We start from the raw sequence: 54,819 nt of genomic DNA, 5'->3' as shown, positions 1-54,819 counted from the left end.
CCCGCCGGAGCCGTTGTGCTGCGTGACGGCCGTGGCGGGGAAGACCCCCGAGCCCCCACCACGGCCGCAGACCTCACCGGCGGCTCCGTGCGGGACATCCCGTACGGAGCCGCCGGCGCGTCACGCGAGTCCCGCCCGCTCCAGTGCCTCGACGCCCGCCCGCAGGGCCGCCACCCGCTCGTCCAGGGTGAAGCCGGCCGGGGCGACGGTGAGGGTGGTGACCCCGGCCGCGGCGTAGGCCGCCATCCGGTCCGCGATCCGCTCGACGGAGCCGAGCAGGGTGGTCCGGTCGATCAGCGAGTGCGGCACGGCGGCCGCGGCCCCCGTCTTGTCGCCGGCCAGGTACTTGTCCTGGACCTCGGCGGCCTCCTTCTCGTACCCCATGCGCCGCGCGAGCTGGTTGTAGAAGTTCTGCTTGCGGCTGCCCATGCCGCCGACGTAGAGGGCGGTGTACGGCCGGAACACGTCGGCGAGCGCGTCGACGTCGTCGCCGAGGGCGAGCGGCACGGTGGGACAGACGTCGAAGCCGTCCATGGTCAGGCCGGCCTTCTCGCGGCCCGCGCGGATGTGCCGCAGGGCCGTGTCCTCCAGGTGGTCGGCGGAGGGGAAGATCAGCAGGGCGCCGTCGGCGATCTCGCCGGTCTGCTCCAGGTTCTTGGGGCCGATCGCGGCGATGTAGAGCGGGATGTGCTCGCGCTGCGGGTGCACGGTGAGCTTGAGGGGCTTGCCGGGGCCGTCGGGGAGCGGGAGGGTCCAGTGCTCGCCCTCGTAGCTCAGGCGCTCGCGGGTCATGGCCTTGCGGACGATCTCGACGTACTCGCGGGTCCGGGCGAGCGGCTTGTCGAACTTCACGCCGTACCAGCCCTCGGAGACCTGGGGTCCGGAGACGCCGAGGCCGAGGCGGAAGCGGCCGCCGCTGAGCGAGTCGAGGGTGGCGGCGGTCATCGCCGTCATGGCGGGCTGCCGGGCCGGGATCTGCATGATCGCGGAGCCGACGTCGATCCGCTCGGTCTTCGCCGCCACCCAGGCGAGGACGGTGGGCGCGTCGGAGCCGTAGGCCTCGGCGGCCCAGCAGACGTCGTACCCGAGGCGGTCCGCCTCCTGCGCGACGGCGAGGTTGTCGCCGTCCATACCGGCGCCCCAGTAGCCGAGGTTGATGCCGAGCCGCATTCCACGCACCCCTTACCCATCGGTAACGTCTCTGTGGGCGGGACTCTAGCGCGCGGTCGGCGCCTCCGACAGGACGTGGTTGTCCACAGCCTCCCTCCGCGTGGTGCCCCGGCCAGTAATCTCGCGCCCATGGAGCAGAGGCATCTCGGACGTACGGGCCTGCGTGTGTCGCGCATCGGACTCGGCACCCTCACCTGGGGCCGGGACACCGACGAGCACGATGCCGCCGAGCAGCTGAAGGCGTTCTGGGACGCCGGCGGCACGCTCGTGGACACCGCCGACGTGTACGGCGGCGGCGAGGCGGAGTACCTGCTCGGACGCCTCATGGAGCGGCTCGTGTCCCGGCAGGACCTCGTCCTGTCGACCAAGGCGGGCAGCGTCCCCGATCCCGACCGGCGCACGGACGGCTCGCGCGGGCACCTGCTCGCCGCGCTCGACGCCTCCCTCGCCCGGCTCGGCACGGACCACGTGGACCTGTGGCAGCTCCACGCCTTCGACCCGCACACGCCCCTGGAGGAGTCCCTCCAGGCGCTCGACATCGCCGTGCGCAGCGGACGGGCCCGGTACGCGGGCGTGGCGAACTTCTGCGGCTGGCAGCTCGCCAAGGCGGGCACCTGGCAGCTCGGCGGGGACCGGACCCGGCTCGCGGGCGCGCAGCTGGAGTACTCGCTGCTCCAGCGGGGCGTGGAGCGCGAGGTGCTGCCGGCCGCCCTGGACCTCGGGATAGGTCTGCTGCCCTCCTCGCCGCTGGGGCGCGGCGTCCTGACCGGGAAATACCGGAGCGGGACGCCGTCGGACTCGCGGGGCGCGTCCGAGACGATGGCGCCGTTCGTGGAGCCGTACCTGGACGACGCGGCGAGCCGGATCGTGGACGCGGTGACGACGGCGGCCGACGGCCTCGCGACGACCCCGCTGCACGTGGCGCTCGCCTGGGTCCGCGACCGGCCCGGGGTGACCGCCCCGATCGTCGGCGCGCGCACGTCGCGGCAGCTCGCGGCCGCGTTGTCGGTGGAGGCGCTTAGTCTTCCTGACGAGATCTGTCGGGCGCTGGACGACGTGTCGGCGCCCGTGCACCGCTATCCGGATCACGACTGGAGCACCTTGTGACCGAGCCTTCCGGGGAGACCGCGCCCGAGGCCCCCGAGGACGTGGAGCCCACCGAGGACGTACGGGAGGGGACCGAGACGGCCGGGGAGGCCGGGACGGCCCCGGACGACGGGCCGGAGGAGGCCGACGCGACGGGGGACGCGCCGGAGACGACCGATGCGACGGAGGACGCGCCGGAGACGACCGACGTGACGGCCGATGCGACGGAGGACGGGCCGGAGGAGACCGAGGAGGCCTTCGGGCAGCCGGGCCGGGACGCCGGGAAGACCGGCGGCTCCGACGCCGCGCCCGAGCTGAGCGAGGCGCAGGCCGAGCTGGCCGCGCAGCGGGAGCTGCGGGCGAGGATCGAGGCGCGGAAGGCCGAGAAGGACGGCCCGGTCACGGCCGGCGCCAAGCTGAGCGGGACCGCCGCGGACCTCCTCGCGGCGGTCCGGGCCGTGGAGGGCGGTGCGGCCAAGGGCAGTGCCTTCTACGAGGCGACCGACCCGGTGCCCCGGCCCCCCGCCCCCGAACGGGCCCCGGCGCCGACCCCCCCCTCCCCCGCACCGGAGCACCCCACGGCTCCGGCGCCCGCCACCACGGCCGCCGTCCGCGAGGTCCTGGCCAGGGGCGGCGCCCCGGAGGCGCTGGCCGGGCAGGTGGCCGCCGCGCTCGGCGAGGGCGCGGCCGCGGCGCTGTCCGACGACCCCTGGCAGCTCCTCGCGGTGGCGGGAGTGCGGCCGGAGCAGGCCGACGGCTTCGCGCGGGCGCTGCTCGGCCCCGACTGCGGCCCCGGCGACCCGCGCCGTACGGTCGCCCTCACCGTGTGGCTCCTGGAGCGGGCCGCGCTCCAGGGGCACACCGCCCTGGAGGCCGGGACCGTGCGCGCCGGGCTCGCCGCGCACTCCGTGCCCGACCCCGAGGAGGCGGTCGACACGGCGGTCTCCGAGGGGGCGGTCCACCTCTTCCAGGAGGAAGGGGAGGAGACGGAGGAGGAGCCCGGCGAGGACGCGGACGGGGCCTCGGAAGAGAGCAGGGAGAACGGCGAGGAGCCGCCCGCGCTGCTCGGCCTCGACCGGTACGCGCTCGCGGAGGAGAGCCTCGCGGAGGGCCTCGCCCGTCTCGTCAGGACGGCCGCGGCCGACGCCTGGGAGGGCGCCGAGCTCGAACGCGCCGTCGGCGCGCACGGCCTCGTCCTGCACACCGGCGGCGAGGCCGCCCGCGCCGAGCCGGTGGCGCTCGCGGCGGCGGCCCGGGAGCGGGGCCTTCGCGCCCTGGTCGCGGTCCACTCCGACGACGGGCGGCGCGCGCTCGGTGCCGCGGGGACGGAGGCCGTGACGGTCGCCGCCCTGCTGTCCGGGGCGGCCGGACCGGGCCGGGACGAGGACGGGGCCCTCGCCCTGGACCTCCTGGCGGTGCTCGACGCGCCGCAGCTGGACGTGGAGACGGCCGCGACGCTCGTGGAGTCGCTGCCGGACGGCTGCCGCCTGGTCCTGAGCGGCGACCCGGAGGTCCTCGGGGCCCCGGGCGCGGGCCGGGTCTTCGCCGACGCGCTCGCGGCCGGGGTGTGTCCCCGGATCGCCTCGCGCGTTCCCGATCCGGGGCCGCTCGGCGAGCTGGTGTCGGGCATCGGCGTCGGCGAACTGAACCAGGTCGAGGCCCCCGGCAAGGAGGTCGTCATCGTCCCGGTGCGGGACGCGGGCGAGGCCGTGCACCGCGCCGTCCAGCTGGTGGCCGACTCGGTGCCCCGGGCGATCGGGGTGCCGCCGGAGCGGACGCAGGTCGTCACGGTCGGCCACGGCGGCTCGGCGGGCACGCGCGCGCTGAACGCCGCCCTCAAGCAGCGGCTCAACCCCGGGCCCGGCCGGTTCGGCGGCTACGACCCCGGCGACCGGGTGGCGTACGCGCCGGTGCCGGGGCGGACGGTCACCGGCACGGTCCTCTCGGCCGACGCCGAGGGCCTGCGGCTGCGCTGCGGGGACGACGAGGTCCTCGTACCGAAGGAGCGGGTGGAGTCGGCGCTGCGGCACGGCTGGGCGCTCACCGCGCACCAGGCGGCCGGGACGCGGTGGCCCGCGGTGGTCGCGGTGCTGCCCGGGGACGCGGTCGGGGGCCTGAGCCGGCCCTGGGTGTACACGGCCTTCGGCCGGGCGGAGCGCCATCTGTCGGTCGTGCACGGCGTGGACCAGGCGCTGCCCCGGGCGGTGGCCGAGGGGGTGGCCCCGGAGCGCACGACCCGGCTGCGGCCGCTCCTGGAGGGGCTGCTCGCCGCCGGGGAGTAGGGCGGCGCGGGAACGACGGGAGGGCCGGGACGCCTCGTACGGCGTCCCGGCCCTCCCGCGTGTTCGCGTCTCCGCGCCGCCGCCTCCCCGCGGCGGCCCGGAGGTCAGGCGCGGGCCCTCCCGGACGGGCCATGGCCGTCGCCGCCGTCGCCGCCGTCCTCGTCCTCGTCCTCGTCGAAGACGGAGCTGACGTCGAAGCGGCAGACGATCCGCTCGGGATCGGCGTGCTCGAAGGGGGCGTTGAGCCACTCCCCCGGTTCGGGGAGTTCGTCGGCCGCGACGACCCAGAGCGTGGAGTCGCCCTCCTCCAGGCCGAAGTCCTTGTGCCGGGAGGCGATCTCGTCCGGTTCGTACTCGCCGAAGAGCACGCCGAGCGCGGCGAGGGGCGACACGCCGGCCTTGGCGGCCGCCCCGGTGACGTACTCGCCGCCGGCCTCGGCGACGCGGCGGGCCTGGGCGAGCAGTCGTCGGGGTTCCGCCACGGCGTAGTCGCGGCGGATCAGGAGGCTGAGGGCGTGGGGCTCGTCGGGCCCGGTGTAGGGCGGCAGGGAGCCGTCCGCGCCGGGGATCTCGAAGGGGGTGACCTCGTCGTAGTGGTCGTAGAGGAGTTCGTCGTAGGTCTCGGCCGCCGAGGCCAGGGCGTTGAAGGCCTCGTAGACGGCCGGGTCGTCGTCCCCCGTGCGGCGTTCGACCGCCGCGAGGTGACGGTCCAGTGCGGCTTTGACCGCCTCGGCGGCGGCACGTACCTCGGCAGCGGTGGGCTGCGCAGCATCAGACATGGGACAGACGCTATCCGTACCGGGGCCGTGCCCGCACAATAGATGCGATGCCGGAATACGAATTTGTCGACGTGTACGTGCCGCGCGGCGTCTCCCGCAAGGAGGCGACGCGCCTGCTGACCGACCATGCCGAGTACGGACACTGGGAGTTGGACCGTCTGAGCCTGCACCGGGACGGGAGCCGCAGAGTGCGGCTGAAACGGCGGATCATCCGCCAGGTCAGGGCGACCTGGTAATCGGAGAGAACGACGAGAAGGGGCCCCGCGGTGTGCGGGGCCCCCCGTGCGTGGTGCGCGTCCGCGCGTGGTGCTCGTCACACGGCCCCGGGCCGTGCGGCGGGCTCAGGCGGCGCGGCGGGCGCGGCGGTAGATCAGCGAACCGGCGAGCAGCAGTCCGGCGCCGGCGGGGACGATCACGCCGAGCGGCCCGGAGCCGGTCTCGGCGAGCTCCTCGACGGCCCGCGGCGTCGTCCCGGTGTGCGTGCCCGGGGTGTTCGACCCGCCGTCGGTGCCGGGGGTGCCCGGGGTTCCGGGGTTGCCCGGATTGCCCGGATTTACGGGGGTTTCTGGGGTCTCCGGATTCCCCGGCCGCGTCGGCTCGACGCCGTTGCCGCAGTCGTTGCCCGCGGCCGGGTTGAGGAGCCCGATGACCGAGACGCTGTTGCCGCACACGTTCACCGGGACGTCGACCGGCACCTGGACGTTGTTGCCGGAGCCCACGCCGGGCGAGCCGCTCGTGTGGCCCCCGGCGGAGGATGCGCCACCGGGCGTGCCCGGCTTTCCGGACCCGGAGACGTTGGCGCACTTGTTGCCCATCGCCGGATTCAGCAGTCCGACGACGCTGACGGTGTTTCCGCAGGCGTTCACCGGCACGTGGACCGGGACCTGGACGGAGTTCCCGGACGCGACGCCCGGGGAGTTCACGGCCGCGCCGCTCGCACCGGAGTCGGCGTACGCGTGACCGCCTCCGATCGCGGCGAAGACGCCGCCGGCGGCCGCGACGGTGATGAGGCCCTTGCGCGTGACCTGTCGCATAGCTTGTTCCCTGCCTGCTCGGCTTCCAAAGGGTGCCACCGGGCGAAGGGCCCGGGGCGGAAATGGCCACCGGCCCCGGAGTGCATGGCACGCACTCCGGGGCCGGACCGGCTCACGCCCTCACGGGGCGGGGCACAACGTCAGGCGTTGACGCAGGTGTTGCCGAAGGCGGGGTTCAGCAGGCCGATCACGGAGACCGTGTTGCCGCACAGGTTCACGGGAACGTGAACCGGCACCTGGACGACGTTGCCCGAGAGGACACCGGGGGAACCGATGGCCGCACCCTGGGCACCCGCGTCGGCAACGGCCATGCCCGCACCCGCGAGAACGAGACCGCCAGTGGCAGCCGCAGCAGCGACGACCTTCTTGATCATTATTCCTCCTAGTTGGCAATGCGGCCCCAGCCGCGGACCGCACACCTGTAACGAGGGGGAGGGGTGGGGGCTACGAGCCCCCGGGTTCATTCACTCTTTTCGGGCAAAGGCAAACGCGCGGACGAATTCGGCGCGCTCAGGAGGCGTCCAGGAAGCGGTCCAGGACGCGGGCGCCGAACTTGAGGCCCTCGACCGGGACCCGCTCGTCCACGCCGTGGAACATGCCGGCGAAGTCGAGCTCCGGCGGGAGCTGGAGCGGGGCGAAGCCGAAGCAGCGGATGCCGAGGTCGTCGAAGGACTTGGCGTCGGTGCCGCCGGAGAGCATGTACGGCACGGCGCGGGCGATCGGGTCCTCGGCGCGCAGGGCCAGCTGCATGGCGTCCACCAGGGCACCGTCGAAGCTGGTCTCCAGGGCCTTGTCGCCGTGCACGTCCTCGCGCTTCACGCGGGGGCCGAGGATCCGGTCGAGGTCGGCCAGGAACTCCTGCTCGTACCCGGGCAGGAAGCGGCCGTCGACGTGCGCCGTGGCCTGGCCGGGGATCACGTTCACCTTGTAGCCGGCGCCGAGCATGGTCGGGGCGGCCGAGTTGCGCAGGGTGGCCCCGATCATCTTGGCGATGCCGCCGAGCTTGGCGAGGGTGGCGTCCATGTCCTCGGGGTCGAGGGGGGTGCCCAGGGCGTCCGAGAGCTCGTCCAGGAAGGACCGGACGGTCTTGGTGACCCGCACCGGCCACTGGTGGCGGCCGAGCCGGCCCACCGCCTCGCAGAGCTCCGTGATGGCGTTGTCGTTGTTGGTCATCGAGCCGTGGCCCGCGGTGCCCTCGACGGTCAGCCGCATCCAGTGCATGCCCTTCTGGGCCGTCTCCACCAGATAGAGCCGCAGGTTCTCGTTGACGGTGAAGGAGAAGCCGCCGACCTCGCCGATCGCCTCGGTGACCCCCTCGAAGAGGTCCCGGTGCTCGTCGACCAGGTACCGGGCGCCGTAGGTGCCGCCGGCCTCCTCGTCGGCGAGGAAGGCGACCACGACGTCGCGCGGGGGCTTGCGACCGCTGCGCATCCGGTCCCGCACGACCGCGAGGGTCATCGCGTCCATGTCCTTCATGTCGACGGCACCGCGGCCCCAGACGCAGCCGTCGGCGATCTCCCCGGAGAAGGGGTGGTGGGTCCAGTCCTCGGCGTTGGCCGGGACGACGTCGGTGTGGCCGTGGATCAGCAGGGCGGGCCGCGACGGGTCCTCGCCCTCGATCCGGGCGACGGTGGAGGCCCGGCCCCGGTGCGACTCGAAGATCTTCGGTTCGAGGCCGACCTCGGCCAGCTTCTCGGCGACGTACTCCGCCGCCGCCCGCTCCCCCGGCCCCGAGTGGTCTCCGTAGTTGCTGGTGTCGATGCGGATGAGGTCGCGACAGAGGTCGACTACCTCATCCTCGCCGCGGACGCTCCCGGCCGTGTTCGACTCGCTCACGCTGCTTCCTCCCACTACGTGCCCCCACGTGATCGCTGGTGGTCACCCCCCCATCCTCCCGCGTGGCCCCCTCATGGCCCAAGGCCGCCCGCCGACCGTCATGCGGCTGTCACATGCCGGGGGCCGACCGGAGTGGTGATCGACCACCCCGAATGTTTGCTATGGTTTTCCTCGTCGGAAGGGCCCAGCGGCCAGGAAGACAGACACCTTGTCCGGGTGGCGGAATGGCAGACGCGCTAGCTTGAGGTGCTAGTGCCCTTTATCGGGCGTGGGGGTTCAAGTCCCCCCTCGGACACCACACGGAGTCCCGGTCGAGATCTTCTCGGCCGGGACTTTCGCATGGGCGCGCACACGCGCGCACGCGTACGGACGGCCACGAGGCGGAGCGGTGAGACGCAGGACCAGGCCCCCGGCGTCGCCGCTGCCCCAGCGGGACGGGATCGATCCCGTGCGGGTGCGGCTGCCGGAGGATCCGGACGGCGCCTGGGCGACCGTACGGGACCATCTGCTCGGCCGGTACGGCGCGGCCGTCGGGGTCGGGCGGGTCGAGGAGATGCTGCGGGAGGGACGGTTCGTCGGGGTCGACGGGCCGGTCTCCGGGGACGAGCCGTACGCCGCGGGGCGGTGGATCTGGTTCCACCGGGACTTCCCGCCGGAGACGCCGGTGCCGTTCGGGGTCGGGGTCGTGTACCGGGACGAGCGGATCGTGGTGGCGGACAAGCCGCACTTCCTGGCGACGATGCCCCGGGGGCGGCACGTCACGGAGACCGCGACGGCGCGGCTGCGGCGGGACCTGGGGCTGCCCCGGCTGCAGGCCGCGCACCGGCTCGACCGGCTGACGGCGGGGCTTGTCCTCTTCGTCGTGCGGGAGGAGGACCGGGGGGCGTACCAGACGCTGTTCCGGGACCGGGCCGTGCGCAAGGAGTACGAGGCGGTGGCGCCGTACGACCCGGCGGTGAAGCTGCCGGTGACGGTGCGGAGCCGGATCGAGAAGGAGCGCGGGGTGATGGCCGCCCGGGAGGTGCCGGGCGAGCCGAACGCCGAGAGCCGGATCGGGCTGGTCGCGCACGCGGGCGGGCTCGGCCGGTACCGGCTGGTGCCGGTGACCGGGCGGACGCACCAGCTGCGGGTGCACATGAACGCGCTCGGGCTGCCGATCCTGAACGATCCGGTCTATCCGGTGGTCCGTGAGGACGGGCCGGAGGACTTCGGGCGTCCGCTGGGCCTGCTGGCGCGGACGCTGGAGTTCACCGACCCGTTCTCGGGCCGCGCGGTGCGCTTCGGGAGCCGGCTGCGGCTCAGTGGCCCCGGCTGATCCACTCCTGGAGGTGGGGGGCCTCGGCGCCGACGGTGGTGGTGTCGCCGTGGCCGGTGCGCACCACCGTCTCCGGCGGCAGGGCGAGGAGCTTGTCCCGGATCGAGTCGACGATCGTGGGGAAGTCCGAGAAGGACCGGCCGGTGGCGCCGGGGCCGCCCTGGAAGAGGGTGTCGCCGGTGAAGACCGTGCCGAGCTCCGGGGCGTACAGGCTGACCGCTCCCGGGGCGTGGCCCGGGGTGTGCAGGACCGTGAGGTCGGTGCCGGCGATGGTGAGGACCTGGCCGTCGGCGAGGTCGCCGTCCGGGCTGTGGTCGGGGTGGGTCTGCTTCCACAGCGGCAGGTCGGCGGGGTGGAGCAGGATGCGGGCGCCGGTGGCGGCGGCGAGCGCCGGGGCCGCGTCCACGTGGTCGTTGTGGGCGTGGGTGCAGACGATGGCGCGCAGGGTGCGTCCGTCGAGCGCGGCGAGGATGGCCTCGGCGTCGTGGGCGGCGTCGATGACGATCGCCTCGGTGTCGTCGCCGACGATCCAGACGTTGTTGTCGACGTCCCAGGTGCCGCCGTCGAGGCTGAAGGTGCCGGAGGTGACGAGGTGGTCGATGCGGGCGGCCATCACAGCACCACCACCGAGCGGAGGACGTCGCCCTCGTGCATGCGGGCGAAGGCCTTCTCGACCTCGCCGAGGCCGATGGTCTCGGTGACGAAGGCGGCGAGGTCGATGCGGCCCTGCTGGTGCAGGTCGACGAGCATCGGGAAGTCGCGGGAGGGCAGGCAGTCGCCGTACCAGGAGGACTTGAGCGCGCCGCCGCGGCCGAAGACGTCGAGGAGGGGCAGTTCGAGCTTCATCTCGGGGGTGGGGACGCCGACGAGGACGACGGTGCCGGCGAGGTCGCGGGCGTAGAAGGCCTGCTCGTACGTCTCCGGGCGGCCGACGGCCTCGATGACGACGTCGGCGCCGAAGCCGCCGGTGAGTTCGCGGATCGCCTCGACGGGGTCGGCGGAGCGGGAGTTGACGGTGTGGGTGGCGCCCATCGCCTTCGCCGTCTCCAGCTTCCGGTCGTCGATGTCGACGGCGATGATCTTCGAGGCTCCGGCGAGGCGGGAGCCGACGACCGCCGCGTCGCCGACGCCGCCGCAGCCGATGACGGCGACGGTGTCGCCGCGGCCGACGTTCCCGGTGTTGATCGCGGCGCCGATGCCGGCCATGACGCCGCAGCCGAGGAGGCCCGCGACCTCGGGGGCGACGGCGGGGTCGACCTTGGTGCACTGGCCGGAGGCGACGAGGGTCTTCTCGGCGAAGGCGCCGATGCCGAGGGCCGGGGAGAGCTCCGTGCCGTCGAGCAGGGTCATCCTCTGCTTCGCGTTGTGGGTGTCGAAGCAGTACCAGGGGCGGCCGCGCAGGCAGGCGCGACAGGTGCCGCACACGGCACGCCAGTTGAGGATCACGAAGTCGCCGGGGGCGACGTCGGTGACGCCCTCGCCGACCGACTCGACGATTCCGGCGGCCTCGTGGCCGAGGAGGAAGGGGAACTCGTCGTTGATGCCGCCCTGCTTGTAGTGGAGGTCCGTGTGGCAGACGCCGCACGCCTGGATCTTCACGACGGCCTCGCCGGGACCGGGATCGGGGATCACGATCGTCTCGACCCGTACCGGTTCGTTCCTGCCGGGGGCGATGACCCCCTGGACGTGCTGCGGCATCGCGAACTTCCCTCTCTGCGAACGGATCTTGCAAGGCTCCTGCGTACCACTATCTCCCGACAAAGCGCGAGACCCCCGCAAGCCGTGCTCGCGGGGGTCCCGTGACGATACGTCAGTCGCGCGGGGAACCGGCGGTCGCGCGGACCCGGCCGCGGACCAGGAACCAGCCGCCGACGAGGGCCGCCGCGATGAGCGGGAGGCAGTTCACGGTGGTGCGGCTGATGCCCTCGTCCATCCACATCAGGACGAGGACGGAGCCGAGGAAGAGCAGGGTCACGATCTGGGTGTACGGGGCCCAGGGCAGGCGGTAGCCAGGGCGGGCGAGCCTGCCCTGCTCGGCCCGGCGCCAGAACAGCAGCGAGCAGACCATGATCATGGCCCAGGTGCCGATGATGCCGATCGAGGCGAAGTTGAGGACCAGCTCGAAGGCCTCGCCGGGCATGACGTAGTTGAGGGCGACGCCGAGGACGCCGAAGCCCGCGGTGAGCAGGATGCCGCCGTAGGGGACGCCGCCCTTGTTCATGACGCCGGTGAAGCGGGGCGCGGAGCCGGAGAGCGACATGGAGCGCAGGATGCGGCCGGTGGAGTACAGGCCCGAGTTGAGGCTGGAGAGGGCGGCGGTGAGGACGACGAGGTTCATCACGCCGGCGGCGCCGGGGATGCCTAGCTTGTCGAAGACGGTGACGAAGGGGCTCTGGTCGCCGGAGTAGGCCGTGTACGGCAGGAGGAGGGCGAGCAGGACGACGGAGCCGACGTAGAAGAGGCCCACGCGCCACATGATCGAGTTGATCGCCTTCGGCATGATCTTCTCGGGGTTCTCGGTCTCGCCGGCGGCGACGCCGCACAGCTCGACGGAGGCGTAGGCGAAGACGACGCCCTGGATGAGCAGCAGCATCGGCATCATGCCGTTGGGGAAGACGCCGCCGTTGTCGGTGATGGTGGCGAGGCCGGGGGTGTGGCCGCCGACGTCGTGGGAGGTCGCGATGAGGAAGATGCCGACCAGCATGAAGGCGACCAGGGCGGCGACCTTGACGATGGCGAACCAGAACTCCATCTCGCCGAAGTACTTCACGGAGATGAGGTTGGCGGCGAGGACGACCGCGAGGGCGATCAGGGCGAGGATCCACTGCGGGACGTCGCTGAACATCGACCAGAAGTGGGCGTAGGTGGCGGCCGCGGTGATGTCGGCGACGGCGGTGGTCGACCAGTTGAGGAAGTAGAGCCAGCCGGCCGTGTAGGCGCCCTTCTCGCCCATGAACTCGCGCGCGTAGGAGACGAAGGCGCCGGAGGAGGGACGGTAGAGCACCAGCTCGCCGAGGGCCCGCACCACGAAGAAGGCGAAGACGCCGCAGACGGCGTAGGCGATGAAGAGGGAGGGCCCGGCCTGGGACATGCGGCCGCCGGCGCCCAGGAAGAGCCCGGTGCCGATGGCGCCGCCGATGGCGATCATGTTGATGTGCCGGGACTTGAGGTCCTTGCGGTATCCGGCGTCGCCGGCGTCGACGTGGGGGGTGGCGGCCGTGGGCCCGCCGGATGCCGCCGGTGCGGCGGACAGCGGGTCGGCCGCGGTGACGCGGTCACTCATGGAGTTGTTCGCCTTCGTGAGGGGGCTGTGCGGTACCCGGTCGCACCCGGTGGGGGGTCTCCCCGGTACGACCAGCGCACATCCTCACGGCACGGGGCGGTGACTGACTGTGGCGCATGTCACTGAACGCCCATATTTGAGCTAGTTCAGAGCTTGCGTCCAGTTGTCACGGCGCGAGGACGTCCAGCTCCTGGAGGGCGCCGACGGCGATCTGGCGGGTCAGCTCCTCGGCGCGGGCCGCGTCCCGCTCGCGTACGGCCTCGGCGACCTGGACGTGGAGGGTGACGGCGGCCGGGTCCGGGTCCTCGAACATCACGTGGTGGTGGGTGCGGCCGGTGAGGACCTCGGCGACGACGTCGCCGAGGCGGGCGAACATCTCGTTGCCCGAGGCGTTGAGGACGACCCGGTGGAAGGCGATGTCGTGGACGAGGTACTCCTCCAGGCGCCGGCCGCGCGAGGTGGCGACCATGCCGAGGGCCTCCTCGGTGAGCTCCCGGCACTGCTCGGGGGTGGCGTTCACGGCCGCGAGGCCGGCGGCGACGGGCTCGACGGCGGAGCGGAGCACGGTGAGCGAGCGGAGCTGGCGGGGGCGGTCGGCGCCGGCCAGGCGCCAGCGGATGACCTGGGGGTCGTACACGTTCCAGCTCGCGGTGGGGAGCACGGTGACGCCGACGCGGCGGCGGGACTCGACGAGGTGCATGGACTCCAGGACCCGGACGACCTCGCGGACCACGGTCCGGGAGACGTCGAAGCGCTGGGCCAGTTCGTCGGTGCGCAGCACGGTGCCGGGCGGGTACTCCCCCGCCGTGATCGCGAGGCCCAGGGTGGCCAGGACGTGGGAGTGGAGCCCCTGGGCCTGTGTCGTCATGAGGGCCAGCCTATGCGGGTACGCGGGGACGGACGCAGCAGGAGCGGGGGCCGGGGCGGCCCCCGGAGCAAGATCCGGAATTAAAAGTACTACTTTTATGTCACAGTCCCTTGAATACGTCGTACCCAATGGGTTTCATGAGCGCGACGGACAACGGAATCGATGTCGAAGAAGACAGCGAGGCACCCCATGAGCAGCACCCCCCAGGCCCCTCCCGTCGTCGTCGTGATGGGCGTCTCGGGGACCGGCAAGACCACCATCGGTCCGCTGGTCGCCGAGGCCCTCGGCCTCCCCTACGCCGAGGGCGACGACTTCCATCCGGCGGCGAACGTCGCCAAGATGTCGGCCGGCGTCCCGCTGGACGACGAGGACCGGGGCCCCTGGCTCGACGCCATCGGGGAGTGGGCGCACGGCCGGGCCGGACTCGGCGGCGTGGTGAGCAGCTCCGCGCTGAAGCGGGCGTACCGGGACCGGCTGCGTGCCGCCGCGCCCGGCGTCGTCTTCCTGCATCTGTCCGGTGACCGGGAGCTCATCGAGGGCCGGATGGCCGCCCGCAAGGGGCACTTCATGCCGGCGGCGCTGCTCGATTCCCAGTTCGCCACCCTGGAGCCGCTCCAGGCCGACGAGGCCGGCGTCGCCGTCGAGGTGTCCGGCACCCCCGAGGAGATCACCGACCGGGCCGTCGCCGCGCTGCGCGGCCGGGCCGGCTGACCTCCTCCGCCCCACCCCTTCTTTCTCCTGCCCGTACGAAGGACACCACCGTGACCAGTCTCAGCGTCGAGATCCTGGCAGCGGACGCCGCCGAACCGATCACCTCGGCAGGCAACGCCCAGCTCGGGATCGCCGTGCTCGCCGGCATCGCCGTCATCGTCCTGCTCATCACCAAGTTCAAGCTGCACGCGTTCCTGGCGCTGACCATCGGGTCGCTGGCGCTCGGCGCGTTCGCGGGCGCGCCGCTCGCGGACACCATCAAGTCCTTCACCGCCGGCCTCGGCAGCACCGTCGCCGGCGTGGGCGTGCTGATCGCCCTCGGCGCCATCCTCGGCAAGCTGCTCGCGGACTCCGGCGGCGCGGACCAGATCGTCGACACGATCCTGGCGAAGGCGAGCGGCCGGGCCATGCCGTGGGCGATGGTGCTCATCGCCTCCGTGATCGGTCTGCCGCTCTTCTTCGAGGTCGGCATCGTGCTGCTGATCCCGGTCGTGCTGCTCGTCGCCAAGCGCGGCAACTACTCCCTGATGCGGATCGGCATCCCGGCCCTCGCCGGCCTCTCCGTGATGCACGGGCTCATCCCGCCGCACCCCGGCCCGCTCGTCGCGATCGACGCGGTCGGCGCCAACCTGGGCGTCACCCTCGCCCTCGGCCTCGTCGTCGCGATACCGACCGTGATCATCGCCGGACCGGTCTTCTCCCGGTACGCGGCCCGCTGGGTGGACATCAAGGCCCCCGAGAACATGATCCCGACGCGCCCCTCCGAGGACCTGGAGAAGCGTCCCGGCTTCGGCGTCACCGTCGCGACCGTGCTGCTCCCGGTCGTCCTGATGCTGGTGAAGGCGCTCGTCGACATCGTCGTGGACGACCCGGAGAACGGCGTCCAGAAGGTCACCGACGTCATCGGCTCGCCGCTGATCGCGCTGCTCGCGGCCGTCATGGTCGCGCTCTTCACCCTGGGCCGGGCGGCTGGCTTCACCAAGGAGCGCCTGTCCTCGACCGTCGAGAAGTCCCTCGCCCCGATCGCGGGCGTCCTGATGATCGTCGGCGCGGGCGGCGGCTTCAAGCAGACCCTGATCGACATCGGCGTCGGCCAGATGATCCTGGACTTCTCCAAGAGCTGGTCCATCCCGGCCCTGCTGCTCGCCTGGCTGATCGCGGTCGCGATCCGGCTCGCGACGGGTTCGGCGACGGTGGCGACGATCTCGGCGGCGGGGCTGGTGGCGCCGCTGGCGGAGGGCATGTCGACCGGCGAGACGGCGCTGCTCGTCCTCGCGATCGGTGCCGGTTCGCTCTTCTTCAGCCACGTCAACGACGCCGGGTTCTGGCTGGTCAAGGAGTACTTCGGCATGAACGTCGGCCAGACGATCAAGACCTGGTCGGTGATGGAGACGATCATCTCGGTCGTGGGCATCGTGTTCGTGCTGCTGCTGTCGCTGGTGTTGTAGCGGCGGTGTCGTAGCGGCGCCGAGGACGAACGGTGAGGGCCGGTCGTGGCTGACAGACTGTCGGCCATGACCGGCCCTCACGCGCTCAAGCCCTTCCTGCTCGCCTTTCCCGGACCCCTGCGGGACCGGCTCGTCGCGGCGGTGCTCTCCGGCGAGAAGACCGCCACGACGGGGCTCCTCCTGGAGTACGAGGCCGAGAACGAGGAGCTGCCCGAGGTCGGCGAACGTCGGCGGTCGTCGACTCGGACGGCCGCGAGGTGGCGGTCGTGGAGATCACGGAGGTCCAGGTGCTGCCCCTGCGCGACGCGGACCTCCGCCTCGCGCTCGGCGAGGACGAGGGCTACCGGTCGGTCGCGGAGTGGCGCGCGGGCCACGAGGACTTCTGGCACGGCGAGGAGACGCGGGAGGCGCTGGGGGACCCGGAGTTCGTCGTGGACGGGGGGACGATGCTGGTGGTGGAGTGGTTCAAGGTGGTGGAGGTGCTCCGGGGGGCCTGATGCCGGGTTGTTGTTCCCAGGGGCCGACCCTGCCGTGAGGTTCTCGGGCCCGGCCCCGCCGTGGTTTCCCGGAGCCCGGCCCCGCCGTGGGGTTCCCGGCTCCCGGCGTACCCCTCCCGCCGGACCCGGTCCTCAGCCCACCGCCTTCGCCGCCGCCCGGCCCGCCGCGCGGCCCGAGAAGACGCAGCCGCCGAGGAAGGTGCCTTCGAGGGAGCGGTAGCCGTGGACGCCGCCGCCGCCGAAGCCGGCCGCCTCGCCCGCCGCGTACACGCCCTTCAGGGGCTCGCCGCCCTGCGTCAGGACGCGGGAGTCGAGGTCGGTCTCCAGGCCGCCGAGGGACTTGCGGGTGAGGATGTTGAGGCGCACGGCGATCAGCGGGCCCGCGCCGGGGTCCAGGATGCGGTGCGGGGTCGCCGTGCGGATGAGCTTGTCGCCCAGGTACTTGCGGGCGCCCCGGATCGCCGTGACCTGGAGGTCCTTGGTGAAGGGGTTGGCGATCTCGCGGTCGCGGGCGGTGATCTCGCGGCGCAGCGCCGCCTCGTCGATCAGCGGCTCGCCGGTGAGCGCGTTCATGCCCCGGACGAGGGCGGAGAGGTCCTTCTCCACGACGAAGTCGACGCCCTTGTCCATGAAGGCCTGGACGGGGCCGGGCACGTCCGCCCGCGCGCGTCCGATGACGTCGCGGACCGACTTGCCGGTCAGGTCCGGGTTCTGCTCGGAGCCCGAGAGGGCGAACTCCTTGCCGATGATCTTCTTGTCGAGGACGAACCAGGTGTGGTCGTGGCCGGTCCGCGTGATGTGTTCGAGGGTGCCGAGGGTGTCGAAGCCGGGGAAGAGCGGCACGGGCAGGCGCTTGCCGGTGGCGTCGAGCCAGAGGCTGGACGGGGCGGGCAGGATGCGGATGCCGTGGCGGGCCCAGATGGGGTTCCAGTTCTCGATGCCCTCGGTGTAGTGCCACATCCGGTCGCGGTTGATGTGGCTGGCGCCGGCCTTCTCGGCGATGCCGAGCATCAGGCCGTCGACGTGCGCGGGAACGCCGGAGAGCAGCTTGGCGGGCGGGGTGCCGAGGCGAGCGGGCCACTGGGCGCGGACGAGGTCGTGGTTGCCGCCGATGCCGCCGGTGGTGACGATCACGGCCTGGGCGCGCAGCTCGAAGGAGCCGGTGGCCTCGCGGCCGCTGGCGGTGCCCCGGGGGACGGCGGAGGGTTCCAGGACCTCGCCGGTGACGGTGTCGACGGCTCCGGCGGTGCGGCCGAGGCCGGTGACGCGGTGGCGGAAGCGGAACCGGACCAGGCCCCGGGCGACGCCCTCGCGGACCTTGCGCTCGAAGGGGGCGACGAGGCCGGGGCCCGTGCCCCAGGTGATGTGGAAGCGGGGAACGGAGTTGCCGTGCCCGGTGGCGTCGTAGCCGCCGCGCTCGGCCCAGCCGACGACGGGGAAGAAGCGCACCCCGCGCGCGTGGAGCCAGGCGCGCTTCTCGCCGGCCGCGAAGTCGACGTACGCCTCGGCCCACTTCCTCGGCCAGTGGTCCTCGGTCCGGTCGAAGCCGGCGGTGCCGTACCAGTCCTGGAGGGCCAGGGCGTGGCTGTCCTTGACGCGCATGCGGCGCTGTTCGGGCGAGTCGACCAGGAAGAGGCCGCCGAAGGACCAGTGGGCCTGGCCTCCGAGGGACTGCTCGGGCTCCTGGTCGAGGAGGATCACGGTGCGGCCGGCGTCGACCAGCTCGGCGGTGGCGACGAGTCCGGCGAGGCCGGCCCCGATCACGATCACATCAGCGTCGTAGGACATGGACCGCATCTTGGATACACCGGTGTATCCAGTCAACCGTTCGGACGCGCGGTCTCGCGGAGCGGTCCCGCCGGACGGTCCCGCCGGACGGCTTTGCTTGGATGGCGCCATGAGTTCCGCCGAAGAGATTCTCGACGTCGTCGACGAGCAGGACCGGGTGGTCGGACGGGCCCCGCGCGGTGAGGTGTACGCACGGGGCCTGATCCACCGCTGCGTCTTCATCCGGGTCCGGGACGCCGACGGCAGGGTCTTCGTCCACCGCAGGACGCCGACGAAGCTGGTCTTCCCCTCGATGTACGACATGTTCGTCGGCGGTGTCGTCGGCGCGGGCGAGTCCTACGACGAGGCCGCCCTCCGCGAGGCCGAGGAGGAGCTGGGGGTGCGGGGGCTCCCCCGCCCCGAGCCGGTGCTGCGCTTCCTGTACGACTCCGGGGGCGTGGCCGGGAAGTGGTGGTCGGCCGTGTACGAGGTCCGCTGCGACCTGCCGGTGGACCCGCAGGCCGAGGAAGTCGCCTGGCACGCCTTCCTGACGGAGGACGAGCTGGCCGCGCGGCTCGGTGAGTGGGAGTGGGTGCCGGACGGTCTCGCCGCGCACGAGCGGCTGCGGGCGCACGGGGCGGGACGGGGCTGAGGGGCCGGATGCCCCCGGACGCCCCCGGGCCCCTGGGGCCTCGCGCCGCTACCGGGCCCCTGGGGCCTCGTACCGGTACCGGACGTGCCGGGCGGTCCGATGATCAGCCCGTTAGGGTGCACGTGTGAGCGATTTCGTGCAGAGTCTGCGGCTCTGGTTCGCGCCGCAGCGGATCCGGGACGAGGGGGACACCCCCGACTACCGCTTCTCCCTCGCGAACGAGCGGACCTTCCTCGCCTGGGTCAGGACCGCGCTCGCCCTGATCGGCGGCGGCTTCGCCGTCGACCAGTTCCTGCCGGACCTGCGGTGGGGGGTGCGGGTCGGGCTCGCGCTCGCGCTGCTCGCCGCCGGGGTCCTCTGCGCCCTGCGCGCGGTGAACCACTGGGTGCGCTGCGAGCGGGCGATGCGGCGCGGCGAGGACCTTCCGGTGTCCCGGTTCCCGGCGGTCCTCAGCCTCGCGGTGGCCGTGGTGGCGCTCGCGATGGTGGTGGTCGTCCTCTTCGGCTGGGCCGGGTAGTGGAGGGGCCGCCGGACGCGGTGGTGACCCGGGACCCCGGGCTCCAGCCGGAGCGGACCCGGCTCGCCTGGCGGCGCACCACGCTCTCCTGCACGGTCGTGGCGGTGCTCGCCGTCAAGCTGGCCGTCCAGGACGAGACCACGCCCCGGGGGCTGGCCGGACTCGCCCTCTCCGCCCTCGCGTGGGTCCTGTTCCTGGCGGTGGCCCACCGCCGGATCCGCTCCCTGGACACGGTCCGGCCGCGTCCGCTCACGCACCGGGACGCGCTGCTCGCCGCCGCGTGCACGATCGGTCTCGCCGTCTTCGGGGCCGCGCTGATCTGGTGAGTCCGGTGGACCCCGACCGGGGACACGGGGGCGCGGGGACACGGACGCGGCACATCTTCCGAACCGGGACGAGAGGGGCGTATCGGACTAGCCTGGAAAGGTCAGCCGTTCCCTCACGGAGGCCATGTGATGACCGTTCTCCACCACGAGCACCCCACGCACGCCCACGCCCACGGCCCGGACTGCGGCCACCGGGCGGTGGACCACGGGGACCACGTCGACTACGCGCACGACGGGCACCTGCACCGCGAGCACTCGGGCCACTGGGACGAGTGCGAGCCGGCCGGTCACGTCTCCCACGAGGCGCACGCGCACGAGCACGGGCCCGACTGCGGCCACGAGCCGGTGACGCACGGCGACCACGTCGACTACGTGCACGACGGACACCGGCACGCGGCGCACGACGGACACTGGGACGACCACTGATCCGCTGACCGGGCCGGCGCCGCGCCGCCGGACGTACCGCTTCCGACTTCCCCCGGACCGGGGTCGGCTGACACTCTTTCCCCCCGTCAGATCCGGCTCTCACCCGGGGGAATCCCTTGTCTTCCACCGACCCCTACGTGGTCACCCTCGCTCCGCACGTGCACGCCTTCGTCCAGCCCGACGGCGGCTGGTGCCTGAACAACGCCGGCTTCCTCGGGGACGCGGGCGAGTCCCTGCTCGTCGACACCGCCGCCACCGAGCGGCGGGCCCTGCTGCTGCGCGAGGCCGTCCTCGCCGAGGGCCTTCCGCTGCCGCGCACCGTCGTCTCCACCCACCACCACGGGGACCACACCTACGGGAACGGGGTGTTCGTCCCCGAGGCGCGGATCGTGGGGCACGAGCACTGCCGGACCGAGCAGCTCGCGGCCGGGCACCAGCTCCATCTGATCTGGCCGCAGACCGACTTCGGGCGGGTCGACATCCTGCCGCCGTCCGTCACGTACACCGACCGCCTGACGCTGCACGTCGGCGGGATCGAGGTGCGGGTGCTCCACCCGGGCACCGCGCACACCACGGGCGACTCGGTCGTGCACCTGCCCGAACAGGGGGTGGTCTTCACGGGCGACCTGGTCTTCCAGGGCGGGACGCCGTTCCTGCCGATGGGGTCGCTCGCCGGTTCGCTGCGCGCGCTCGCCCTGCTGCGCGCGCTCGACGCGCCGACGGTGGTGCCGGGGCACGGGCGGGTCACCGACCCCTCCGCGTACGACGCGACGGAGCGGTACCTGCTGTGGGTGCGGGAGCTGGCCGCCGAGGGGTACGCGAAGGGGGACGCGCCGCTGGAGACGGCGCGGCGGGCGGAACTCGGCGAGTTCGCCGCGTGGCGGGAGAGCGAGCGCCTGGTGGCGAACCTGCACCGGGCGTACGCGGAGCTGGAGGGCCTGCCGGAGGGGAACCCGCTCGACCTGGCGGTGGTCCTCGGCGACATGGCGGCGATGAACGGCGGGATGCCGGTGGCCTGCCACGCCTGAGCCGCCGGAGGGCGTGCGCCGAGGGGACGACCGCCCCTCGGCGCACGCCCTCCGCGTCTTCGGGGGCTTCGAGACCTTCGGGGCCTTCCGCGCCTTCGGCGGGGGCGCGCGCGGAGTGTGGCGGACACCCCTCTGGACGACATACCGACTGGTCGGTCATCATGAGGGCCGACCGCAGCCGATCCGGAGGTACGCCCGATGAGCTCCGCCCCTGACCCGCAGTCCACGACGCGGGAGGTGCCCCCGCCAGGTCTCGACCCCGAGCGGCTGCGCGCTCTCCTCGACCGCGAGCGGCCCGGCCTGGTGGGCGGTCCCCTCGAAGCCCGGCTGATCGAGGGAGGGCGCTCGAACCTGACGTACGCGGTGACCGACGGCACCGGCGCCGGCCGGTGGGTCGTCCGCCGGCCCCCGCTCGGCCACGTCCTGGCCACCGCCCACGACATGCGGCGCGAGCACCGCGTGATCAGCGCCCTGCGCGCGACGGAGGTGCCCGTCCCCGGGACGGTGCTGTTCTGCGAGGACGAGTCGGTGCTCGGCGCGCCGTTCTACGTCATGGAGTTCGTCGAGGGGACGCCGTACCGCTCGGCCCGCCAGCTCGCCCCGCTGGGCCCCGAGCGCACCCGCGCCGCCGTCCTCGGGCTTGTCGACACCCTGGTCGACCTGCACGCCGTGGACCCCGACGCGGTCGGACTCGGGGACTTCGGGCGGCCCGACGGCTTCCTCGACCGGCAGCTGCGCCGCTGGGGCAAGCAGCTCGACGCCTCGCGCGGGCGGGAGCTGGCCGGGATCGACGAGCTGCACGCCGCCCTCGGCCGGGCCCTGCCCGCCTCTCCCCCGCCCACCGTGATCCACGGCGACTACCGGCTCGACAACGTCCTCGTCGGCCCCGACGACCGGATCCGGGCCGTCCTCGACTGGGAGATGTCGACGCTCGGCGACCCGCTCACCGACCTCGGCCTCCTCGTCATGTACAGCACCCCGCTCGACCTGCCGGGCTCCCCCCTCTCCACGACCGCCACGGCCGCCGGGCACCCGAGCGCCGCCGAGCTGGTCGAGCGCTACGCGGCCCGCTCGGGCCGCGACACCTCCGCCCTCTCCTGGTACACGGCCTTCGCCTGGTTCAAGCTCGCCGTGATCCTGGAGGGCATCCACTACCGCTACACCCTCGGCCAGACGGTCGGCGCCGGCTTCGACCGCATCGGCGAACTCGTCCCCGTCTTCATCGAGCACGGCCTGACCACCCTTCAGGAGGGCTGAACCCCATGGACTTCGCCTACGACGCGCGCACCGAGGAGCTCCGTGCGAAGCTCCTCGCCTTCATGGACGAGCACGTGTACCCCTCCGAGGCCGTCGCCGAGGAGCAGCGGGCCCTGCTCGCCTCCCCGTGGGACACCCCGGCGGTGGTCGAGGAGCTGAAGGCCGAGGCCAAGCGGCAGGGGCTCTGGAACCTCTTCCTCCCCGACGCCGAGTACGGGGCGGGGCTCACCAACCTCCAGTACGCGCCGCTCGCCGAGATCACCGGCCGCAGCCCGCAGCTCGCCCCGACCGCCCTCAACTGCGCGGCGCCGGACACCGGGAACATGGAGCTGCTCTCCGAGTTCGGCGACGAGGCGCAGAAGAAGCAGTGGCTGGAGCCGCTCCTCGCGGGCGAGATCCGCTCGGCGTTCGCGATGACCGAGCCCGACGTCGCCTCCTCCGACGCCACCAACATCGAGACCCGGATCCGGCGGGACGGCGACTCGTACGTGATCGACGGGCGCAAGTGGTACATCTCGGGGGCGATGAACCCCGACTGCGCGGTCTTCATCGTCATGGGCAAGACCGACCCCGACGGCACCGACCTCCGCCGCCAGCAGTCGATGCTCCTCGTGCCGCGCGACACCCCGGGCGTCGAGGTGCGGCGCGCGATGAAGGTGTACGGGTACGAGGACCACTACCACGGCGGCCACGCCGAGGTGGTCTTCGACGGCGTGCGCGTCCCGGCCGCGAACCTGGTCGGCGAGGAGGGCGGCGGCTTCGCCATCGCGCAGGCCCGGCTCGGCCCCGGCCGCATCCACCACTGCATGCGGCTGATCGGCATGGCGGAGCGGGCCGTGGAGCTGATGTGCCGGCGGGCGGTCTCCCGCACCGCCTTCGGCAAGGCGCTCGCCCAGCAGGGCGTCGTGCAGAACTGGATCGCGGACGCCCGGGTGACCATCGAGCAGCTGCGGCTGCTCGTCCTCAAGACGGCGTGGCTCATGGACACCGTCGGCAACCGGGGCGCGCACACCGAGATCCAGGCCATCAAGATCGCCACCCCGCGCGCGGTCGTCGACATCGTCGACAAGGCCGTGCAGCTGCACGGCGCGGGCGGGGTGTCGCAGGACTTCCCGCTGGCCGAGCTGTGGGCGGCGGCGCGGACGCTGAAGCTGGCGGACGGGCCGGACGAGGTGCACCAGCGGTCCCTGGCGCGCCGGGAGCTGAAAAAGTACCTGTAGGACCCGTCCGGCCGGCCGCACCCCCGGGAGGGGGTGCGGTCAGGGGCGCAGGGCCCGGAGCAGCAGGTCGGCGAGGTGGCCGGCGACCTGCTGGGGGCTGAGGGGGCCGTCCGGGCGGTACCAGGTGGACAGGTGGTGCACGGAGCCGAAGTGGTAGTCGACGACCAGGTCGGCGGGGGTCGCGGAGGAGAACACCCCGGCCTTCTGGCCCTCCTCGATCAGGGCCCGGAACCGCTCGTGGTAGCGGCGGCGCTCGGCCCGCACCCGCTTGTTCTTCTCCGGGCTCAGGTGGTGCATGGAGCGGAAGAAGATCGAGGCGTCGTCGAGGTTCTCGATGGTGGTGACGACGACGTCGGCGGCGGCGTCGCGCAGCCGCTCCTCGACGGGCGCGTCGGCGTCGGCGAAGGCGTCGAGCCGCTCCTGCTGGAGGCGCAGGACCCGGGAGTAGACCTCCTGGAGGAGGTCCTCCTTGGAGCCGAAGTAGTGGTAGAGGGCGCCCTTGGTGACCCCGGCGGCCTCGACGATCTCCTGGACGGAGGTGCGGTCGTAGCCCCGCTCCGCGAAGAGCCGGGTGGCGGCGGCGAGGAGCCTCTGGGGGACGGGGGTGCCGCTCCCTTCCGTCGTCCTGGCCATGCTCCGCCGCCTTCCTTCGTGCTTCTTCGTGATTGTTTTCGGTCAGGGGAACGAGTTCCCGCCGGACAGATCTTCCCATCCGCCGGGGACTACGGCCGACCGGCGCCCGTCTCCCAGGTCCGCTGGACGTGGTTCATGGTGCCGAGCCAGCGCTCGGGGTCGGTGGCCCGGTTGCGGTAGTAGCCGGCGACCTCGGGGTGGGGCAGGACGAGGAAGCGGTCGGCCGCGACGGCGTCGATCAGGGCGTCCGCGACGTCCTCGGGCTCGATGGCGGTGGGGGCGAGGACCAGCTCGCCCGCGCTCCCGGCGGCGGTCAGCATGTCCGTACGGACGCCCTGCGGGCAGATGGCGTGGACGGAGAGGCCCCGGTGCCGGTAGGTGAGGGAGAGCCACTCGGCGAAGGCGTACGCGCCGTGCTTGGAGACGCTGTACGGCGCCGCGCCGATCATGGTGAGGAGTCCGGCGGCGGAGACGGTGGAGACGAAGCGGCCGCTGCCGCGCTCCAGCCACTCCGGGAGCAGGGCGCGGGCCGCGCGGACGTGGGCCATGACGTTGACGTCCCAGGCGGCGGCCCAGACGTCCTCGTCGGCGAAGGCGTCGCCGGGCGAGGACAGGCCGGCGTTGGCGCACCAGACGTCGACGGTTCCGCCGAGGGCCGCGCGGGCCTCGTCGACGACGGCGGAGGCGTCGCCGGGGACGGCGAGGCCGCCGATCTCGGCGGCGACCGCCTTGGTGCGGTCGGCGTCGAGGTCGTTGACGACGACGCGGGCGCCCTCGGCGGCGAAGCGGCGGGCGAGGGCGGCTCCGATGCCGCCGCCCGCGCCGGTGACGACGACCCCGGCGCCCCGGAGGTCCGCGCCGGCGCCGGCGCGCGCACTCGTACTCGTACTCGTACTCGTAACGGCACCCGTGCCCGCACCTGTGCCCGTGTCCGCGCCCATGTCTGGACCCACCTCTCCGCGACTCTCCGGCCGTTCCGGCTTCCCCGGCCCTCCCGGGACGGCGACCCCGGCAGACTAACCGGTCGGTATGCCGAGTGGGAAGGGTCGGCGGAGGGACGGCGGCGGAGGGACCCTCCCGCACGCCTCGTTCCCCCGGGCGGTCGGGAGCGCTAGCGTGCGTGCCCATGTCATGTGCCCCGGCCGGGGCCGCGATCGAGGAGGTTCGCGCATGGGTCTGTCGCGACGGAGTCTGCTGGCCGCCGGAGGCGCCCTGGGGGCGGTGGCGGCGACCGCGCACCCCGCCACCGCCGGGACGCCGGGGCGGGAGACGGGGGCTCCGGGGCGGGAGAACGGGCGGCACCGGGTGCGGACCGGCTTCGAGCGGCTCGCGGCGGACGGGTACGCGCCGCTCACCGGGCAGCGGGTCGGCGTCGTCACCAACCCGACCGGCGTGACCCCGGACGCCCGTCACCTCGTGGACGTGATGCACGCCGACGAGCGGGTGGACCTGATCGCCGTCTTCGGCCCCGAGCACGGCTTCCGGGGCACCGCCCAGGCGGGCGGCTCGGAGGGCCGGTACGACGACCCGGCGACCGGACTGCCCGTCTACGACACGTACCTGAAGAGCGGGCGGCCGCTCGCGGACGTCTTCACCGCCTCCGGCGTGGACACGGTCGTCTTCGACATCCAGGACGCCGGCGCGCGCTTCTACACCTACATCTGGACGCTGTACGACTGCATGGAGGCCGCCGCCCTCGCCGGGAAGCGGTTCGTGGTCCTGGACCGGCCGAACCCGGTGACCGGGCGCGCGGCGCTCGGGCCCGTCCTGGACCGGGCGTTCGCCACCTTCGTGGGGCGCGAGCCGATCGCGCAGGCGCACGGCATGACGGTGGCCGAGCTGGCGCTGCTCTTCAACGGCGAGTTCCTGGCCGCGCCCGTCGCCCTGGAGACCGTGCGGATGTCGGGGTGGCGGCGGTCGGACTTCTTCGACGCCACGGGGCTGCCCTGGGTGCCGCCGAGCCCGAACATGCCGACGCCGGAGACCGCGCTCGTCTACTCCGGCACCTGCCTCTTCGAGGGCACGAACCTCTCCGAGGGCCGGGGCACCACCCGCCCCTTCGAACTCCTCGGCGCCGAGGGGATCGACCGCCGGTGGGCGGAGGCGGCGAACGCGCTCGGCCTGCCCGGGGTCCGCTTCCGCGAGGCCTACTTCGCGCCGACCTTCTCCAAGTTCCAGGGGAAGACGGTGGGCGGGGTGCAGCTGCACGTCCACGACCGGGAGTCCTTCGACCCGGTACGGACCGGGATCGGGCTCCTGGTCACCGCCCGCCGCTCCTGGTCCGGCTTCGCCTGGCGGCCGGACAACTGGATCGACAAGCTGACCGGCTCGACCCGGGTGCGGACCCTGATCGACGCGGGCGCGGACACGGACGAGGTCGTCGGGGCGTGGCAGGCGGACCTGAAGGCCTTCCGGGCGGTGCGGAAGGAGTACCTGCTGTACCGCTGAGGGCCGCCCCGGGAAGGGGGGTGTCCCCCGTGTCCCGAGGGGGCGGGCGGGAGGCCGGGGAAGGGGGCGGGCGGGATGTCCGGGTGGCGTCCCACCGACCACGCTGGTCCCATGCGTAACGCCACCCTCTCGAAGTCCTCCTCGCCGAAGTCCTCCTTCCCGAAGTCCTCCTTACGTCGTCGGCTTCCCGTCGCCGGGATGCTGATCGCCGTCTGTCTCGGCGGCCTCACCCCGGCCCCGGCCGGCGCGGCTCCCGGGAGCCCCCGTGGTGAATCGGCCGTCACCGACCCGGCGCGCGAACTCGCCCGTTCCGCGCGCCCCCTGGCCGATCTGCGGCCGCTCGACCGGATGATCGGCTCCGCCACGGTCGTCGGCGTCGGCGAGGCCACGCACAGCTCGGCGGAGTTCTTCACCGCCAAGCACCGGATCTTCGAGCACCTGGTGGAGGAGAAGGGGTTCACCACCTTCGCCCTGGAGGCCAACTGGTCCACGGGCCTCCTGATCGACGCGTGGGTGCGCACCGGCCGGGGCGACATCGAGGCGATCATGCGGGACGAGTTCCAGGAGTCGTACCGCCTCTGGAACACCGGGGAGTACCTCGACCTGTTCCGCTGGATGCGGGAGCACAACCGGCTCCACCCCGACCGCATGGTCCGCTTCATGGGGAACGACCTCGGGTACGCGGGCCCGAACCTCTTCGACGCCGTCACCGCGCACGTCTCCCGCACCCGCCCGGCGCTCCTGCCCCGCTTCCGGGAGCTGTACCGGGAGTCGCGGCCCACGGGCGGGGTCGAGGAGTGGATGAAGGGGCACCTGGACCGGCCGCTCGCCGAACGGCGGCGGATGGCCGACGACGTGAACCGGGCCCTCGTCCTCCTGGAGCGGCAGCGGCCCGGCGGGGGCCCCGGGGCGCGGGAGGCGCACGCCTGGGCCGTGCGGCACGCGCGCGCGATCGCCCAGGTCGGCACCGAGTACGCCCATGACTTCGCGACGCCCGAGGGGGTCGCGGCGGCGATGCTGTACCGCGACCGGGTCATGGCGGAGAACACCGTGTGGTGGCAGCGCAGGACCGGACACCGGATGGTGCTCTCCGCGCACAACGGGCACGTGGGGTACGTGACGCCCAACCCGGAGCAGTACCCGCGGCTCCAGGGCGCCTTCCTGCGGGACGCGCTCGGCCGGGACTACGTGAGCGTGGGCGCCTCCTTCGGGCAGGGGTCCTTCCACGCGCACGACACCGGGGCCCCGGGCGAGCCGCTGCGGGTCTTCACCGTCGGCCCGCTCGGGCCGGACAGCGGCGCCCACACCCTGGACCGGGTCGCCTCCGGGCCGTTCTACCTGGACATGAGGCGGACGACCCCGGCGGCGCGCGAATGGCTCGGGACGTCCCGGCCGGACCGGAACATCGGGACCGCGTACCCCTGGCCGGGCGACACCGTGCCCGGCCGGCTCTCCGCCTCGTACGACCTGCTGATCCACTTCCCCCGGATCTCGGCGGCCCGGCTGCGCTGACCCCCCGTCGCGGGTCTGGACGGGCCCGTGCGCGGGCATGCTGGCCGTGGAGCCGCCGCCCGCGCACGGGGCGCACTCGGTGCCGCGGCCCCCTCGATGCGGAGGGACGGTCGTGCCGTGGCCGGGATGAGTGTGGAGCCGTACCGGGAGATCTGCTTCGACCAGGACGGCGACGGTCCGCCGGGGCAGGCGTCGGCGCTCGCCGCACTGGCCCGGCAGGGGGTCTCGGACCTGTTCCTCCTCGCGCACGGGCGAAACGGTTCGCCGTCCGGCGCGACCCGGCTCTGCTCGGACTTCTTCGCCCCCTTCCCCGGGCTGCTCGCCCCGGGGGCCGAGGCCGGGTACGCGGGGGTGGTCTGGCCCTCGGCGGTGTGCACGGGCGAGCCGGGCCGCGACCACCGGGCCCTCGCGACGGTCCTCCCGGAGAAGGAACCGGTCCTGGAGCGGCTCACCGGTCTCCTCGCCTCGGGGCCGGCGGAGGAGGCGGAGTTCGCGGAGTTCGGGTCGCTGCTGCGGGAGTTGGCGGACGCGGCGGACGCCGAGGGGCCGGTGCCGGCGTTCCTGGTCGCGGACCCGGTGGAGGTGTGCGGCCGGTTCGCCGACGCCCTGGACCCGGATCTCCCGGAGGGCCCGGAGCGGTACCGGCGGGGGGCCCGGGAGGCGCTGCGGCAGACCGCGTACCACGTGCTCGGGCGGCGGGCCGGGCACGTCGGGGAGCAGGGGCTCGGGCCGCTGCTCGGCGAGGTCGCCCGCGCCGCCCCCGGGCTCCGCGTCCACCTCGTCGGACACGGCGCGGGCGCCCGGCTCGTCGCACACGCGCTGCGGGGGCTGCCCGCCGAGGCCCGGCCGGTCGCCTCCGTGACGCTCCTCCAGGGCTCCTTCTCGCACTACGCGTTCGCGGCGCGGCTGCCGCACGCGCCCGGGCGGGCCGGGGAGCTGCGGGACCTCCAGCACCGGATCAGGGGGCCGCTGGTGGCCTGCCACTCGCGGCACGACGCGGCGCTCGGGGTGCTGTACCCGATGGCGTCGCGGCCCTCGGACGACCCGGGCCCGGCCGGTGCGGACGATCCGCGCTGGGGCGCGATCGGGCACGACGGGGTGCGGGCGGTGCCGGGGACGGTCGCGCGGACCCTGGCGGCGGTCCTGCGCACGGGGGTGCCGGGGGCGGGCTGCGTGAACGTGGACACGGCGGAGGTGGTCCGCTCGCACGACGACCTCTGCCGTCCGGAGCTGGCCCGGGTGGTGGTGTCGGCCTCGGGGACGGGCCGCTGAGCCGGGGCGAGCTGCCGGACGCGGTGGTTCCGCCCCGTCCCACGGGCCCCTTCCGTCCCGCTGATGGCTGCCATCCGCATTTCGATGGAACACAGACGGCTTCCCGTTCGTCCCTCTGATACCGCGGAAGGACCAGCGACGGAGGTGGCGGGAGATGGCCGGTTTCCGGAGTCTCGCGAGACAGGTGCGCGATCCGGGGTGTGACACGGCGCTGCGCAGGTACTCCCTGCGCAAGTGTCTGGAGCGGTTCGCCCCGTACGGGCACCGCGCGACCTGGGACCATCTGTGCCGCAGGCACAGGTTCGGACCGGAGGACCGGGAGCTCGACCCGGGACGGCTCGTGGCGGCGCTCGACGAACTGGAGGAGGCGCGGGCCGTGTGGCTCGCGTACGAGGAGGAGTTCGCCGCCCGGCGGCGGCGCGAGAAGCACGAGGGGCTGCGCCGGCTCGGCGCGCTCGACGACTGGCACCGGCGGGTCTGGGGCGGCAACGGCGTGGTCCGGTGCGGCGATCCCGGGCTGCATCCGTCGGACCCGCTGCCGGAGGTGCTGCGGCGGCTGATCACGGCCCTGGAGCGCGGCCCGGGCGAGGCGTGCCCGGTGTGCGCGGGGCCCAGGATCGAGTGGGCGGCCCCCGGCGACCGGTACGAGCCGTGGCACGGCCCGGTGTGCGCCGACTGCGGCGTGGGCGTCCCGCGCGCGGTGCTGACCTCGGGCGTCCTGGCCCGGGCCCGGTCCGACGGGAGCCGACGGCTGGCGTCGGCCGCGTGACTGCTCGGGGCGCCGGGGCCGGAAGGGCCCCGCGGCGCCCCGTACACGCGTCCGGGCGGACCCGTCCCCGCGCGGGGCGGACGCCCCGGATGCCCGGGTGGCTTCGCACGGTGGGCACGCGTGGGCGCGCGGTGGGCGCGCGCATCCGCCGTACGGCCCCCTACGCCCCGTCGCCCTCCGGGGCCGGGCGGCGCACCGGGAGGAGGCGGGAGCCCGCCATCCGCTCGCCGAAGACGTCGTCGGGGTTGGACAGGACGCAGGTCTCCAGGGAGAGACAGCCGCAGCCGATGCAGTCCGTCAGGTGGTCGCGCAGGCGGCCGAGCTGCTTGATGCGCTCGTCGAGTTCGGTGCGCCAGGCCGCCGAGAGGCGGGCCCAGTCCTCGTTGGTGGGCGTGCGCTCCTCGGGGAGCCGGGCGAGCGCCTCGCGGATGGTGGCCAGGGGGATCCCGACCCGCTGCGCGGCCCGGACGAAGGCGACCCGGCGGAGGGTGTCGCGGCCGTAGCGGCGCTGGTTCCCGCCGGTGCGGCGGCTGCTGATGAGCCCCTTGGCCTCGTAGAAGTGCAGCGCGGAGACGGCGGCCCCGCTGCGGGCGGAGAGCTGGCCGACGGTGAGCTCGTGGATCTTCTCTGGAATCTGCGGCACCCCGCGACCCTACGGGAACCGTCCCGGCGTCAGGTGGGGCGTTGACAGCGGTCCGCCCGCACCACAATGCTGAGCAAGCGCTTGGACAGCGCGACCGGAGCGTGCGGGGCGCCCGGGGACGGCATGACGAGAGGGAGCAGGGACATGGCCGAGCCGAGGATCTTCACCTCCGCCGAGGAGCTGCGCGCGGGGGTCGGCGAGCAGCTGGGGCACAGCGACTGGCTGGAGGTCGACCAGAAGCGGATCGACCTCTTCGCGGAGGCCACCGGCGACCACCAGTGGATCCACGTCGATCCGGAGCGCGCCGCCGCCGGGCCGTTCGGCACCACCATCGCGCACGGCTATCTGACGCTGTCGCTGCTGCCCGTGTTCGTCCCGCAGATCCTGGCGGTCGAGGGCGTGCGGATGGGCATCAACTACGGCACGGAGAAGGTGCGCTTCCCGGCCCCCGTGCCGGTCGGCTCGCGGCTGCGCGCCACGGCCGTCCTGGCGAAGGTCGAGGAGGTCGCGGGCGGCGTGCAGGTGACGGCGGCGGTGACCGTCGAGCGCGAGGGCTCCGAGAAGCCGGTCTGCGTGGCCGAGTCGGTCTCCCGCTACTACTTCTGAGCGCCGACCATCCTGAGGACGAGGTCGGCGTAGAGCGCGCCGACCTCGTCGGGCGTCCGGCGGCCCTGGGTGTTGAACCAGCGCGAGACGTCGATGCAGAGGGACAGCACGGCGACCGTGGTGCCGGGCACGTCGGGGACGTCGAACTCCCCGGCCGCCACGCCCTCGTCGATGATCCGGCGCACGGCCGCGTCGGACTCGCGGCGCAGCTCCACGATCTCGGCGCGGTGCTCGGGGCCGAGGGCGTCCAGCTCGTACTGGACGACGCGGGCGGTGGTGTGGCGCTCGGCGTGCCAGCGGACGAAGGAGTGGACGGCGTCGGCGAGCCGCCCGGCCGCCGTGCCCCCGCCGTCGGCCGCGGCCCGGAGGATCTCCAGGGCCCTGTCGTGGCCGATCCGGCTGATCCGGTGGAGCAGCTCTTCCTTGGTCTTGTAGTGGATGTAGAGCGCGGCCGGGCTCATCCCGGCGCGGCCGGCGATGTCCCGGGTGGTGGTGGCGTGGTAGCCGCGCTCGGCGAACGCCTCGACGGCGGCCACCAGCAGCCGCCGCGCCGCCTCGGGCGTGACCTCGCCCCAGGGCACGTCCTCGCCCCCGGGCGTCTCCTCCGCCGCGCTCATCCCACACTCCTCTTCGATCCCCGTCAGCACGGACCACCATACAACGAGGGTGAGCAAGCGCTTAGGGTCCGCCCGGCGGATCGGGAGCCTCGGAGGTGACGCCGAGGTCGTGGCGCATCGCGGCCCTCATGGCCTGGAGCAGGTTCCAGACCTCCGCCTGGTCGCGGGCGGCGGTGGTCATCATCTCGCCGGGCCCGGGTGCTCCCCGTTCGAGGCGCTTGACCTGGCCGTAGACCGCGCTGAGGGCCCGGTTGACCGTGCTCATCCGGGCGAGCACGGCGTCGGGGGCGATCATCTGCGCCTCGGAGTGCCGGTCGCGGTGGTCCGCCTTCGCCTGTTCGAGGGCCTCCGTGTCCGACTCCTCGACGGCTCGCTCCCTCATGACGTGCAGGTGCTTGTTGAGCGCCGTGGTGAACTGGCGCGCCGCCCGGTTGAACTCCACGTAGCAGGTGCGCCGGAGGAGGAGGTTCTCGCGCACCTCCTCCTGGTCCCGGAGCAGGACCATCTCCCGCCGCCTCGCGCGCTCGGAGGCCCGCTGGGTGAAGAACGTTCCCCCCAGCGTGCCGGCCACGCCGGCCACCGCGATGATCACCGAACCCAGATCCACACCGTCCCCCTCGAAGCCCTCGCCGGCCCCATCACCGCTCACGGCCGGATCGGCTGTCAAGCCCTTCCGGCCGTGCGGCGGAGCCCGTTCAGAGCTTCTGGAAGGGGTCGTGTTCGGCGAGGAGCTTCTCCAGGCGGGCCTGGTCGACGCGGCTGACGATCTGGCCGGCCTCCTGCCGGTCGCGGACGACCTTGGCGAGGGTGAAGGCCGAGGTCGTGAGGTAGAGGACCGAGACCGCGAGGAAGGCGCGCACCCAGGCGCTGGCGTCGAGCTGGTAGACCCCGATGGACACGGCCACGATCGCGATCCCGAAGGAGATGACGGCCTGCATGTAGTAGGCGGCGGTGTTCTGCTGCTTGACCGGTGTGTCGCTCATGCCGGACAGCATCGGACGGATGTGGTCCCCGCCACATCCGTCCGCGTACTCATTCCCCTCATCCGCCGTACTCAGGGGCTCAGAAGGCCGAGACCCCCGTCAGCGCCCGGCCGATGATCAGCTTCTGGATCTGGCTGGTGCCCTCGTACAGGGTCATCACGCGCGCGTCACGGACCAGCTTGCCGACCGGGTACTCGTCGATGTAGCCGTAGCCGCCGAAGACCTGGAGGGCGTTGTTGGCGGCGCGGACGGCGGCCTCGGAGGCGTACAGCTTCGCCTGGGAGGCGGCGGTGGCGAAGTCCCGGCCGCGGTCGATCAGGTCGGCGACCCGCCAGGTGAGCAGCCGGGCGGCCTCCACGTCGACGGAGACGTCGCTGATCAGCTCCTGCACCAGCTGGTACGAGGCGATCGGCTTTCCGAACTGCTCGCGCTCCCCCGCGTACCGCAGGGCCGCGTCGAGGGCCGCCTGGGCGATGCCGACGCATCCGGCGGCCACCGACATGCGCCCCTTGGCGAGGGCGGACATGGCGACGGCGAAGCCCTTGCCCTCGGGGCCGAGCATGGCGGCGGCCGGGACGCGGACGTCCTCCAGGACCAGTTCGGCGGTGGCCTGGCCGCGCAGCCCGAGCTTGCCGTGGACGGGGCGGCGGGTGAGGCCGGGGCTGTCGGCGGGGACGAGGAAGGCGGAGACGCCCTTGTGCCCGGGGGCGTCGTTCGTCCGGGCGAAGAGCAGCACCACGTCGGCCCAGGTGCCGTTGGTGATGAACATCTTGGTGCCGCTGACGACGTAGTCGTCGCCGTCCCGGACGGCCCGGGTGGCCAGGTTCCCGGCGTCGGAGCCGGTGCCCGGCTCGGTGAGGCCGAAGCAGCCGAGCGCCTCGCCGGAGGCGAGCCGGGGCAGCCACGCCCGCTTCTGCTCCTCGCTCCCCCAGGAGGCGATCGTCTTGGCGACCAGGCCGAGCGAGACGGAGACGATGCCGCGCACGGAGGAGTCGCCGCGGCCCAGCTCCTCGGTCACCAGGCAGTACGCGAGGTGGTCGCCGCCCGAACCGCCGTACTCCTCCGGGATCGTGAGACCGAGGAAGCCGACGGCGCCGAGCTTCTTCACGATCCCCCGGTCCACCTCCTCCGCACGGTCCCACGCGGTGGCGTGCGGGCTCACCTCACGTGCGACGAAGTCCTCGGCGAGCCGCCGTACGGCCTCCTGCTCCTCGCTCAGCGCCAGATCCACCGTGCCACCTCACCCGTCCGACCGCGGTCACTTTAATTACCACTGCTAGTTTTACAAGCGCAGGCCTACTATGTGCGCCATGGCCCGACCGCGCAAGCCCCTGCTCAGCCGAGACCGCATCGTCGAGACGGCGGGCGCGCTGGTCGACGCGGAGGGCCTCGCCGCGCTCTCCACCCGCCGGCTCGCGGCCGAGCTCGGGGTGAGCGGTCCCTCGCTCTACAACCACTTCCGCACCAAGGACGAGATCCTCGACGCCGTGGCGGACGCGGTGAGCGCGAAGATCGACCTGTCGATGTTCGCGGAGGACGACCCCCGCGACTGGCGGACCGCGCTGCACGACTGGGCGGTCTCCTACCGCGCCGCCCTCGCCGACCACCCGCACATCGTCCCGGTCCTCGCCCGGGGGCCGGGCCGCCGGCCGGCCGGTCTGCGGGTCGCCGACGCCGTCTTCGGCGCGATGGTCCGCGCGGGCTGGCCTCCGGCCCAGGCCACGCACATCGGCGCCCTGATGCGGTACTTCATCACCGGCTCGGCCCTCGGCTCCTTCGCCCGCGGGTTCGTCGACGACGAGACGGCGTACGACCCCGCCGAGTACCCCCACCTCGGGCAGGCCCACCTCCTCGCGGAGCACCGCCGGCAGGTCGACGAGGGCGCCTTCGAGACGGGCCTGCGGGCGCTCCTCGACGGCCTGGCCGCGCAGTACGCCTCACGGGCGGACCGGGTAGATCGGCGGGGCGGTGTGCGCGACGGTTCGGCCGGCGCCGAAGGGTGAGTGCGGCAGTCTGGGGACATGACGGCCAGTGACCTCGCCGCGCTCGCGGCGCTCTTCGCGGACGAGAGCCGCGCCGCGTTCCTGCTCGCCCTGCTCGACGGACGGGCCTGGACCGCCGGGGAGCTCGCCCGGCACGCCGGGGTGGCGCCGTCCACCGCGAGTGAGCACCTCGGGAAGCTGGTCGGGGGCGGACTGCTCACGGAGGAGCGGCAGGGCAGGCACCGGTACGTGCGGCTCGCCGACCCCGGGATCGCGCACCTCGTCGAGGACCTGGCCGCCCGGTCCGGTCCCCCGGTGCCCGCGCGGCCCCGCTCGCTGCGGGAGGCGAGCGCCGGGGAGGCGATGGCGCGCGGCCGGACCTGCTACGACCACCTCGCCGGACGGCTCGGCATCACGATCGCGGAGGCGCTGACCGCGCGGGGCCTCCTCCGGCAGGACACCGGGTTCGCGCTCACGGACCGGGGCCTGGCGTGGTTCGGCGAGCAGGGCATCGCCCTGGTGCGGAAGGGGCGGCGGCCCGTCGCGCGCGGCTGCCTCGACTGGACTGAGCGCCGGCCGCACCTCGCGGGGGTCGCGGGCGCCGCGCTCTGCCGCCACGCGCTCGACGCCGGGTGGTGCGTGCGGATCGGGTCCGAGCGGGCCGTGAAGGTGACCCCGGCGGGCGAGGAGGCGCTGCGGACGTGCCTGGGGATCGCGCCGGAGGCGCTGCGGTGACGGTCCCGGCCACCGCGCGGGGTCTCGTCGGGCCTCAGTCCGCCCACCGCCATTCGACGCCGTACGCGCCCGGCGGGCACTTCATGGGCAGCAGGTGCGCCGTGTGGGAGGCGTCCAGCGGCGCGAGCTGCCGGTTCCGGGGCTCCGCGCCGAGTCGCGCGCGGTAGTAGTGCCAACACGTCGACGGCACCGCCGAGGGGTGGAAGCGGACCTGGAGCAGATAGGTCCGCAGGGGGGTGGTGACGCGGCGTTCGTAGTGGTGGGAGACGCCCGCGGTGGCGGCGGAGCGGAGCGTGTACTCGACGACGGCGGTCTCGTTCCTGGCCAGTCGGCGGCCGAGCGGGATCTCCGCGACCACGCAGTTCGGTTCCGGCTGCGACCGGACGGTCGGGGGCGGCCCGTGGGGGACGGTGAGACCGACCGCGTCGGGCTCCGCCGAGTCCAGGGTGTGGATGACCGTCAGGTGCCGCGCGTCGTCGCGGACGGCCCTGACCGCGACGGTGACGCGGATCTCGTCGATGAGCCGGTGCTCGTTCACGCGCAGCGACTCGTGGACGACCAGGCGCCGCAGACCGGCGTTGAAGTGCGGGAAGGTGTCGCCGAGGACCTTTTCGAGGTCGGAGTTCTCGCCGTAGACGCCGCGGACGGCGGCCGGGTCGTGCTGCGGGACCCAGCCGCGCGGCCGGCGCCTCAGCAGTGAGCGCAGGGCGCCGCGCGGCAGGCCGAGGAAGGGCTCCAGGGCGTCGACGGCGCGCAGGGACTGGGGCCTCTCCGGCAGGCTGCGGCCGCTCTGCCAGTAGCTGAGGGTGGCGAGGCTGAGGGTGATCCCGCACGACTCCAGATGGTCGCGCACGCGGTCCAGCGGCAGGCCCCGCCGCCGCAGGGCCTCTCTGAACACGGCCGCGAACATCGTGTCCGTGCCGTCGGTGTGGGGGGTGTTCGGCATGGCGTCTTCCAGCGGGCGGGGACGGCGGGCGGGCGGGACGCGGGGCTCCGGCGGCGAGCGGCCGGGGGCCGCTCGCCTCGTTGCGCGAGCGACCCCCCGCCGGTCCTGTCACGGACGTGTTCAGTTGGTGTTGAGCGTCAGCCCGTAGTAGCGCAGGGCGTCGTCGAGCGGCTGGAAGTGCGAGGTGCCGCGGGAGTTGACCCCGCCGGTGCACTCCTGGCCGATCGGGCCGCCGGAGGTCATGCCCTGGGCCTGGTTGCCGGAGATGTACGCGCCGCCGCTGTCGCCGCCCTCGGTGCAGACGCTGGAGGTGGCCAGGCCGGTGACGACCGTGTCGGGGCCGCCGTTCAGGTCCTTGTAGGTGACGGTGTTGTTGTAGGAGCCGATCGTGCCGCAGGTCCAGCCGGTGGTGGCGCCGGACTTGCAGATCGCGGCGCCGGACGAGGCCCGGCTGCCGCCCTTGACGGCGACCGTGCCGGTGCTGCCCTGGCCCCAGGTGCCGACGCTGGTGACGATCGAGTGACCGGAGTTGACGGTCAGGATGCCCATGTCGACGCTGCGGGTGCCGAGCGCGTAGCGGGTCTTGTGACCCTGGGCGAAGGCCGTCCCGTCGTAGCGCAGGGTGTTGGTGACGCAGTGCCCGGCGGTCACCAGGTACTGCTTGCCGGAGCTGTCGCGGGCGCCGTAGCCGACGGAACAGTAGTTGCTGGTGTTGTTGAACGTCATCTTGCTGCCGGGGTAGATCGCGGCCTGGGGCGCGAACTCCTGCTGGCCCCGCACGATCTCGACGGCGGAGCCGTGCTTCGCGGCCGCGGCGAGGAACGCTCTGGCGGCGGCGCCCCGCTCGTTGTTGACCTTGACGGTCACCTTGTCGGAGGCCAGGTCCACGGACCATCCGACGACTCCGGAGGGGACCTTCTTCGCGGCGAGGGCGTCGAGTTCGGCCTTGATCCCGTCGAGCTCGGCCTGACCGCGGGCGGGCACCCGGGCGGCGAGGCCGGCCTTCTCGATCCTGGCCTCCTCCGCCGTGTCGCCGGCGTTGACGGTCAGCGTGCCGGAGGCGTCGAAGAAGGCGCCGTCGCCGGATATCCCGCTCTTCACCAACTGGGCGAGCCTGGTCTGCTGGGCGTCCTGCCGGTCCAGGCGGTCGGTCGCGGCCTTCTCGCTCACGCCGAGCGAGGCGGCCAACGCCTCGACCATCTCGGGCTGGTAGCGGGGGGCGGGCTCCGTGCCCTGCGCCTGCGCCGCGGTCTGGATCCCCAGGGCCGTCGAGGCCGAGAGCGCGACGCCGAGCGCGGCCAGGCGGTACTTACGAGAGTGACGCACGTTGATTCCTTCCGGATGACAGCCAGGAACCCGATGGGGGGTGTATCGCCGGAATGCGCCAAAAGCGCACCGGCGAAGGGCGGTTCCTGCCTGACGGGGAGTGGAAAACTCGCCGTGGCCCGAACTATTGCTCAGCGATCCGATGAACTTCAAGGCACGTGCGTCGGGCAGTTTTTAACAGAATTCGAGGATCTCCTGTTGACCGGAGGGCGCCTCTCTTCGACCGGAGAGCGACTCTGTTCGGCCGGACATCGCCTCTGCCGACCGGAGATCACCTCGCCGGAATCCGACCGGCATATGCCGGGACGTCGGCCGCTCCGTACGACGACGGGATACGTACGGGACGGGATGCGCGTGATACGTACGGGATACGTATAGGTGATTCGCCGTTTCCGGATATTCAGGGCCCGGGCCGGTTCGTAGGTTGACGGGGTCCGGCCGGCGGCCGAGCGGACAGGAAGTCGAAAGGACCCCGAGGGGTCCGGTCCGCCGCACGGGAAAGCGCGGAACCGAGGAGACGGCACCATGACCAAGGTCTACTTCCAGGTCAATGTCCCCATAAAGAACTCCGTACGGCCCGAGCAGTGCGGGCTGCACGTCTTCACCGGCCCGGCCGACACCTGGTCGGACGCCCTCCGCATCGCGCGCGAGACCTGCGACACGGCGGCCGCCGCGCAGAGGGCGGGCTTCCCGCTGCCCCGTCGGCGTCCGGACGGCTGGGGAGCGCGCGGGCTGCGCCCCGGCTGGGTGTTCGACTGGACGGCCGCGACCGTGGATGCCTGGGCCCACGACGGAACGTTCCGGGACCGCGGGCCCCTCCTGCCCCCGCCGGGACGCATCCCCTAGGGGGTGCGTCCCAGCCGGTGGGCGAGGTCGCGGCGGGAGAGCGCCCCGGTCTTGCGCATGGCGCGGGCGATGTGCTGCTCCACCGTCCGGGGGGAGAGGTGGAGGGTCGCGGCGATCTCCCGGTTGGTCAGGCCGGAGACCGCGAGCTGGGCCACCTCCGTCTCGCGGGGGGACAGCTCGTCGGCGTGCGAGGGGCGCCCGGGCGGCCGGCCCTTCTTCGCCGGCAGGCGGGTGCGCAGCAGGGCCCTGGCCCGCGCCGCGTCCCAGACGGCCCCCAGCTCGGTGAAGCTCCGGGCGCAGGATTCCAGTTCGGCGATCGCCGACAGGGCGGCCGGTCCTTCGTCCGCCCCGGTGTCCGCCCCGGTGTCCGGCCCGGCCTCCACCTCGGTGTCCGCCGCGAGCACGCAGCGCGCGGCGCCCTCCGCGGTCAGCGCGCGGGTGTAGGGGCGGGGCAGCTCCGCGTAGGCCGCCGAGGCCTCCCGGTAGAGCTCCGCGGCCCGCAGCAGCCCGGCCCGCCCCTCCCGGTCCGGCGCCTCCGTCTCGGCGAGTACGGCCCTGCTCCAGATCAGCGCGGCCCCGGCGGCGGGCGCGTCGCCCCGGCCGAGGCCCCGGGAGAAGTCCCGGACCACGGTGTGCGCCGCGGCCCCGTCACCCGCGCGCGCCAGCGCCTCCACGGCCCACGGCGCGAGTTCCGCGGCCCACGGCCACACGCCCTTCGCGGCCACCACCGCCCAGGCGGCGCGCGCCTGCTCGGCCGCGGCCTCCACCTCCTGGCGGGCCAGGGCGAGGCGGATCATGGCGCCGGCCGCCGTCGCGCCCAGCGGCACGGGCAGCTTCTCCGTCCCGAACGTCCCCCGCTGCGACAGCCAGGTCAGGACTTCTCCCCAGTCGCCCTGGGCAAGGGCGAGCAGGCCGCGGACGAGGTAGGCGTCGGAGGCGAGGTACGGCATGTCGGCGGTTGCGGCGATGAAGTCCTCGCACTTCTCGGCCAGGCCCGGCCACTGCCCGGTCCACCACTCCTGGATCAACCGCGTTCCCAGTACGCCTTGTTCGGTGTAGGGCGCGCCGCTTTGCGCGGACAGGTCGCGCCCTTCTGTCATGAGGTCTTCGGCCCGTTTGTGGAAGCCGAGCCAGACCGCGGAGTCCGCGGCGTTGCACAGGCCGCGTGCCGCCTGCCGGGCGCACGCGGGATCGGCGCCCTCCACGGGCAGTTCCTTCACCAGGTCCCACGCCTCCGGGTCGGCGCAGCTCATGGCGAGCCCGATCCGGTTGGCCAGGACCGCCGTGCGCATGGCGTCGTCCCCGCTGGCGTCCGCGGCGGCCACGGCCTCGGCCAGCCAGCCCCGGTGGACGTCGATGGAGTGGCCCGGCCAGTAGGGGGTGAGGAGGGCCGCCATGGCCCGCGCGGCCAGGCCGGGCCGGACCTCGCGCAGTTCGGCGGCGGCGGTCTCCAGGACCCGCCAGCCCTCGGGGAACCGGCCCATCTGGTTGCACAGCATCAGCCCCAGGTCGAGCCGCAGCTCTCCGCGCACGGCCGGGGGGAGGGAGGCGTCCCGCACGATCTGCGCGAGGACCTCCACGGTCCGGTCCGAGCGCAGCCCGGTCACCGCGCTGCGGGCGAGGAGCGGTGCGAGGCGGGCCCGGCTCCGCGGGGGCAGGCCGGGGGTGGCCAGCGTCCGTTCGAGGAGCGCGACGGCCTGCTCGTGCCGGCCGGACGCCGCCGCCGACTCGGCCGCCCGCTCCACCGCCCCGAGCCATCTGCGGGTGTCGCCGGCCGCCCTGCGGTGCTCGGCCACGGCGTCCCAGGGCACGGGCTGTCTGCGGCCCAGCGCGTCCGCCGCCCGCCCGTGCAGGTCCTGGCGGACGGGGCCGGGCACGCAGGCGCGGACGGCCGGTGCGGCCAGCGGGACGGCGAAGCCGTAGCGGCCCTCGGCGAGCTCGGCCAGGGCCGCGACCTCCAGGGCCCGCAGCAGCGCGTCGCCTCCCATCGCGGTTCCGAGCCCCGAGACCGCGATCAGCTCGTCGCGGCCGGCGGGCCCGTCGAGGACGGCGGCCGCCCAGACCACCGGCCGGTGGGCCGGGGACAGCGCGTGCGTACGGCTCAGCACCAGCTCCGCGAGCCGGGCCGGCACCCCGGCCGCCTCCACCTCCGTGGCCGTACCGGCGAAGGGCGGATGCCGTTCCCCCAGTACGGCGAGGAGGTCGACGACCACCCGGGGCACCCCGCCGGTGAGTTCGCGCAGCCTGCGCACCGCCTCGGGCGTGCAGTTCCCGCCCAGCGCCTCCGCGGCGGCCCGGCGGACGCGTTCCTCGTCCCAGGGCTCCGGCCGGTGCCGGAGCACCGCAAGGCGGGGCGGGTACGCCACCGGCGGGGCGCCCAACGGCAGTCCGGACACGGGGAGTTCCTCGGGGCGGTAGGCCACGGCCGCCGCCGAGCCCGGCCCCAGGCACTCCAGGACCCGGCGCAGCCGCCGCAGCTCGTCCTCGTCCGCCCGGTGCACGTCGTCCACCAGCCACAGGGTCGGCACCCGCCGGTGCGCGTCCTCGTCCGGCGGCCCGCCGTCGGTCCCGCACCGCCACCGCACGCGGACCGTCTCCGCCGTCCCGGGCAGGTCGGCGAGTTCCTGGAGCAGATGGCTCTTGCCGGTGCCGGCGGCGCCCTCGACGAACAGCAGCACCGGTTCGGCACGCCCGTCGGCGAGGACCCGGGCCAGGGGCCGCAGAGCGGAACCACGCGCCTCGTTCACGCCGTCATCCTCGCTCTCCTTCTTCCGGGCGGACCGGAGTTCTTACGAGCGGACCGCAGTCCTTCATGGCGGACCGGCGTTCTTCCGGGCGGACCGGATTTCTTCCGGCGACACGGAGTTCTTCCGGACGGTCAGGACCGGCCCGGATCCGACCGGGGCGGGAATTCCGCGCGACGCATTCCGCTCCCGTTCCCGGACCACCGGTCCGCGCGAGTCGATTCCGGAACCGTATCAAGGAGGCAACGGCAGCACACGGGCACCGGAGCGGGATTCTCACCGTCTCTCCCCGTACGAAACGGAAAAAGCCGCGCGACGCGAAATCGTCGGCGGCGGGCGGCCGGATTCGCGAGGGGTCGCTCGCGTTCGGTCCGGTATTCCAGGGAACGAGTGCCCGGGCGCGCGGAAGAGCCTTCGGCGACGGGCGCGCCGCGGAGCACGCCCGGCCGACCGCGGGAAAGCGGGGCGCGATGCCATCCGGCCGGGACTGCCCGAGGGCGGCGCGCACAGCTCGTTCCGCACGCCCGTGCACAATGCCGGCCGACCGAGGCTGGACCGGTCCCGCGCGGGTTTCGCACGGGGCCGCGAGTCCGGTCGACCGGCACCCGAACCTAGGGTCCCGCGCGCGCTCCCGAACATCCGGAGGGCCGGTTCCACGGATACGCAATCAACCCTCCGGGGCCGTCCCGGGCGGCGCGCACCGCTCCCCCGGCCCCCGCGACCCGCGTCGAGATAAATAGGTGTCCGTATGTGCGGCACCCGGATGGTCTTCCGGTCGCTCCCGCTCGTAGGTTTCCGCCACCGGTCGATCACCCGCCCTCCACGGCGGGGCCGACCGCACCACGACGGGCCACGGGCGTACCGACCCCCCGCCCTTCGTGCACACCCCCACCTGCCGACCCCCCACAGCAGAACGGGCGGCATCCGGAACGTAAGGAACCACAGTGCACGGTTTCACCCCCCTCCGCATATCCCTCGCGGTCGCGACCGCGGCCGCCGTGATGGGCACCGGCGTCGCCTTCGCCGGCGGCTCCTCCGACACGGTCCCTCCCGCCCGCGCCGGCGAGGTCACCACCCCCGTGGCCGCCGACGTCACCGGCGCCACCGAGCTCGTCCAGGGCTTCATCGTCGGGTACAAGTCCCAGGCGGCCGAGGCGAAGTCGAACGAGGCGGCCGTGAAGGACGCCGAGACCAAGGCCGGCAAGACCGGCGAGCCGGTCTCCTTCGAGCGCCGCCTGGGCACGGGCGCGGCGCTGGTCGAACTGCCCGAGGCCGACGAGGTCCGGGACGCGCAGAAGGTCGCGGCGGCCTTCCTGGCCGACCCGGACGTCGCCTACGTCGTCCCCGACCGCCGGGTGTACGCCACCGCGGTCGACCCCGCCGAGTACGAGGCCCAGTGGGACCTGTACGAGACCACGGCCGGCATGAACGTTCCCGCGGCCTGGAAGCAGGCCACCGGCAAGGGCGTCACCGTCGCGGTCATCGACACCGGCATCACCGAGCACACCGAACTGGACTCGAAGCTGCTGCCCGGCTACGACTTCGTCTCCGACACCTGGACGGCCAACGACGGCGGGGGTCGCGACAACGACCCCTCCGACGCCGGGGACTGGCTGAAGAAGGGCGAGTGCGGCAAGGACAAGTACGGCAACCCCGTCCCGTCCGGCGACAGGAACAGCTCCTGGCACGGCACCCACGTCGCCGGCACGATCGCGGCCGCGGCCAACGGGTCCGGCGTGGTCGGCGTGGCCCACGAGGCGAACATCCTGCCCGTCCGCGTCCTGGGCAGGTGCGGCGGAACGACCTCCGACATCATCGACGCCATCACCTGGGCGTCGGGCGGAACCGTGACCGGCGTGCCCGCCAACAAGAACCCCGCCGCGGTCGTCAACATGAGCCTGGGCGGCAAGTTCACCTGCGACCAGGCCTACAACGCCGCCCTCAAGGGCGCCAGGGACCGGGGCACCACCGTCGTCGTGTCCGCCGGCAACGACAACACGGACGCCGCCGCCTACAGCCCGGCCGGCTGCGCCAATGTGATCACCGTCGCCGCCTCCGACCGCGAGGGCGACCGCGCCGCCTACTCCAACTACGGCAAGGTCGTCGACGTCACCGCCCCCGGCGGCGAGACCTCCGTGCGCGCCACGGACGGCATCCGGTCCACCCTCAACAAGGGAACCAAGTCCCCGGGCGACGAGACCTACACCTACTACCAGGGCACCAGCATGGCCGCCCCGCACGTCGCGGGCCTGGCCGCGCTGCTGAAGCAGAAGGACTCCTCCCTCACCCCCGCCCGGATCGAGCAGACGATCAAGAGCAACACCGTCGCGCTGCCCGGCACCTGCTCCGGCGGCTGCGGCGCCGGCCTCTCCGACGCCGGCAAGACCCTGAGCGCCGTCACCGGCGGCTGATCCGGGCCCCGCACCGATCCGCCCCTTCCCCGATGTCCGCGCAGCCCCGGCGACTTCCCCCGCCGGGGCTGCGCGGCATCGCGTCGGCCGTCCGCCGACGATTCCCCCCACGCAGAAGGAAGACGATCGCATGAAACGCAGAAGCCTCGGCATCACGGCGGGAGCCTGCGTGTTACTGGCGGCCTGCGGGTACCGGCTGCTGCCGTTCACGGCCCCGCCCGGAGAACCCGTCGTCATCGGAACGGCGAACAGCCTCACCCGCCTCGACCCCGCCGGGGGCTACGACAGCGGGTCCTGGGCGCTGTACAGCAACATCTACCAGGCACTGCTCACCTTCGACCCCGGGGCGACCGTCCCCCGGCCGGACGCGGCCGAATCGTGCGGGTTCGCCGGGTCCCTGACCACCTACCGGTGCAGGGTGCGCGGGGACCTCACGTTCTCCAACGGGCATCCGGTCACCGCCGAAGCCGTGAAGCACTCGTTCGACCGCATCCTGAAGATCCGCAATCCGCTCGGGCCCTCGCCGCTGTTCGCGAACCTCGTCTCGGTGGAGGTGAGCGGCCCCTTCGTGACCTTCCACCTCGCGACGGCGGACGCCACCTGGCCCTCCAAGATCGCCACGCCGGCGGGGTCCATCGTCGATCCGGCCGAGTTCCCCCGGAGCGCGCTCCGGACGCGGCGGACCTTCCCGGGGTCGGGCCCCTACGTCGTCTCCTCCCACGAGGAGGGCGCCCGGATCTCCCTCGTACCGAACCCCTCGTACCGGGGAGCCGTTCCCGAGAAGGGCGAGCCGGTCGAGATCCGCTACTACAAGACCTCCCAGGAGGTCGAGAAGGCGTGGGACGCGAGGGAGATCGACATCGCCCACGCCGGGCTCACCGCCGCGACGCTGGCGACCCTGGAGGGCGGCGAGGTCCCGGACGTGCGCCTCTCCGTCGGGGAGAGCACGGTGGGGCGCTACCTCGTCCTGAACACGCGCCCGGCGCACCGGCCCCTGGGGGACGTCGCGGTCCGCGGGGCCGTCGCCGCGCTCGTCGACCGGGGGCGCCTGGCGGAGACGGTGTTCAAGGACACCGTGTCGCCGCTCTACTCGCTCGTCCCGCGCGGCGTCACGGGACACGGCACCGACTTCTACGACGTGTACCCCGAATCGGACCCGCAGTGGGCGGCACGGCGGCTGCGCGACGCCGGCGTTCCCACTCCGGTGCGGATCACCCTGGGCCACCAGGTCGGCAGCGCCGCCGTCGAGGCGCGCGCGCTGAAGGCGCAGCTGGAGCGGGAGGGGCTGTTCCGGGTGAAGCTGGTCGAGGAGGCCGACTGGGTCGCGTACCAGGAGCGGTACAAGAGAGGTGAGTTCGACGCCTACGTCCTGCAGTGGAGCCCCGACTTCCCCGATCCCGACACGTTCGTCCAGCCGCTGGTGGGGAGCGGCAACGCCCTTCACAACGGCTACGCGTCGGCCGCGATCGACGGTTCCATCGAGGTGACGCAGCGGTTCGTCGACCGCGCCAGGAGCGTCGAGCGGTTCCGGGCGATCCAGCGGGTGGTGGCGTGGGACGTCCCGCTGGTGCCCCTCTGGCAGAAGAAGAACTACGTGGCGGCCAGGCCGGCGGTCACCGGGGGCCACTACCTCGTCGCGGACAACAGCGGGGTGTGGCGACTGTGGGAGCTGCGGCGGGAGCGGTCGAGGGGGTAGCGGCGCTCTCGACGCGGTCCGGGGGCCGGGCTCGGACCCGGGTCCGACTCCGGGCTCCCGGCTCCCGGCTCCCGGCTCTCGGGATATTGCGGTGAACTCCGAACGATCCTCCGCCTACCGTCGGGGCATGCAGAAGTCGTCCTCCCGGCTCGCGCTCGCCGCGGCCGGTGTCACCGTCGTCCTGTGGGCCTCCGCCTTCGTCTCCATCCGCAGCGCGGGCGCCGCCTACTCCCCCGGCGCGCTCGCGCTCGGACGGCTGCTCTCCGGGGCCCTGGTCCTCGCCGCCGTCCTCCTGGTCCGGCGGGAGGGACCGCCGCCCCGGGCGGCGTGGCCCGGGATCGCGGTCTCGGGGCTGCTCTGGTTCGGGGTGTACATGGTGGTGCTCAACTGGGGCGAGCAGGAGGTCGACGCGGGCACGGCCGCGATGGTGGTGAACGTCGGACCGATCCTGATCGCCCTGCTCGGCGCGCGGTTCCTCGGGGAGTCCCTGCCGCCCCGGCTCCTCGCGGGCATGGCGGTGTCGTTCGCGGGCGCGGTGACCGTCGGCCTCTCGATGTCCCGGGGCTCCTCCGGCGGCCACGCCTCGGTGCTGGGGGTCCTCCTCTGCCTGCTCGCGGCGGTGGCGTACGCGGGCGGGGTCGTCGCCCAGAAGCCGGCGCTCGCGCACGGCAGCGCGCTCCAGGTGACGACCTTCGGGTGCCTGGTGGGGGCGGTGGCGTGCCTGCCGTTCGCCGGACAGCTGGCCGCGGAGGTGGGGCGGGCGCCGCTGTCGGCGACCCTGAACATGGTCTACCTCGGCGTGTTCCCGACCGCGCTCGCGTTCACGACCTGGGCCTATGCCCTCGCCCGTACGACCGCCGGGCGGATGGGCGCGACGACGTACGCCGTGCCCGCCCTCGTGGTGCTGCTCGCGTGGGCGTTCCTGGGCGAGCTGCCCGGTCCGCTCACCCTCGCCGGGGGCGTGCTGTGCCTCGCGGGCGTGGCCGTCTCCCGCTCCCGTCCGCGCTCCCGGTCGCGGGGTTCCGAGGCCACCGGAACGGCCGAATCCACCTGACAGGCAACGCTCCGGGTTCCGGTCACTTCGCGGGCGCCCGGTGCCGGTCGCGCGCCCGCGACCTGGGAGGGAGGGCGGCGTCAAGCCCCAATTCCGGCCGGGCGGACGACGAGCCACGTTTCGCCACTCTCCGGCCGGATAGTTTCGAGTCGGTCACGGACACGGGCCGGAACTCAACACTCCGACACCTTCCGAACAACCAACCCGACGGGGGAGCCGATGGCGATTCAACAGCGGGCGGAACGGACCAGACAGGAGATCCTGTCGGCGGCCGCGCGGGTCTTCGACAGGCTGGGGTACGAGCGGGCGTCCCTGGCGAGGATCGCCGGGGAGGCCCGGGTGACGACGGGCGCGCTGGTCTTCCACTTCGCGACGAAGGCGGACCTGGCGGTCGCGGTGCGCGCCCGCGCCCGCGCGGTCACCGGCATCACCGTCGAGTCGGCCTGCTTATCGACCGAGGGGGTGGGTGGCACGGCGGTCGACAAGCTGGTGATCACCACCCACGCCCTCATCCGGCTCTTCGAGACCGACCACGTGGCCCGGGCGGGCGAGCGCCTGGCCCGCGAGCTCCAGCCGGCCGACCCCGCCCTCTCGCGCGACTGTCCCTGGCGGCGCGAGGTGGGCCGTCTGGCACGGTACGCGGTGGCGGAGCAGGCCCTGCGGCCCGGCGTGGACGCGACGGCCGTCGCAACGCTGATCGGCTACGTGGTCACCGGGGTCGAGCTGGAGATGCGCCGCCCCTGCCCTCCGGCCGACGCGCTCCGGCTCCTCGCCGACGGCGGGCCGCAGGGCCCGTGCGTCCCCGAGACCGGCGCCCTGCACGGCTCCGCAGAGGAACGGCTGCGCCGCATCTGGGAGTTGGTCCTGCCCGGCCTCGTCCACCCGGCCGCCCCGCCGCCGTACGGCTCCGTCGACGCGCGGAGACCCGGCCCGACCTCGACCCCGGCACCCCACGCGCCGGGGCAGACGTCGTACGGCCCCGCTCCGGCCCCCGCCTCCCCCTCCCCCTCCCCGGGCCCCCGCCCCCAGGCTCCGCGCACCGCCGCGCCGGACCCGCGCGCCCAGGGCCAGGCACCCCGCCCGGCACCGGGCCCCACGCCGCCGCCCCGCTCCACCCCGCGCGCGCCACGGCCCACGTAGGCCCGGGCGGCGCCGGTCCGGGGCGTCGACGAGCCGGGCCCCCGCCGGTGCCCGGCTTCCGGCCCCTCCTGGCGAAACCCTTCACGGGCCTCCTCGTGGCACCCCCCACGAAACCCTTCGCGATCCCCCTCGTGGCACCCCTCGCGAAACCCCTCGCGGAGTTTCCTCAGTGCCCGTCCCCCGACCGCAGCAGCTGGCGTGCGAAGGCCGTCAGCGAGCGGCCGACGCGCTCGACCGACAGGCCGAGTTCGTGGCGCTGGAACTGGAAGAGCTCCGGCGACAGCGGGCTGAGCGCGATGTCGATCAGCGGGTCCGGGTCCCGGACCCCGTGGTCGACGAGGAGGATCCGGACGTGGACGCGCCAGAAGCCGTACGCGCCCGTCCGGAAGCGCGCCGAGCCCGTCTCCGCCCCCAGGGCCAGCGGCAGGTGCCGTTCGAGGAGGTCGAGCATCGCCAGGTAGAACGCCGCGAGCCGCTCCCCCGCCGGCGCGCCGGGCCCGAGCGGCGGGGGGCCGTAGATGAGCTGCCCCTGGAGTCGGCGTTCGTGCTCGTCGAGCAGCGCCACGGCGATCGAGGAGGGATCCGGGAAGCTCCGGTACAGCGTGGCGCGGCCCACCCCGGCGGCCTTGGCGATCCGGTCCATGGTGACCGACCGGGGGTCCTGTTCCGCGAAGAGCCGTTCGGCCGCGGCCAGGATCTGGGCGCGGTTCCGCTCGGCGTCCGCGCGTCTGCGCGGGGCGACCGGCCGCTCGTCCGCGGCCTGGAGGTCGCCGAGGAGCCCGTCGACCCGGTGCACGGAGTCGGCTCCCCCGCCCCGCTGCTCGTCGTCGCTCATGGCCCGACCCTACTTCCCTCAAGTTCTCCCCAAGATAAGTGGACACCTTGTCCACTTGCTGTGTCGAGTGGCATGCTAAACGGACTCAGCGTCCATTTACCGCTCGCCATCCCGCCCCAGGGAGATCCCATGCACACCGCGCTCCTCGCCGCGGCCCTGCTGGTCGGCTGCCTCCTGGCCGTCCAGGCCTCGGTGAACCTCCAGCTCAACTCGGCCGTCGGCACCCCCTACGGCGCCTCCACCATCCAGCTCGGCGTCGCGACCGGCCTGCTCGTCGTCCTCGCGGTGGCGGCCGGGGCGCTCGGCGCGCTCGGCAAGCTGCCCGACGTCGAGCCCTGGCAGCTGCTCGGCGGACTGGCCAGCCCGCTCTACATCACCAGCGGCATCCTGCTCTTCCCGCGGCTCGGCGCCCTCGCCGCCGTCGGGCTCTTCGTCACCGGCCAGATGTTCGCCTCGCTCGCGCTCGACCTCTTCGGCCTCCTCGGCCTGGAGCGGAAGGAGCTCAGCGCCGGCATCGTCCTGGGCGCCGTGGCGGTCCTCGCGGGCATCGTCGTGATCATCCGGGGCATGAAGGCCGCGGCCCCCGCCGGCGCACCCAGGATGTCGAGCGCCGGGCGCGCCGGCTGGCTCGCCCTCGGCGTCGTGGCCGGCGCCGTGCTGCCGGTGCAGGGCGCGGTCAACGCCCAGCTGCGCGCCCAGCTCAAGGAGCCCATCACCGTCGCGGTGATCAGCTTCGCCGTGGCGACCTTCACCATCGCCGTCGTCCTGCTGGTGCTCTACGCGACCCGCCGCACCCCGAAGCCCAAGATCGCCCCGCTGAAGAAGATGCCCTGGTGGGGCTGGCTCGGTGGCGCCTGCGCCGCCGCCTACGTCACCGGCACCTTCCTGCTCATCCCGTCCATCGGCGCGGCGGTGACCATCGCCCTCACCGTGACGGGCCAGCAGCTGACCTCCGCGCTCATCGACCACAAGGGCCTGTTCAAGCTTCCGCAGCGCTCCCTCACCAAGCCGCGCGCCCTGGGCCTCGCCCTGCTGATCGCTGGCTCCCTGACCATCCAGCTCGTCTGATCCCGGGCCGGAGCCCCCGGGACCCCCGCCCGGGGGCTCCGGCCCGCTCGGTGCGTCACGCGAGACGCGTCACGAGAGGCGCGTCGTGAAAGGTGCGTCATGAAAGCGTCGTACACCGCCGGGCCGGACATCCACGTCCTCCCCTCGGCCCTGCCCATCCCCGGTCTCGGCGACCAGCCGGTGAACGCCTTCCTCGTACGGTCGGGCGAGCCCTTCCTGGTGGACACCGGGATGCCCGTCGACCGGGAGGGCTTCCTGGACTCCCTCTGGTCCCTGATCGACCCCGCCGACCTGCGCTGGGTCGTCGTCACCCACGACGACCGCGACCACACCGGCTCCCTCGCCCGCATCCTGGAAATCGCGCCGAACGCGAAGGTGTTGACCAACGCGATATCGGCGACGCGAATATCCGAAGAGTTCAGCATTCCGCAGGAACGCCTGGTGACCGCCAATCCGGGAAGCCATGTGAAAATCGGCGACCGCGAACTGAGTTTTCACCGCCCGCCCACGTTCGATTCACCCGGGACCCTCGCCGTCTTCGACCACTCGGACGGCACGCTCTACAGCTCCGACAGCTTCGGCACGGTGGTGGAGGAAATGACCCAGGACTTCGCCGACCTCGCCGAGGAGGAGTTCTTCCACGGGTTCGAGGTGCTGAACAGGGCGATAGCCCCCTGGACCGCACTGGTCGACGAGGAGAAGTTCCTCCGGCCGGTGCGCGGCCTCGCCGCCCTGAACCCCGCGCGCCTGCTGAGCGCGCACGGGCCGACCGTGCGCGCGGACGCCGTGCCCCGGCTCTTCGACGCCATGGCCCGCATCCCCTCCCTGCCCGCCTGGCTGCCCGGCGCCGACCTCGACCTGGAGGCGGCGCTCGACGCCCAGGAGTCCCTCGCCGGCTGAGCCCCCGCGGCTCCGCTCCGACCACGCCCCACCCGTGTACACGGACACGCACGAACCGAGGAGAACCATGCCCGACCCCGTCCTCACCGATCCGATCCCGCCGCGCGGAGTCATCACCGTCTACTCCGACATCTGGTGCTCCTTCGCGCACATCGCCGTCCACCGGCTGCACACCACCCGGGCCCGGCTCGGCCTGGAGGAGCAGGTCTCCTTCGACCTGCGCGCCTTCCCGCTGGAGCTGCTGAACGACGCCCCGAGCCCGCGCCCCGGCACGGACAGCGAGGTCGCCCGGATGGCCAGCCTGGAGCCGGCCGCCGGCTGGCAGCTCTGGCAGGCCAAGGACTGGCTGTACCCCTCCACGACGCTGCCCGCCCTGGAGGCGGTCCTCGCCGCGAAGGAGCAGAGCCTGAACGCCTCGGAGCAGCTCGACCTCGGGCTGCGCCGGGCCTTCTGGGCCGAGTCGCGGTGCATCAGCCACCGCAAGGTGATCCTGGACGTGGCCGCGGACACCGGCGCGGTGGACGTCGACGCCCTCACCGAGGCGCTGGACGACGGGCGGGCCCGCCGGTCCCTCGCGGACCAGGCCGCGCTCTCGCGGACCGACCGGATCAACTGCAGCCCGCACCTCTTCCTGTCCGACGGCTCGGACCACGCCAACCCCGGCATCGACGTGGGCTGGGAGGGCGCGTACGGCATCGGCTGGCCGGTGATCGCCTCCGACGACCCGAAGGTGTACGAGGACATCCTGCTCCAGGCCGCGACCGAATAACGCCCACCGAATAGTTGAATTCGCTGCGATAATCGACTGAACACCAGGTACGACGGCCAGGCGTTCCTCCCGGAGGAATGCCTGGCCGTCGTACCTTTTTTTCGCCCGCAGAACATCGCGATGATTATTAATTGCGTGACCCGGCCGTTATTCGCAAGGGCGCTCGAAGCTCCTACAGTCGTCCCCGCCGCCGGAATTCCGGACGCAGATTCGCATCGACAGCGGGAGTTCTTCATGTCGTTGACCGACAAGGCAGACGTCAGCACGTTCGTCGACCTCACCCAGCACGAGATCGAAGCCCTGAAGACCCGGTTCAACCTGGCCGACGCGCACACCCACCAGCGCCAGTCCGCCTCCCAGGAGCGGATCGTCTCGCGGCTCCCCGAGCTGTGGCACGAGTCCGAGTCGAAGCAGCAGGCCCACTTCGAGCGCCAGTTCCTGGACGCGTTCTTCCGCCTGCACCAGCAGCCGACCGCCCGCGCCATGGACCGCACGCTCCTGTCGTACTCCGCCAGCGTCTCGACCATGGTCGCCGGCATGTTCCTGAAGCAGCGCGGCATGTCCGTGCAGCTGGTCGAGCCCTGCTTCGACAACCTGGTGGACCTGCTGCGCAACATGCAGGTGCCGCTCGGGCCGGTGGACGAGTCGGCGCTGCACGACAAGGACGCGATCTACGACCGGCTGGTCGAGCAGATCCACGCGGACGCGATCTACCTCGTCGACCCGAACAACCCCACCGGCTTCACCCTGCTCGCCGAGAAGCTGGAGGGCTTCCGCGAGGTCGTCCGCTACTGCGTGGACCACGACAAGGTCCTGGTGATGGACTTCTGCTTCGCCTCCTTCGCGCTGTGCGACGAGGGCGTCGGCCGGGTGGACATCTACAAGCTGCTCGAAGAGTCCGGCGTCACGTACATGGTCATGGAGGACACCGGCAAGACCTGGCCGATCCAGGACGCCAAGTGCGCCATGATCACCGCCAGCCGGGACATCCAGGAGGAGGTCTACAACCTCCACACCAGCGTCCTCCTGAACGTCTCGCCGTTCGTCCTCAACATGGTCACGCAGTACGTCGAGGACTCCATCACCGACGGCTTCGCCTCCGTCCGCGACATCATCACCACCAACGGCGAGGCCGCCCGCGCCGCCCTCGACGGCACGATCCTGGAGCTCCAGGAGCCGGTCGTCGGCACCAGCGTCGCCTGGTTCCGGATCAAGCCGGAGCACCTGACCGCCACCCAGCTCCAGGCCGTCCTCTTCGACGAGGAGGTGTACGTCCTGCCGGGCACCTTCTTCTACTGGAACAGCAAGGAGAAGGGCGAGCGGTTCGTCCGGCTGGCCCTGGCCCGCGAGCCCGAGGTGTTCGCCGGCGCCATGGAGCGGATGCGGAAGGTGCTCGAGCGCTATGCGGCCTGACACCGACGCCGGCACCGACGCCCCCGTGTTCGTGGACGCCGCCCTCTTCATGGGCATGCACAGCGGGGACGACGCCGTCCGGACCGCCGCCAAGGCCTTCTTCGCGGACCGGCTCGCCGCCGGGGACGCCGGCCGGGTCCTCATGAGCTGGGAGCAGGTCGGCCGCTGCGACGACCTCGTGTGGGGGTACGACCGGAAGACCCAGGACGAGTACTACCCCTTCATGGACGTCCTCCACACCGACCTCGCCGTCGAGCGGATCGGCTACGAGGAGGCGGACGTCCGCCGGGCCTTCACCGCGCCCGAGCTGGACGGCCTGCCCACCCACGAGCGGCTGCTGCTCGCCCAGGTCGCCAACCGCGGGGGCACGCTGCACACGGCGAGCCCCCGGCTGCTCCGGACGACCGGCCTGCCCGTCGCACCGCTCGTCCCGGCGGGCGCCCCCTCCCCCGACGGGGAGCCGGTGTTCCCCGCCTATCTGGAGGACCTCTACCAGCGGTCGCTGGTGCTGACGGTCGCCCCCGACACCCTCTGAACAGACCTCGGAAAGGCCCCCCTTCCATGCCTGGCACCTACTCCGGGACGATCGTCCCGCTGATCACCCCCCTCGACGAGCACGGCACCGTCGACGAGCAGAGCGTCGCCCGCCTCCTGGACCACGTCCGCTCCGAGGTCACCGGCCTCATGCCGGCCCTGACCTCGGGCGAGGGCTGGAAGCTCGACGCCCGGCAGTGGCGGGACGTCGTCGCGTACACCGTGAGGCACGCCGGCGGGCTTCCCGTCCTCGCCGGCATCCAGCTCCCCGACACCGCCTCGGTGATCGACCGGGCCCGTACGGCCGTCGAGCTCGGCGTCGACGCCGTCGTGGTCACCACCCCGTTCGGCGCCGACGTGACGCAGGACGCGATTGTCGACCACTACCGGGCCATCCGGGCCGCCCTCGACGTACCGATCTTCCTCTACAACGAGGAGGCGCTGTCGGGCAACCGCATCGAGTTCGACACCCTGCTGCGGATCTGCGAGATCCCCGGGATCGTCGGCATCAAGGAGTCCAGCGGCGACGCCGCCTTCACCCGGAAGACGACCGAGTCCGGCACCGGCGTCCCGGTCTTCGAGGGCTGGGAGAACCTCCTCGCCGACGTCCGCGGCGTCGACGGCTTCATCGGCCCGCTGGCCAACCTCGAACCCGCGCTGTGCAACGCGATGCTGGTCGACCCCAGCCCGGAGCGGCAGGCGGAGCTCAACGCCGTCTGCGAGCGGTACGGCATCTTCCGGGACGACTGGTACCGCTGGGTCAAGAAGGAGCTGCACCGGCGTGGCGTGATCTCCTCGACCACCACCCACGAGGAGGCGAAGGCGGCATGAGCGGCCTCCCCTCCGCCTCCGCCCCCGTGGCCGCGCACTCGGTCGCGGCCCCGGCCGCGACCGCCCAGCGCGAGCTGCACGCCCTCTACCGGCGGGTGCCCAGCCTGGGGGACTACGGGTCGATGACCGCGATCGAGGAGCGGTGGATCCTGCCCAAGGCGCGGGCGTACGAGGCGTCCGCGCCCCGGTTCGGCTCGGCCGGCGAACTCCTGAACGCCCTCAAGGACTTCCTGGCCGAGGAGGAGGCCGCGCTCCCCGAGAGCGCGACCTTCCTCGCCGAGCACGCCACGCTCGGACAGTTCACGACCGTGGTGCGGCAGTTCGCCCTGGACGGGCTCACCGAGTCCGAGTCCCTGCTGCCGGTCGTGCCCCGGCTGCCGTACCGCTCGGCGATGGCGGTCTTCCGGGTCCTCATCGACGAACTGGGCTGCGGCAACGAGGAGAAGGCGCACTCCCAGCTCTACCGGGACCTGCTGACCGAACTCGGCCTGAGCCTGCGCCTGGAGGACTACCTCGACGAGACGGTCCCCGAGTGCTACGCGTACGTCAACATGTTCCACTGGCTGGCGAGCCGGGCGTCCTCGCCCCAGTACTTCCTGGGCGC

General features: G+C 73.3%; 52 protein-coding genes, 1 tRNA gene and 2 pseudogenes (1 of these 55 only partly in view). 34 read left to right on the top strand and 21 right to left on the bottom strand.

Annotated elements, in window-relative coordinates; genetic code table 11:
• Positions 1-120 precede the first annotated feature (120 nt).
• Positions 121-1,170 carry an LLM class F420-dependent oxidoreductase gene (locus AB0398_RS24660; RefSeq protein ID WP_121828642.1) on the bottom strand — a complete coding sequence of 350 codons (1,050 nt, stop codon included), beginning with the start codon at positions 1,168-1,170 and terminating at the stop codon, positions 121-123.
• Positions 1,171-1,299: 129 nt separating this feature from the next.
• On the opposite strand from AB0398_RS24660, the gene AB0398_RS24655 reads away from it, so the two are divergent.
• Entirely contained in the window at positions 1,300-2,277 is a 978-nt protein-coding gene (locus AB0398_RS24655; protein WP_366377785.1) for an aldo/keto reductase, read from the top strand.
• Positions 2,274-4,538: a helix-hairpin-helix domain-containing protein gene (locus AB0398_RS24650; protein WP_366377784.1), complete on the top strand. Its 2,265-nt coding sequence runs from the start codon at positions 2,274-2,276 to the stop codon at positions 4,536-4,538. Before AB0398_RS24655 ends, AB0398_RS24650 begins: the two co-directional genes overlap by 4 nt.
• Positions 4,539-4,642: 104 nt before the next feature.
• On the opposite strand, the gene AB0398_RS24645 is transcribed toward AB0398_RS24650, so the two are convergent.
• A complete protein-coding gene (locus tag AB0398_RS24645; protein WP_366377783.1) occupies positions 4,643-5,317 on the bottom strand; it encodes a hypothetical protein in 675 nt (224 codons plus the stop codon).
• A 47-nt stretch (positions 5,318-5,364) separates the two neighbouring features.
• On the opposite strand from AB0398_RS24645, the gene AB0398_RS24640 reads away from it, so the two are divergent.
• Entirely contained in the window at positions 5,365-5,553 is a 189-nt protein-coding gene (locus AB0398_RS24640) for a DUF5703 family protein (RefSeq protein WP_015032473.1), read from the top strand.
• Between the two features lie 105 nt (positions 5,554-5,658).
• Here the strand turns inward: AB0398_RS24640 and AB0398_RS24635 are convergent, their stop codons facing one another.
• From AB0398_RS24635 to AB0398_RS24625, 3 genes are all read right to left on the bottom strand, one after another.
• A complete protein-coding gene (locus AB0398_RS24635; RefSeq protein WP_366377782.1) occupies positions 5,659-6,351 on the bottom strand; it encodes a chaplin in 693 nt (230 codons plus the stop codon).
• A 140-nt stretch (positions 6,352-6,491) separates the two neighbouring features.
• The gene (chpH, locus tag AB0398_RS24630) at positions 6,492-6,725 is read right to left on the bottom strand and encodes a chaplin ChpH (protein WP_030218232.1); all 234 of its coding nucleotides are present in this window, start codon (positions 6,723-6,725) and stop codon (positions 6,492-6,494) included.
• Between the two features lie 136 nt (positions 6,726-6,861).
• Entirely contained in the window at positions 6,862-8,187 is a 1,326-nt protein-coding gene (locus AB0398_RS24625; protein ID WP_366377781.1) for a M20/M25/M40 family metallo-hydrolase, read from the bottom strand.
• A gap of 210 nt (positions 8,188-8,397) precedes the next feature.
• Between AB0398_RS24625 and AB0398_RS24620 the strand changes: the two genes are divergently transcribed.
• Both AB0398_RS24620 and AB0398_RS24615 read left to right on the top strand, forming a co-directional pair.
• A tRNA-Leu gene (locus AB0398_RS24620) sits at positions 8,398-8,485 on the top strand.
• A gap of 90 nt (positions 8,486-8,575) precedes the next feature.
• Positions 8,576-9,502 (top strand): pseudouridine synthase, encoded by a 927-nt coding sequence (locus AB0398_RS24615; protein WP_366377780.1) that lies wholly within the window; start codon positions 8,576-8,578, stop codon positions 9,500-9,502.
• On the opposite strand, the gene AB0398_RS24610 is transcribed toward AB0398_RS24615, so the two are convergent.
• The 4 genes from AB0398_RS24610 to AB0398_RS24595 form a co-directional block, all read right to left on the bottom strand.
• Entirely contained in the window at positions 9,486-10,115 is a 630-nt protein-coding gene (locus tag AB0398_RS24610) for an MBL fold metallo-hydrolase (RefSeq protein WP_366377779.1), read from the bottom strand. The genes AB0398_RS24615 and AB0398_RS24610 overlap by 17 nt on opposite strands.
• Positions 10,115-11,200, bottom strand: coding sequence for an S-(hydroxymethyl)mycothiol dehydrogenase (locus AB0398_RS24605; protein WP_366377778.1), 1,086 nt, complete (start codon positions 11,198-11,200; stop codon positions 10,115-10,117). The genes AB0398_RS24610 and AB0398_RS24605 overlap by 1 nt, the downstream gene beginning before the upstream one ends.
• Positions 11,201-11,312: 112 nt before the next feature.
• Positions 11,313-12,785, bottom strand: coding sequence for an amino acid permease (locus AB0398_RS24600; RefSeq protein ID WP_366377777.1), 1,473 nt, complete (start codon positions 12,783-12,785; stop codon positions 11,313-11,315).
• A 166-nt stretch (positions 12,786-12,951) separates the two neighbouring features.
• Positions 12,952-13,653, bottom strand: a complete 702-nt coding sequence (locus AB0398_RS24595) for an FCD domain-containing protein (protein ID WP_366377776.1) — start codon at positions 13,651-13,653, stop codon at positions 12,952-12,954.
• A gap of 189 nt (positions 13,654-13,842) precedes the next feature.
• On the opposite strand from AB0398_RS24595, the gene AB0398_RS24590 reads away from it, so the two are divergent.
• From AB0398_RS24590 to AB0398_RS24580, 3 genes and pseudogenes are all read left to right on the top strand, one after another.
• Positions 13,843-14,364, top strand: a complete 522-nt coding sequence (locus AB0398_RS24590) for a gluconokinase (protein ID WP_366377775.1) — start codon at positions 13,843-13,845, stop codon at positions 14,362-14,364.
• A gap of 50 nt (positions 14,365-14,414) precedes the next feature.
• Positions 14,415-15,812, top strand: a complete 1,398-nt coding sequence (locus AB0398_RS24585) for a gluconate:H+ symporter (RefSeq protein WP_366377774.1) — start codon at positions 14,415-14,417, stop codon at positions 15,810-15,812.
• 66 nt (positions 15,813-15,878) lie between these two features.
• Positions 15,879-16,309 (top strand): annotated as a pseudogene (locus AB0398_RS24580) (ASCH domain-containing protein).
• A 132-nt stretch (positions 16,310-16,441) separates the two neighbouring features.
• On the opposite strand, the gene AB0398_RS24575 reads toward AB0398_RS24580, so the two are convergent.
• Positions 16,442-18,097, bottom strand: coding sequence for an FAD-binding dehydrogenase (locus AB0398_RS24575; RefSeq protein ID WP_366377773.1), 1,656 nt, complete (start codon positions 18,095-18,097; stop codon positions 16,442-16,444).
• Between the two features lie 109 nt (positions 18,098-18,206).
• On the opposite strand from AB0398_RS24575, the gene AB0398_RS24570 reads away from it, so the two are divergent.
• The 7 genes from AB0398_RS24570 (at position 18,207) to AB0398_RS24540 (ending at position 23,502) form a co-directional block, all read left to right on the top strand.
• On the top strand, positions 18,207-18,728 hold the full coding sequence (locus AB0398_RS24570; RefSeq protein WP_366377772.1) for an NUDIX domain-containing protein: 522 nt from the start codon (positions 18,207-18,209) through the stop codon (positions 18,726-18,728).
• Positions 18,729-18,852: 124 nt separating this feature from the next.
• Entirely contained in the window at positions 18,853-19,245 is a 393-nt protein-coding gene (locus AB0398_RS24565) for a DUF202 domain-containing protein (protein WP_366377771.1), read from the top strand.
• Positions 19,246-19,268: 23 nt separating this feature from the next.
• Positions 19,269-19,571: a DUF202 domain-containing protein gene (locus tag AB0398_RS24560; RefSeq protein ID WP_366377770.1), complete on the top strand. Its 303-nt coding sequence runs from the start codon at positions 19,269-19,271 to the stop codon at positions 19,569-19,571.
• A 129-nt stretch (positions 19,572-19,700) separates the two neighbouring features.
• Entirely contained in the window at positions 19,701-19,997 is a 297-nt protein-coding gene (locus AB0398_RS24555; RefSeq protein WP_366377769.1) for a hypothetical protein, read from the top strand.
• A gap of 116 nt (positions 19,998-20,113) precedes the next feature.
• A complete protein-coding gene (locus AB0398_RS24550) occupies positions 20,114-21,025 on the top strand; it encodes an MBL fold metallo-hydrolase (protein WP_366377768.1) in 912 nt (303 codons plus the stop codon).
• Positions 21,026-21,223: 198 nt separating this feature from the next.
• Complete coding sequence (locus AB0398_RS24545) at positions 21,224-22,282, top strand: phosphotransferase family protein (RefSeq protein WP_366377767.1); 1,059 nt, start codon at positions 21,224-21,226, stop codon at positions 22,280-22,282.
• Between the two features lie 5 nt (positions 22,283-22,287).
• Entirely contained in the window at positions 22,288-23,502 is a 1,215-nt protein-coding gene (locus AB0398_RS24540) for an acyl-CoA dehydrogenase family protein (protein ID WP_366377766.1), read from the top strand.
• A gap of 39 nt (positions 23,503-23,541) precedes the next feature.
• Here the strand turns inward: AB0398_RS24540 and AB0398_RS24535 are convergent, their stop codons facing one another.
• Positions 23,542-24,135 carry a TetR/AcrR family transcriptional regulator gene (locus AB0398_RS24535; RefSeq protein WP_366377765.1) on the bottom strand — a complete coding sequence of 198 codons (594 nt, stop codon included), beginning with the start codon at positions 24,133-24,135 and terminating at the stop codon, positions 23,542-23,544.
• Between the two features lie 89 nt (positions 24,136-24,224).
• Positions 24,225-25,076: an SDR family oxidoreductase gene (locus AB0398_RS24530; protein WP_366377764.1), complete on the bottom strand. Its 852-nt coding sequence runs from the start codon at positions 25,074-25,076 to the stop codon at positions 24,225-24,227.
• Positions 25,077-25,305: 229 nt separating this feature from the next.
• On the opposite strand from AB0398_RS24530, the gene AB0398_RS24525 reads away from it, so the two are divergent.
• The 4 genes from AB0398_RS24525 (at position 25,306) to AB0398_RS24510 (ending at position 30,136) form a co-directional block, all read left to right on the top strand.
• A complete protein-coding gene (locus AB0398_RS24525; RefSeq protein WP_366377763.1) occupies positions 25,306-26,583 on the top strand; it encodes a DUF1343 domain-containing protein in 1,278 nt (425 codons plus the stop codon).
• Between the two features lie 111 nt (positions 26,584-26,694).
• On the top strand, positions 26,695-28,095 hold the full coding sequence (locus AB0398_RS24520) for an erythromycin esterase family protein (RefSeq protein ID WP_366377762.1): 1,401 nt from the start codon (positions 26,695-26,697) through the stop codon (positions 28,093-28,095).
• Positions 28,096-28,221: 126 nt separating this feature from the next.
• Complete coding sequence (locus AB0398_RS24515) at positions 28,222-29,367, top strand: serine-threonine protein kinase (protein WP_366377806.1); 1,146 nt, start codon at positions 28,222-28,224, stop codon at positions 29,365-29,367.
• A gap of 154 nt (positions 29,368-29,521) precedes the next feature.
• Complete coding sequence (locus AB0398_RS24510) at positions 29,522-30,136, top strand: hypothetical protein (protein WP_366377761.1); 615 nt, start codon at positions 29,522-29,524, stop codon at positions 30,134-30,136.
• A gap of 160 nt (positions 30,137-30,296) precedes the next feature.
• Here AB0398_RS24510 and soxR read toward each other — a convergent pair whose 3' ends face one another.
• Entirely contained in the window at positions 30,297-30,779 is a 483-nt protein-coding gene (soxR, locus tag AB0398_RS24505) for a redox-sensitive transcriptional activator SoxR (RefSeq protein ID WP_366377760.1), read from the bottom strand.
• 144 nt (positions 30,780-30,923) lie between these two features.
• Here soxR and AB0398_RS24500 point away from each other — a divergent pair, with 144 nt between their 5' ends.
• On the top strand, positions 30,924-31,385 hold the full coding sequence (locus AB0398_RS24500; RefSeq protein WP_366377759.1) for a MaoC family dehydratase: 462 nt from the start codon (positions 30,924-30,926) through the stop codon (positions 31,383-31,385).
• On the opposite strand, the gene AB0398_RS24495 is transcribed toward AB0398_RS24500, so the two are convergent.
• The 4 genes from AB0398_RS24495 to AB0398_RS24480 form a co-directional block, all read right to left on the bottom strand.
• The gene (locus AB0398_RS24495; RefSeq protein WP_366377758.1) at positions 31,376-32,002 is read right to left on the bottom strand and encodes a TetR/AcrR family transcriptional regulator; all 627 of its coding nucleotides are present in this window, start codon (positions 32,000-32,002) and stop codon (positions 31,376-31,378) included. The two genes, AB0398_RS24500 and AB0398_RS24495, sit on opposite strands and share 10 nt — an antisense overlap.
• Before the next feature lie 61 nt (positions 32,003-32,063).
• A complete protein-coding gene (locus AB0398_RS24490; protein WP_366377757.1) occupies positions 32,064-32,651 on the bottom strand; it encodes a hypothetical protein in 588 nt (195 codons plus the stop codon).
• Between the two features lie 46 nt (positions 32,652-32,697).
• The gene (locus tag AB0398_RS24485; RefSeq protein ID WP_366377756.1) at positions 32,698-32,985 is read right to left on the bottom strand and encodes a YiaA/YiaB family inner membrane protein; all 288 of its coding nucleotides are present in this window, start codon (positions 32,983-32,985) and stop codon (positions 32,698-32,700) included.
• 79 nt (positions 32,986-33,064) lie between these two features.
• Positions 33,065-34,216, bottom strand: coding sequence for an acyl-CoA dehydrogenase family protein (locus tag AB0398_RS24480; protein ID WP_366377755.1), 1,152 nt, complete (start codon positions 34,214-34,216; stop codon positions 33,065-33,067).
• 79 nt (positions 34,217-34,295) lie between these two features.
• On the opposite strand from AB0398_RS24480, the gene AB0398_RS24475 reads away from it, so the two are divergent.
• Positions 34,296-34,988, top strand: a complete 693-nt coding sequence (locus AB0398_RS24475) for a TetR/AcrR family transcriptional regulator (RefSeq protein WP_366377754.1) — start codon at positions 34,296-34,298, stop codon at positions 34,986-34,988.
• Positions 34,989-35,006: 18 nt separating this feature from the next.
• Positions 35,007-35,702 (top strand): helix-turn-helix transcriptional regulator, encoded by a 696-nt coding sequence (locus tag AB0398_RS24470; protein WP_366377753.1) that lies wholly within the window; start codon positions 35,007-35,009, stop codon positions 35,700-35,702.
• Between the two features lie 34 nt (positions 35,703-35,736).
• On the opposite strand, the gene AB0398_RS24465 is transcribed toward AB0398_RS24470, so the two are convergent.
• A complete protein-coding gene (locus tag AB0398_RS24465) occupies positions 35,737-36,648 on the bottom strand; it encodes a hypothetical protein (protein ID WP_366377752.1) in 912 nt (303 codons plus the stop codon).
• 120 nt (positions 36,649-36,768) lie between these two features.
• A complete protein-coding gene (locus AB0398_RS24460; protein ID WP_366377751.1) occupies positions 36,769-37,974 on the bottom strand; it encodes a S1 family peptidase in 1,206 nt (401 codons plus the stop codon).
• A 525-nt stretch (positions 37,975-38,499) separates the two neighbouring features.
• On the opposite strand from AB0398_RS24460, the gene AB0398_RS24455 reads away from it, so the two are divergent.
• Complete coding sequence (locus tag AB0398_RS24455) at positions 38,500-38,820, top strand: hypothetical protein (RefSeq protein ID WP_366377750.1); 321 nt, start codon at positions 38,500-38,502, stop codon at positions 38,818-38,820.
• Here AB0398_RS24455 and AB0398_RS24450 read toward each other — a convergent pair.
• Positions 38,817-41,567: a LuxR C-terminal-related transcriptional regulator gene (locus AB0398_RS24450; RefSeq protein WP_366377749.1), complete on the bottom strand. Its 2,751-nt coding sequence runs from the start codon at positions 41,565-41,567 to the stop codon at positions 38,817-38,819. The two genes, AB0398_RS24455 and AB0398_RS24450, sit on opposite strands and share 4 nt — an antisense overlap.
• 998 nt (positions 41,568-42,565) lie before the next feature.
• Between AB0398_RS24450 and AB0398_RS24445 the strand changes: the two are divergent.
• From AB0398_RS24445 to AB0398_RS24430, 4 genes and pseudogenes are all read left to right on the top strand, one after another.
• Positions 42,566-43,972 (top strand): annotated as a pseudogene (locus tag AB0398_RS24445) (S8 family peptidase); the annotation flags it as partial.
• Positions 43,973-44,105: 133 nt separating this feature from the next.
• On the top strand, positions 44,106-45,671 hold the full coding sequence (locus AB0398_RS24440; protein WP_366377748.1) for an ABC transporter substrate-binding protein: 1,566 nt from the start codon (positions 44,106-44,108) through the stop codon (positions 45,669-45,671).
• Positions 45,672-45,798: 127 nt separating this feature from the next.
• A complete protein-coding gene (locus AB0398_RS24435) occupies positions 45,799-46,725 on the top strand; it encodes a DMT family transporter (protein ID WP_366377747.1) in 927 nt (308 codons plus the stop codon).
• A 219-nt stretch (positions 46,726-46,944) separates the two neighbouring features.
• Complete coding sequence (locus tag AB0398_RS24430) at positions 46,945-47,865, top strand: TetR family transcriptional regulator (RefSeq protein WP_366377746.1); 921 nt, start codon at positions 46,945-46,947, stop codon at positions 47,863-47,865.
• 166 nt (positions 47,866-48,031) lie between these two features.
• Here the strand turns inward: AB0398_RS24430 and AB0398_RS24425 are convergent, their stop codons facing one another.
• Positions 48,032-48,700, bottom strand: a complete 669-nt coding sequence (locus AB0398_RS24425; protein WP_366377745.1) for a helix-turn-helix domain-containing protein — start codon at positions 48,698-48,700, stop codon at positions 48,032-48,034.
• Between the two features lie 129 nt (positions 48,701-48,829).
• Between AB0398_RS24425 and AB0398_RS24420 the strand changes: the two genes are divergently transcribed.
• From AB0398_RS24420 to AB0398_RS24390, 7 genes are all read left to right on the top strand, one after another.
• Entirely contained in the window at positions 48,830-49,768 is a 939-nt protein-coding gene (locus AB0398_RS24420) for a DMT family transporter (RefSeq protein ID WP_366377744.1), read from the top strand.
• Between the two features lie 99 nt (positions 49,769-49,867).
• Complete coding sequence (locus AB0398_RS24415) at positions 49,868-50,668, top strand: MBL fold metallo-hydrolase (RefSeq protein ID WP_366377743.1); 801 nt, start codon at positions 49,868-49,870, stop codon at positions 50,666-50,668.
• Positions 50,669-50,735: 67 nt separating this feature from the next.
• Positions 50,736-51,437 carry a DsbA family protein gene (locus AB0398_RS24410; protein WP_366377742.1) on the top strand — a complete coding sequence of 234 codons (702 nt, stop codon included), beginning with the start codon at positions 50,736-50,738 and terminating at the stop codon, positions 51,435-51,437.
• A 234-nt stretch (positions 51,438-51,671) separates the two neighbouring features.
• Positions 51,672-52,850, top strand: a complete 1,179-nt coding sequence (locus AB0398_RS24405) for an aminotransferase class I/II-fold pyridoxal phosphate-dependent enzyme (RefSeq protein WP_366377741.1) — start codon at positions 51,672-51,674, stop codon at positions 52,848-52,850.
• Positions 52,840-53,385, top strand: a complete 546-nt coding sequence (locus AB0398_RS24400) for a DUF6190 family protein (protein WP_366377740.1) — start codon at positions 52,840-52,842, stop codon at positions 53,383-53,385. Before AB0398_RS24405 ends, AB0398_RS24400 begins: the two co-directional genes overlap by 11 nt.
• Before the next feature lie 26 nt (positions 53,386-53,411).
• Complete coding sequence (locus tag AB0398_RS24395) at positions 53,412-54,215, top strand: dihydrodipicolinate synthase family protein (RefSeq protein WP_366377739.1); 804 nt, start codon at positions 53,412-53,414, stop codon at positions 54,213-54,215.
• Positions 54,212-54,819: the 5' portion of an iron-containing redox enzyme family protein gene (locus AB0398_RS24390; RefSeq protein WP_366377738.1), read on the top strand. The gene runs 262 nt beyond the window's last position; only the first 608 of its 870 coding nucleotides appear in the window; it begins with the start codon at positions 54,212-54,214; the stop codon falls past the right edge of the window. Before AB0398_RS24395 ends, AB0398_RS24390 begins: the two co-directional genes overlap by 4 nt.

The organism is Streptomyces sp. NPDC086147, assembly GCF_040702165.1.
Lineage (GTDB): Bacteria > Actinomycetota > Actinomycetes > Streptomycetales > Streptomycetaceae > Streptomyces.
The sequence above is the reverse complement of the archived record's forward strand: the minus strand, read 5'-3'. Positions and strand labels throughout refer to the sequence as shown.

What these genes read in the sequence shown, in the direction of transcription:
- AB0398_RS24660 (WP_121828642.1), bottom strand. Translation starts at nt 1,170, where the DNA reads ATGCGGCTCGGCATCAACCTCGGCTACTGGGGCGCCGGTATGGACGGC.
- AB0398_RS24655 (WP_366377785.1), top strand. Translation starts at nt 1,300, where the DNA reads ATGGAGCAGAGGCATCTCGGACGTACGGGCCTGCGTGTGTCGCGCATC.
- AB0398_RS24645 (WP_366377783.1), bottom strand. Translation starts at nt 5,317, where the DNA reads ATGTCTGATGCTGCGCAGCCCACCGCTGCCGAGGTACGTGCCGCCGCC.
- AB0398_RS24640 (WP_015032473.1), top strand. Translation starts at nt 5,365, where the DNA reads ATGCCGGAATACGAATTTGTCGACGTGTACGTGCCGCGCGGCGTCTCC.
- AB0398_RS24635 (WP_366377782.1), bottom strand. Translation starts at nt 6,351, where the DNA reads ATGCGACAGGTCACGCGCAAGGGCCTCATCACCGTCGCGGCCGCCGGC.
- chpH (WP_030218232.1), bottom strand. Translation starts at nt 6,725, where the DNA reads ATGATCAAGAAGGTCGTCGCTGCTGCGGCTGCCACTGGCGGTCTCGTT.
- AB0398_RS24610 (WP_366377779.1), bottom strand. Translation starts at nt 10,115, where the DNA reads ATGGCCGCCCGCATCGACCACCTCGTCACCTCCGGCACCTTCAGCCTC.
- AB0398_RS24605 (WP_366377778.1), bottom strand. Translation starts at nt 11,200, where the DNA reads ATGCCGCAGCACGTCCAGGGGGTCATCGCCCCCGGCAGGAACGAACCG.
- AB0398_RS24600 (WP_366377777.1), bottom strand. Translation starts at nt 12,785, where the DNA reads ATGAGTGACCGCGTCACCGCGGCCGACCCGCTGTCCGCCGCACCGGCG.
- AB0398_RS24595 (WP_366377776.1), bottom strand. Translation starts at nt 13,653, where the DNA reads ATGACGACACAGGCCCAGGGGCTCCACTCCCACGTCCTGGCCACCCTG.
- AB0398_RS24590 (WP_366377775.1), top strand. Translation starts at nt 13,843, where the DNA reads ATGAGCAGCACCCCCCAGGCCCCTCCCGTCGTCGTCGTGATGGGCGTC.
- AB0398_RS24575 (WP_366377773.1), bottom strand. Translation starts at nt 18,097, where the DNA reads ATGTCCTACGACGCTGATGTGATCGTGATCGGGGCCGGCCTCGCCGGA.
- AB0398_RS24570 (WP_366377772.1), top strand. Translation starts at nt 18,207, where the DNA reads ATGAGTTCCGCCGAAGAGATTCTCGACGTCGTCGACGAGCAGGACCGG.
- AB0398_RS24555 (WP_366377769.1), top strand. Translation starts at nt 19,701, where the DNA reads ATGACCGTTCTCCACCACGAGCACCCCACGCACGCCCACGCCCACGGC.
- AB0398_RS24545 (WP_366377767.1), top strand. Translation starts at nt 21,224, where the DNA reads ATGAGCTCCGCCCCTGACCCGCAGTCCACGACGCGGGAGGTGCCCCCG.
- AB0398_RS24540 (WP_366377766.1), top strand. Translation starts at nt 22,288, where the DNA reads ATGGACTTCGCCTACGACGCGCGCACCGAGGAGCTCCGTGCGAAGCTC.
- AB0398_RS24535 (WP_366377765.1), bottom strand. Translation starts at nt 24,135, where the DNA reads ATGGCCAGGACGACGGAAGGGAGCGGCACCCCCGTCCCCCAGAGGCTC.
- AB0398_RS24530 (WP_366377764.1), bottom strand. Translation starts at nt 25,076, where the DNA reads ATGGGCGCGGACACGGGCACAGGTGCGGGCACGGGTGCCGTTACGAGT.
- AB0398_RS24525 (WP_366377763.1), top strand. Translation starts at nt 25,306, where the DNA reads ATGGGTCTGTCGCGACGGAGTCTGCTGGCCGCCGGAGGCGCCCTGGGG.
- AB0398_RS24520 (WP_366377762.1), top strand. Translation starts at nt 26,695, where the DNA reads ATGCGTAACGCCACCCTCTCGAAGTCCTCCTCGCCGAAGTCCTCCTTC.
- AB0398_RS24515 (WP_366377806.1), top strand. Translation starts at nt 28,222, where the DNA reads ATGAGTGTGGAGCCGTACCGGGAGATCTGCTTCGACCAGGACGGCGAC.
- AB0398_RS24510 (WP_366377761.1), top strand. Translation starts at nt 29,522, where the DNA reads ATGGCCGGTTTCCGGAGTCTCGCGAGACAGGTGCGCGATCCGGGGTGT.
- AB0398_RS24500 (WP_366377759.1), top strand. Translation starts at nt 30,924, where the DNA reads ATGGCCGAGCCGAGGATCTTCACCTCCGCCGAGGAGCTGCGCGCGGGG.
- AB0398_RS24495 (WP_366377758.1), bottom strand. Translation starts at nt 32,002, where the DNA reads ATGAGCGCGGCGGAGGAGACGCCCGGGGGCGAGGACGTGCCCTGGGGC.
- AB0398_RS24485 (WP_366377756.1), bottom strand. Translation starts at nt 32,985, where the DNA reads ATGAGCGACACACCGGTCAAGCAGCAGAACACCGCCGCCTACTACATG.
- AB0398_RS24475 (WP_366377754.1), top strand. Translation starts at nt 34,296, where the DNA reads ATGGCCCGACCGCGCAAGCCCCTGCTCAGCCGAGACCGCATCGTCGAG.
- AB0398_RS24470 (WP_366377753.1), top strand. Translation starts at nt 35,007, where the DNA reads ATGACGGCCAGTGACCTCGCCGCGCTCGCGGCGCTCTTCGCGGACGAG.
- AB0398_RS24465 (WP_366377752.1), bottom strand. Translation starts at nt 36,648, where the DNA reads ATGCCGAACACCCCCCACACCGACGGCACGGACACGATGTTCGCGGCC.
- AB0398_RS24455 (WP_366377750.1), top strand. Translation starts at nt 38,500, where the DNA reads ATGACCAAGGTCTACTTCCAGGTCAATGTCCCCATAAAGAACTCCGTA.
- AB0398_RS24440 (WP_366377748.1), top strand. Translation starts at nt 44,106, where the DNA reads ATGAAACGCAGAAGCCTCGGCATCACGGCGGGAGCCTGCGTGTTACTG.
- AB0398_RS24435 (WP_366377747.1), top strand. Translation starts at nt 45,799, where the DNA reads ATGCAGAAGTCGTCCTCCCGGCTCGCGCTCGCCGCGGCCGGTGTCACC.
- AB0398_RS24430 (WP_366377746.1), top strand. Translation starts at nt 46,945, where the DNA reads ATGGCGATTCAACAGCGGGCGGAACGGACCAGACAGGAGATCCTGTCG.
- AB0398_RS24425 (WP_366377745.1), bottom strand. Translation starts at nt 48,700, where the DNA reads ATGAGCGACGACGAGCAGCGGGGCGGGGGAGCCGACTCCGTGCACCGG.
- AB0398_RS24420 (WP_366377744.1), top strand. Translation starts at nt 48,830, where the DNA reads ATGCACACCGCGCTCCTCGCCGCGGCCCTGCTGGTCGGCTGCCTCCTG.
- AB0398_RS24415 (WP_366377743.1), top strand. Translation starts at nt 49,868, where the DNA reads ATGAAAGCGTCGTACACCGCCGGGCCGGACATCCACGTCCTCCCCTCG.
- AB0398_RS24410 (WP_366377742.1), top strand. Translation starts at nt 50,736, where the DNA reads ATGCCCGACCCCGTCCTCACCGATCCGATCCCGCCGCGCGGAGTCATC.
- AB0398_RS24405 (WP_366377741.1), top strand. Translation starts at nt 51,672, where the DNA reads ATGTCGTTGACCGACAAGGCAGACGTCAGCACGTTCGTCGACCTCACC.
- AB0398_RS24400 (WP_366377740.1), top strand. Translation starts at nt 52,840, where the DNA reads ATGCGGCCTGACACCGACGCCGGCACCGACGCCCCCGTGTTCGTGGAC.
- AB0398_RS24395 (WP_366377739.1), top strand. Translation starts at nt 53,412, where the DNA reads ATGCCTGGCACCTACTCCGGGACGATCGTCCCGCTGATCACCCCCCTC.